Here is a 57,671-nt window from a genome sequence, read left to right on the forward strand (position 1 = left end):
CCGAACGACGCGGTCTCCGAGGTGAAACGGTCACCGGTGAGCTGCATACCGTCACCCGAGTCCCCCGCGAACCTGATGATCACCCGCTCCAGACGCGTGACCGCTTTTCGTCCCCTGCTCGGATCGCCGGCTTCCTCGGCTGCAACAGTCATGTCGGTAGTGACTCCAGAGTCGTCCTGACCACGAGCACGCGCCGGGCATCGCCGCACCTCACGTACTGACGCCCCGACAGCTGCCGTAACAACACCACGAGTTGAACCGACCCGGCGGCGCCGGGCAAATCGTGCTCCCGGGCTTCGTCAGGTGTCGGCCGAACTGACATAGTGCGGTCACGGGCCCCGGGTTCCGGCCCCGCGCGTCGCTACGCTGCAACGGCCATTGCCGCGTGGCGCCTCGTCCGGGGCGGTGGCACGCTCCCATCTGTCGCGCGACACGGAGGATGTCTTGCCAGCGATCAAAGTCGGCATTTCCCTGCCCACCATGGCCGACCTGGCGCCGAAAGGCTTCCCAGGCATGGCGGCCGGTGCCCGGCACGTCGAACAGACCGGTCTGGATTCCGTGTCTGTGTCCGACTTCATCATGGGGAACGGCACACCGGCTCTGGAGGCGACCGTCGCGCTCTCGGCCGCGGCGGCCGTCACCGAGCGGGTGGACCTGCGGTTCGCCCTCATGGTGCTGCCGTTGCGCAACGTCGCCTGGACCGCTGCCCAGATCGGCACGTTGCAGCACCTGTCCGGCAACCGCGTCGTCCTCGGCGTCGGGTCGGGCGGGGCCCCCGGAACCCCGTTCTGGCAAGCCGTCGGCGCCGTCCCACAAGGCCGTGACGCACGTCTTGTGAGCTCCCTGGAACTGCTGCCGAAGCTGCTGGCCGGCGAGGAGACCACCCTCCCGGACGTCCCGGGCGCCCCCACCCTGACGCTGGCACCCGCCGTACCCGCGCCCCCGGTACTGATCGGCGGCAACTCCGACGGCGCGATCCGGCGCGCCGCGCTGTACGCGGACGGCTGGCTGCCGTCCATGGCACCGGCGGCGACGGTGGCCCGCGGGACCGCGCGGCTGCGTGAGCTCGCCGAGGAGGCGGGGCGGCCCGCGCCGAGCACCACGGTGTGGCTGCACGCCGGGCTCGGGGACGAGGAGTCGGTGCGCTCGGCGCGCGCCGCGTTCGAGCGGAGCCTCGTGGACATGTACGGGCTGTCGCCCGAGGAGGCGCCGCTGGTCCCGATCGGCGGCACCCCGAAGGAGGCGGCGGAGCGGTTCGCCGCGTACGCCGAGGCCGGCGCCGACCACCTCGATCTCGTGGTCGACGGCGGTGACTGGCAGCGTCAGGTGGAGCTGATCGCCGAGGCACGCGCGCTGCTGTGAGGGACCGGCTCCGCCCCGCCGCCGGACTCGTGCGGCGGCGGGGCGGAGCCGGACGGAAGCGGGGGGGGGGGGGGGGGCCCCGGGGGCCCCCCCCCCCCCGGGGGGGGGGGGGGGCCCCGCCGGGCGGCGGGGGGGGGGGGGGGGGGGGGGGGCCCCCCCCCCCCCGCCGCCGGCCCCCCCCCCCCCCCCCCCCCCCCCCGCTTCCGTGTGGGCGGCTCTACCTGCCCGGCAGTTCGACGGACTGCCGGTGGTGGAAGACGTTGCGCGGGTCCCAGGCCGCCTTGACCTTCTGGAGCCGGGCGTAGTTCTCCCCGTAGTAGAGCTGGTGCCAGGGCGTGCTGGACCTGTTGAACTCGGGGTTGCTCAGGTCCGAGTCCGGATAGTTGATGTAGCAGCCGTCGGTGACCTCGTTGGGCACGGGCACACCGCCGGTGTCGGCGTAGACGTCACGGTAGATGTCGCGCAGCCACGCGATGTTCGCCTCGTCCTGGTCGGCCTTGTGCCAGTAGGACTCGTAGAACATCAGCAGGTGCGCGTCGCGGTGCGGTGCCGGGGTCGCGGTGGGGCTCAGTTCGTTGATCCGGCCGCCCGCGGAGGCCAGCACGATGTAGCTGTAGGTGTTGTGGTAGTCCGTGCGCGTCAGGTGCTTGTAGAGCGCGTCGATCTGGCGCTGCGGGAAGACGTCCTTGACGAACGCCGACTTGTGGAAGGTGCGCAGGTTCGGGTTGTTGAGGGTCTCACCGCCGGTCGTGCTGTAGGTGGTGGCCTTCATGAACGGCAGGTTCTGGGAGTCGTGCCAGTTCGGCTCGGCGCCCATGGCGTCGCTGAGGAACGTGACGAAGTCGTCCATCCGCCTCTGGGCGCCGGGCTTGTCGGCGTCGATCTGCGCCACCATGAAGAGGGTCCCCGCGGAGACGTGGTTCAGGAACAGCCAGTGCCCGAGGTCCAGGTACTCCGAGTCGAGGGAGGCGTTGGCCTTCGACCACCGGCTGTACTCGCGCAGCAGGTTGGTGAAGCCCGCCTCGGTGATCTGCTCCCAGGGCCAGGTGACCTGGGTGTAGATGACCCTGGACGGCGGCCTGGGCAGCAGCCGTCCCGGATCGGCGCCCTTGGCGCCCCGGCTGCGCAGCCAGTACTTGGTGACGATCCCGAAGTTGCCACCGCCGCCGCCCGCCAGGGCCCACAGCAGGTCGCGGTTGGGGTCGTCCGGCTCCCTGGTGGCCACGACCGCCCTGACCCGGCCCTTGCGGTCGACGGTGACGACCTCGGCGGCGTACACGTGGTCGATGACGATGCCGTGCGCCCGCGACAGGACGCCGTAGCCGCCGCCGGCGAAGTGGCCGCCCGCGCCGACGCTGTGGCAGCCGCCGCCGGGAATGGTCACTCCCCAGCCGTTGTGCAGCGTCTCGTAGATGTCGAGAAGGGTGGCGCCCGGCTCGACGAAGAAGGCGCGCCGCTCCTCGTCGTAGCCGACCCGGTTCATCAGCCGCAGATCGGCGATGATCTGGGCTTCCTTGTTGAAGACGAAGTCCTCGAAGCAGTGCCCGCCGCTGCGCACCACGATCCGCTTGTCGGCCTGAACGGCCTCGCGCACCACCTGGACGACCTGTCGGGTGGTGGCGGGCAGCCGCACGGCGTCGGGGGTGCCGACGAGGCGGGCGTTCATGCCCGACACCATGTCGACGTACCGGGGGTCGCCGGGCCTGACGGTGGGGATGGCGCCGGCCGTGGCTGCGGGGGCCGCGTGCGCGGCGGGCGTTGCCGTTCCGAGTGCGGCGACGGTCCCGGAGGCGGCCGCGGCGGCACCCGCTCCGGCGATGAACCGTCGCCTGTTCAACATACTCACATGCAGCTCCATTCGGCGCGCGTCCGGTCTGGGTTCCAAGGCGGCCTCAGCGTGCCCCGGGCGCGGCGGCGCCGACACGGGGGCACCCCGTCTATGTCAAGTACCGCTGGACACCCTCACGTTGAGGTGATCCGGCGCCGGCCCAGGTGACACACTGTGGGGGCGTTGCCCACACCGGGGGGCGTGGCCTGCGGCACGATCGGGGACATGCTTGCCGCCTATATCGAGCAATTCGGCCCGCCGGACGTGATCCGGTACGGCGAACTGCCCGCGCTCCGGCCCGGAACGGCCGACGTCCTCGTCGACGTCGAGGTCAGCGCGGTCAACCATGTGGACACCTTTGTGCGTTCGGGTGCCTGGCGCACCGACATGCCGCTGCCGTTCGTCGTGGGGCGCGACCTCGTCGGTACCGTGGCCGCGACCGGACCGGCTGTCGTGGGCTTCTCCCCGGGCGACAGGGTGTGGTGCAACAGCCTCGGGCATGCCGGCCGCCAGGGCGCCGCGGCCGAGCAGGCGCTGGTGACCGCCGACCGGCTGTACCGGTTGCCCGACGGTGTGGCGGCGGCCGACGCCGTGGCGGTGGCCCATCCGGCGGCGACCGCGTACCTCGCGCTGTTCACGCACGGCCGGCTCCGGGTGGGCGAGACGGTGGTCGTCGTGGGGGCGGGCGGCAACGTGGGCAGCGCCCTGGTGCTCATGGCGGCGCGCGCCGGTGCCCGGGTCGTGGCGGTGGCGGGCCAGGACAGCGCCGCGAGGGTGCGGGCGCTGGGCGCCGAGGCCTTCGTCGACTACCGGGACGACCGGGTGGCCGAGCGCATCCGGGAGGCGGCGCCCTCGGGCGTCGACATGTACGTCGACACCTCCGCGCGCAACGAGCTGGCGACCGCGGTGGACTTGCTGGCGAGGCGGGGCAGGATCGTGCTGCTCTCGGGTCTCGGGACGAGCCCGGCGCTGCCCGTGGGCCGCCTGTACGTGAAGGACTGCTCGATCGTCGGCTTCGCCATCTCGCAGGCCTCGGCGGACGAACTGGCCGACGCGGCCCGGCACATCGGCCGTCTCCTCGCGGACGGTTCGCTGCGCCCGCCCGCCGTGCACACGCTGCCCTTGAGTGCCGCTGCCGAGGCGCACCGCCTCGTCGAGGAGGGAAAGGCACGGGGCAAGGTCGTCCTGCACCGCGAGGAGTAGGAGCCGGTGGCGCGACGCGGACCGCGGGCGGTGCACCGGGAACCTGACTAATCCTGCGGCAGTCGTCTGACGGCCTGTACGGGATACTGCGACGCTCTCTCGCATGACTTCCATCATCGACAAGAGCCCGCTGTTCGAACTGAGCGCCGACATTCACATCGAGGCGACCGCGGAAGAGATCTACGACGTGGTGAGCGATCTGCGCCGCAGCGGCGAATGGAGCCCGGAGTGCCAGGGCGGTGAATGGATTTCCGGAGAGCCCGCGACGGTCGGCGCGGTCTTTCGCGGGGAGAACCTGCGCAGCGAGGACGTCGTCGCCTGGGCGCCTCTGGTCCGTGGCACCTGGTACACGGACGCGCGGGTGGTGGCTGCCGAGCCGGGTCGTTCGTTCCGCTGGATGATGCTGTCCCACGCGGGTGCCGACCAGGAGAGCGTCTGGGGTTTCGGTATCGAGCCGGCCGGCCGCGGGGCCGTACTGACCCACCACTTCCGTATGGGCACGGCCACGGCGGGAATCCACAAGATCGTCGCAGATCTCGACGAGACCGAACGCGCGAAGTTCGTCGAGGAGTGGACCTCGAAACTGGCGCAGGACCTCGACGCCACACTCCAGCGCATCAAGAAGGTCATCGAATCCTGACCGCTGTTCTTCTTCGACCCAGAGGATCCGCATGTTTCTGCAGCGCATCGCGAACAAGGGAATACGCCTGGGCACACTGTTCGACCGGGCGGCAGCGAAGCATCCGGCGAGCCCACTCATTCTCGACCACGAACTGGACATCGCGCCGGAGCGCGGAAGGCGCCTGACGCTGACCGAGGTCGCGGCGCTCGTGGACGACTTCGCGTCCCGGCTGTGGGCGGCGGGCGTCCGCACCGGCGAACGTGTCGTCATCCACAAGACCAACGGCTTCGACATCACCCTGCTCGCCTGCTCGACGGCCCGCATCGGCGCGGTGCCGGTGCTGCTGTCCCCCAAGCTCGACGGGGCGACGGTGGCCGAGCTGCTGCGCCGGGTGGACATGCCCTTCCTCGTGACCGACCAGGCCAAGCTCGAGCACGATCTGCCGGCGGAGGTCTCCGGGCTGACCCGCGAGCTGCTCCTTACGTCCGGCAGCCACGAGGGCGCGATCGAGCTGGCGTCACTCGCCGGCAGCCCGCGGACGGCACCGGCGCGGATGTCGCCGGACCATCCGACGCTGATCACGCACACGTCCGGCACCACGGGCGTGCCGAAGCTGGCCGTGCACACCGGCCGGACGTTCCAGGCCCGGTACCGCCCGCAGGGCACGGTGGCCCGGCTGGTCGGCGCGAACGAGCCCGTCGCGATCCATGTGTCGTTCGTGCACTCGCGCATGTTCACGGCACTGCCCATCGCGGTGCTCCAGGGACACCCGGTTCTCATCCTGCGCGACGACGACCCGCGGACGGTGGGCGAGTTGTTCGGCAAGGTGCCGCCCGGTCTGATCGAGGCACACCCCAACACCTTCATGCGCTGGGAGGAACTGGCCGAGGACCCCCGGGCCCCGCTGGCGAAGGTCAAGTACTTCAGTTCCACCTTCGACGCCATCCACCCCCGCACGGTGCACCGCCTGCTGAACGCCTCGCGCCGGAGCGGCGCCACCTTCATCCAGATGTACGGGCAGAGCGAGGTGGGCCCCATCGCCGGCCGCACCTACAGCCCGCGGCGGGGCGCGGAGGCCGAGGGCCGCTGTGTGGGCCGGCCGTTCCCCGGGATGACGGCGGTGCGCGTGGTCAGCCGTGACGGCAAGGCGCCCACCAAGTCCTCCCCCGGGTTCATCGAGGTCAAGAGCGACGGCCGGATCGTCACCTACCTCGGGGAGCACGGGCGCTGGGAGAAGCAGGTCAACGACGACTGGTGGCGTATGGGCGACGTGGGCTACCGGACGAAGTGGGGCTGCCTGCACCTGCTGGACCGGGAGGTGGACGAGATCCCGGGCATCGACAGCACGCTGGAGATCGAGGACAAGCTCTTCGGCAGGCTCCCCGAGCTGACCGAGGCGATCATCGTGCCGGGCCCGGACGGGCGGCCGGTGCCGGTGGTGGCGACGCGGGACGACCGGCCGCTCGATCCGGTGGCGTGGAAGTCCGCGGTCGCCGACCTGCCGGTGCTGGCCGAGCCGGTGCAGTGGCGGCTGGAGGACCTGCCGCAGACGGCCACCACCAAGATCAAACGCCTGGAGCTGCAGAAGCACCTGCAGGGCCAGGGCTGACCGGTGGCGGTCCCGGCGAGCCCGGCGGGACCGCCGCCGTCCGGCGGACCGAGCGTCAGCGGGCCCGCATTCCGAGGTGACCGGTGAGAGGAGAGGCCGCGGCATGGCCACGGACAGCAACAGGCGTTATGCCCGACTCCGGGAGATCCAGGGCATGGACGTCAAGGAGGAGTACAGCCGCATCTGGTGGCTCGACATGGGCTACGAGTTCCCGTGGGACTTCGGCGTCGCCGGAGCGCTGGCGTTCTGCAACAGCGTCGCGCCGCCGCACATGGCCGCGCTTCTCGTACGGACCGGAGAACTCACCCAGAACACCCAGCGGCGCATGGAGCACTTCGCGCTGATCAGCCTGGAGATGGTGCGGCGCGGGTTCAAGGACGAGCGCGGCCGTGCGGCGGCCCGGCAGATGAACCGCATCCACAAGAACGCGGTCAGGCACATCAGTGACGAGAAGCAGCAGTGGAGCATCAGCAACGACGAGTACCTGTTCGTCCTCGCCACGAGCATGCTGATACAGATCCGCTGGGTGGACCGGTACGGCTGGCGGCCGCTGAGCGACCAGGAGCGGACCGCGGCCTATCTGCACATGCGCGAGCAGGGCGAGCTCATGGGCCTGAAGGACATCCCGGGCTCGTACGAGGACTTCGCCCGGTTCCACGACGCCTACGTGGAGCAGCACTTCGCGTACTCGCCGGAGGCGGTGACGCTGTGGCAGGTACTGCGGAACACGGTCATCGAGCCGCTGGCGGGATGGCTTCCGAAGCGGCTGCAGCCGCTGGGCCGCAAGGTGGCGGCCGCGGCGCTGCCCGCGCTTCTCACACCGCACATGCGCAGGGCGTTCGGTGTGGCCGAGCCCTCACGGCTGCTGCGGGTCGCGGTGCACACCGCGCTCAAGGTGCGGGCGGCCCACGTACGCCGGCAGGCACCGCGTGACGAGGCCGCGTACCCCGATCCGCTGCCGACGCCAGGCTTCCCCACGGGTGACTACCGCATCGAGGAGCTGGGCCCCGATCACACGGTCGGCGCGCACACCGCACGCTGAGGCGCCGAGGCGTGAGGACGCGACCCGCAACGGTGGTGTCCACGGCTGAGCGGCACCCGGTCCCGGGACCGGGTGCCGCTCAGCCGTGCGGGGGGTCAGTCGCAGGACTGCGGGGCCGGGGCGGCGGCGCGCACGATCTCGCGCAGCAGCTTCGCCTGGTCCAGCGTGGCCTCCTCGGCCTCGGGCGGGACGCCGTGGCGGCGCACCGCTGCGGCGAAGGCCGCCACGGTGTTCGCCACTTGGTCCTCGCGGTCGAGTGTGAGCTCCCGGCCGCCGGAGCGGTCGTACAGCCGCACCACGGGAACGTGATCGGCGGCCGGTGTGAAGGCCATGTCGAGGGTCAGCCGGCCGGTGCTGCCGCTGATCTCGTAGGTGCTGCGGTAGCCGTGGTCGAGGCCGTAGGAGAGGTGGACGCAGGCACCGTCGCCGGCGCGGCGCAGCAGGGCGGCCCCGGACGTGTCGACGCCGAACCCGGGTGCCGCCGTGGCGACGGCGCCCACGACGGTCAGGTCCGCGCCGAGGATGTGCCGCGCGGCGCGCACCGGGTAGACGCCGGTGTCCCACAGGGCGCCGCCGCCCAGCTCCGGGCGGTAGCGGATGTCGTCCGCCGGGCGCCGGGGCACCGTGAACGTCGCCTGGAAGGAGCGCGGTTCACCGACGGCGCCGTCCTCGACGAGCCGGCGCACGCGCGCGTGCTGGCCGTGATGGACGAACATGACGTTCTCCATCAGGGCCAGGCCCCGGGTGTGCGCCAGCGCGTACAGCTCCGCGGTCACCTCCGGGTCGGTGGTCAGTGGCTTCTCGGCGAGCACGTGCTTGCCGGCCCGCAGGGCCGCCTCGGCCCACCGGGCGTGCAGGGCGGCCGGCAAGGGGATGTAGACCGCGTCCACGTCCCCGTCCTCGATCAGACGGGCGTAGCCGGGCAGCGCCCGCGCCCCGTAGGGTGCGGCCGTCGCCGCGCCGCGGCCCGGGTCCCGTGAGGCGATCGCGGCGACCTCGAAGGCCCCGGAGCGGGCGAAGGCCGGAAGCATCCGGCGGCGCGCGATCTCCGCGCACCCGAGTACTCCGACGCGGATGGCGTCCGTCACGGTTTCTCCTCGTTCCAGCGCGGCAGCACCCCCGCGGCCAGAGTCCGCGCGAGGCCGGCCGCGGCCCTGTCCTTCGGTGACATCAGGGGCTCTTCGGTGATGTCCCAGGGGAGGGCGAGCTCGGGGTCGAAGGGGTCGATGTCGATCTGGGTGCCCGGCGCGTACACGGTCGACATGACGTAGCAGATGCAGGTGTCGTCGCCGAGCGTCAGAAAGCCGTGGCCGACGCCCTCGGGGATGTAGAGGGCGCGGCCCGAGGACGCGTCGAGTGTGCACACGTGGTGCCGGCCGAAGGTGGGAGAGCCGACGCGCAGGTCGACGATGATGTCGCGCAGCGCGCCGCGTACGCAGCTGACGTACTTGGCCTGCCCGGGCGGAACGGCCACCGTGTGGATGCCGCGCAGGGTGTTGCCGCGGGACACGGAGTAGCTGATCTGCCGGGGCACGAACGGCTCGCCCAGCACCTTCTCCAGCTTGTCGGCGCGCATGCCTTCCCAGAAGGCGCCGCGCTCGTCCGGCAGTTGCTCGGGGGTCACCAGGTACGCCCCGGGGATCGCCGTCGCGGCGATGCGCACCGTGTTCTCCTCTCAGCTCGCCCGGTGCCGGGCGGGTCTCAGGCCCGGCCGTCCACCAGGCGCTCCAGGTCGGCGACGATCTCCGCCGCCGGGGGAAGCTGCGCCATCTCCCGCGAGACCGTCTGCGCCCGTTCGCGGAACGAGGGGTCCCCGAGCAGCAGTTCACAGGCCGCGTTGATCTCCTCGTAGCCGCCGGACTCGACCAGGGCGGCGGCCCCGTACCCGACGATCTGCCGGGTGGCGGTGGTGGGGTACTCGGGGTGGGCGACGAGCTGCGGCACCCCTGCGTTCAGGGAGGTCATGTCGGTGCCGCCGCCCCCGTGGTGGATGATGACGTCGCAGGTGGGGGCGAGGACGTCGAGCGGCACCCAGCCGACGTGCACGTCGGGCAGTTCGTCCCGCACCTCGGCGGCGACGTTCTCGGGAGCGCCGACGACCACTTCGGCGCCCAGCTTGCCGATGCTGCGCGCCATGTCGCGCAGCCCGTCGCCGCTGAACAGCCGCGTCCCCGCGGTGATGTAGACCCGGGGGCGGTCGCCCTTGGTGTACATCCACGGCTCCAGGGGCTTCTGGGGGTTGCCCGGCACCCAGCGCATGGGCCTGGCCGGGATCGCGTCGGCGGGCCGCAGACTGGGCGGGCACACGTCGAGCCACAGGTCGGGGCCCGGCACGCGGTCCAGGCCCAGCTCGGCGAGGACCGGGGCGAGCACGGGTCCGGCCCCCGGGTCGTAGCCGCGGGAGTCGATACGGTCCCACTCCAGACGCACGCTGGGGATGCCGAGATGGTGGGCGAGCAGCGGGGCCGTGTAGAACATGCCGCCGCCGACGACGAGGTCGGGCCGCCAGTGGTCGGCCAGGTCGAGCAGGCGGTCCAGGCTGTCCACGGCGATCTCGGCGTAGACCCGGCCGACCGCCTTGAGCTGCTCGACCGGGTCCTCCGGCATGGCGCCCATGAAGGCGCCGACCTCTTCCATGGACACCGGGGAGATCTTCACCGCGGGCAGGCCGACGCTGGTGATGTTCGGCAGGACCCAGTCGATGCCGCCCATGAACACCTGGTGACCGGCATTGCGCACGGCCGTGGCCAGCGGGGCGTGGGAGAAGATCGGGTACGGGCTGTTCCCGGGGATGAACAGGACCTTCATGGGCTGTCTCAACCTGCCTTCGTGAGCACGGCGGCGGCCCGGACTCCCGAGAGCATCGCCGCCTCCGTCGTGGGTGAGTTGAAGTAGTCGCCGGCGAAGACCACCGGAGGCCGCTGCTCGCGCAGCACCTGTACGGACCGGCGGTAGCGGCCCGGTGCCGGGATGGGGAACCCGTAGGGCCGCTCCGCGATCTGGAAGGGCTCGGCGCCGCCGACCGGGAAGTCCGGCCACAGCGTGGGCAGCAGCTTCGTCACCTCGGTGAACTGCTCCTCGGGGGAACGGCCCAGCAGTCGGCGGGTGTTGGCGCGGCCCGGGTAGGCGAACACGAGCAGCTTGTCGACGGGCCGGCCCGCCTCGTCCCGCACCGTGCGCGGGTAGGTGATCATGTTGCGCAGGGGCGGGTCCTCCGGGCCGCCGGCCACGATGTGCGCCTCCGCGGGCAGCGCGCCCGCGTCGACCAGGTAGGAGACGGACAGGGCCGGCTCGTACTGCTGCGATTCCAGATACGAACGGGTCTGCGCGCCCACGGTCCCCGAGGGCAGCGCGGCGGTGAGCTTCGCGGCGATCGGTGCGGGCGTGGCGACCACCACCTCGTCGAAGCCCTCGGTGACCGGGATGCCGTCCGGGCCCACGGCGGTGACCGTGATGCCGGCGCCGTCCGGCTGAAGTCCGGTGACCTCGTGGGACAGCCGCAGGCCGGCGCCCTCGGCGTTCTTCTCGGCGAGGATCTCCATGCCGCCCCGCAGCACGTAAAACCCGGAGCCTCCCATCCAGGCGAGCAGGGCGCGGGCGTGGACGGCGGAGATCTCCTCGCAGGCGAAGTTCCAGAAGCCCTCGATCTGGGGGCGCAGCAGGAAGTCGAAGCCCCGCTCGGACACCTGCCGGTAGCCCCAGTCGGCCGCGGTCTGCCCGTCGTCGAACGGAGCGGACTTGACCGGGTCGAAGAGGTCGAGCTTCTTCTTGCGTGCCACCTGGGCGAGGGTGCTGAGCAGGAAGGCGATCCGGTCACGCAGCTTGACGTGCCGGTACGTGAGCAGGCTGAGCGGCGAGTCGGAGGACAGCGGAACGGTCCTGCCGTGGTCGGAGATCCAGACGTTGCTGGAGATCCGGACCAGTTCGTCCTCGAGTCCGTACTCCTTGATCAGCTGGGTCATCAGCTTGTAGAAGCTGACGTACATCAGGTTGATGCCGACGTCGGGCTCGATCTCCGGCCGGTGCCAGGAGCGGGCCCGGCCCCCGAGCCCGTCCGACGTCTCGAAGACGACTACGTCACGGCCGCCGCGTAGCAGCTGACGGGCGGCGGCGCAGCCGGCCATGCCCCCGCCGATCACCGCGGCCTTGGTGCGTTGCGTGCGACTGGTCATCGCTCCACCTCTGTCCGTTGGTCCGACTCTGTCCGCTGGTCCGACCCGCTGTCAGTGCTCGACGATCTCGTCGTGCGGCCACTCCAGGCCCTGGCCGAGGCCGCCGTCGACGGGCAGGTCGACGCCGGTGGTGAAGGTGGCGTCGAAGCCGAGGAAGAGCACGGCCGTGGCGGCCTCGTCGGCCGTGCCGAAGCGGCGCATCGGCGTCAGCTCGACGCCCTCCTTGATGTTGGCGGCGCGCAGTTCGTCGGAGATCTCGGCGATGCCCATCGTGGGGGTGTCGGTGAAGCCGGGGCTGATCGTGTTGACGCGGATCCGGCGCGGCAGCAGCTCGGAGGCGAAGACCTTGGAGAAGGCCCGGACGGCGGCCTTCATGCCGGTGCCGACGCTGGTGGCGACGAAGCCCATGCCGACGGCGACGGCGGTGGTGAAGACGAACGAGCCGCCGTCCTTGACGAGCGGCGCGAGCCGCTGCGCGGTGAAGAAGGCGCCCTTGGTGTTGGTGTCGAACATGCGGTCGTAGGTTTCCTCGGTGACCTGGCCGAGGGAACCGAACTTCAGGAAACCGACGTTGACGAAGACGAAGTCCACCTCGCCCAGGGTGTCCTCGACCGCCTTGCCCAGCGCCTCGATGTCGGCCATGCTCGCCGCGTCGGAGCGCACCACGTGGGCGCGCGGTCCGAGTTCGGCGCGGGCCTTTTCGATGTTCGTCTCGTTGAGACCGGTGAGCAGCACCTCGGCGCCGCCGTCCAGGAGTTGCTTGACGACGGCCATGCCGATGCCGTGCGTGCCACCGGTGACCACGGCCTTCTTGCCGGCGTACTTGTTCATGACACCTTCCGGTTGGAATTCTGGGTGATGTGGTGGGTGGACCTCAGACGATGTGGACTTCGGGCACGTAGAGGATCCACTTGCCCCCCGCCGCGCGGAATTCCCGTTCCTTCGCCATGATTTCCTCCGCGTGGTTCCACGCGAAGAGGAGCGCGTAGTCCGGATACGGCTTCGCGAAGTCCTCGGACGGCCGGACGGGAATGTGCGTGCCCGGGGCGAGCCGGCCCTGCTTGGCCGGGGTGTTGTCGCAGATGAAGGGGACCAGGTCCGGCCCGATGCCGCAGTAGTTGATGACCGTGGCGCTCTTGGCGGTGGCGCCGTAGGCCACCACCGAGCGGCCTTCTTCGCGGAGTTCGGTGAGCAGCCGCACCAGTTCGCGGCAGCTCTCCCGCACGTGCTGTGCGAAGCGGTGATAGGTCTCCGGGCGGGTCAGGCCCGTCTCTCGCTCGCGCTCGACGTGCTCGGTGACGGCCGCGGACACGGCCCGCTGCCCGGGGCGGGCGATGGTGTACCGCATCGACCCGCCGTGCACGGCCAGGGGCTCCACGTCGGCCAGTTCGAAGCCGAATCGCTCGGCCATGGCCCGCACCGAGGTCACCGAGAACAGGTAGAAGTGCTCGTCGTAGATCTGGTCGAAGGCGTTCTGCGCGATGATCGCGCCCAGGTAGCGGTCCTCGATCACGAAGATGCCGTCGGGGGCGAGCAGCGCGTCCACGCCCCGGAACACCGAGTCGATGTAGGCGATGTGGCTGACGGTGTTCGCGGAGAAGATCACGTTCGCGGGCCCGTCGGCCGCGGCGATCTCGCGGGCGCTGCCGTCCTGGAAGAAGTCCGTGCGCACACGCACGCCTTCCGCCCGCGCGAACCCGGCCACCTGGGCGGAGGGGTCGACGCCGAGATGGCGCACCCCGGCGCGGCCGATGGTCTTGAGCATCGTCCCGTCGTTGGAGCCGATCTCCACCACGAAGGGGTCCTCGCCGGCGAGTTCGGTCCCGAGGAGCTGGTGCGCGTACTTCTCGAAGTGCTCCCGCATGACCACCGACCCCGCGGAGCGGTACGGATAGTCCTCGTGGAACATCTGCTCACGCGGCACTTCCTCGACGAGCTGCACCATGGTGCATTCGGCGCAGACGCCCGCGGCCAGGCGGAAATAGAACTCGCTGCCCGCCGTCTGCGGTGTCACGAAGGAGTCGGATACGGGCTGCCTGCCGAAGTCGAAGAATTCCTCGACCGGGCCACCGCAGATTCGGCACTGGACCATGAACGGACCCCTTTGCATTTCGTGGTCGGGCGACTTGGCGTGCTGGCGTGTCAGTCAATACGAACGCACATCACAATGCTGTCGGCGGTGGTGAAAGGGGTCCATGAAGGGACCAGGTCATGTGTCAGGTCCGGCGGCACGGCGGAAGCGGCACGGACGAAGGCGCGGGCCCCGCCGAGGAGTCGGCGAAGGGCCCGCGCCATGGCTCACCCGGTCAGGGGCCGGCCGTGAGCGACTCCTCCCGGTCGCGGGCCTGCCCCTCCTGCGGTGGCGCGGTGGCGCCGACCTTGCGCAGCAGGGTCACCGCGAGCACCGCCGTGACGGCGATGAGCGAGGCGCAGACGACACCCACGACGTTGAGTCCGCTCGTGTAGGCGTCACGCGCCGCCGTCAGCACCTGGTCGCGCAGGTCCTCCGGCAGCCCCTGGGCGGCCACGACCGCGCCCTCGAGCCCGCCGCGCACCGCTTCGGCCGTCTCGGCCGGTACGCCCTGCGGGACGGTGACGTCGTCGCGGTAGAGCGCGGCGCCCAGACTGCCGAACGCCGCCACGCCCAGCGACACTCCGAACTCCCCGCTCGTCTCGGACATGGAGGCGGCCGAACCGCCCTTCTCGGGCGGGGCGGAGCTCACCACGAGGTTGGTGCCCAGGGCCCCGATGGGTCCCGTTCCGAAGAAGGCGATCACGAACCCGGTGACCAGCAGCGGGAGTCCGCCCACCGGATCGACGAACGCGACCAGCAGGTAGCCGACGGTCGTCAGGGCGAGACCGCCGCCGATCACCACTCCCATGGGCAGCCTCTTGGTCAGCGACGGGGCGATCATCGCGGCCACGATCGAGGCGAGGGCGGAGGGCACCATCCACAGGCCCGCGGCGGTGGGCGAGAGACCCTCGACCATCTGCAGGAAGCCGGTGATGAACAGGTAGCTGCCGCCCATGGTGGCCATCGCCAGCATCAGGACGATCAGCGACGAGGTGAAGGCGCCGGAGCGGAACAGGCGCAGGTCGAGCAGCGGGTGCTCCAGCCGGGTCTGACGGCGGACGAAGACCACACCGACGGCCACGCCGGCCGCGATCACCAGCAGGGAGAGCGGCTCCCAGCCGTACCGGGCGATCTCCTTGAGCCCGAAGATGATCGGCAGGATGGTGGCCAGCGACAGCGCGACGCTGAAGAGGTCCAGCCTCCCGCTGTGGGGGTCGCGGTACTCGGGCAGCAGGACCGGACCGGCGATCAGCAGGATGATCATGACCGGCACGCCGAGCAGGAAGACCGAGCCCCACCAGAAGTAGTCGAGCATCACGCCGCCGATCATCGGGCCGAGCGCGGTCCCTCCCATGAAGCAGCTGGCCCAGACCGCGATGGCCCGCCCGCGCTGCCCCGGGTCCTGGAACATGTTGCTGATCAGGGCGAGCGTGGAGGGCATCAGCGTGGCCGCGGCGACACCCAGCAGCGCCCGGCCGGCGATCAGCATCTCCGGGCTCGTGGAGTAGGCGGCCAGCAGCGAGGTGGCACCGACGAACGCGGCGCCGATCAGCAGCAGCCTGCGCCGGCCGATCCGGTCGCCGAGCGTCCCCATGGTGACCAGGAAGCCGGCGATCATGAAGCCGTAGATGTCCATGATCCACAGCGTCTGCGTGCCGGTGGGCTCCAGGGACTCCGCAAGATGCGGCAGCGCGAGGAAGAGCACGCTCTGGTCGAGCGCCAGCAGCAGCGTGGGCAGCGCGAGCACGGCAAGACCCAGCCACTCGCGGGTCCCTGCCTTCGCCGGCACCGCCGGGGAGACATGAGTTGACATGGATGTCCTTCCAGGGTCGGGCAGGATGTGGGGTGGGCCGGGGGGGGAGTCGGGCGGGAGCGTCAGCCGGGGTAGGGGCGGCCGGCGCGCGCGTCGCGCAGCGTGCGTCCCCACCAGGTCAGTTGGTCGAGCATGGTCTTGGCGGCGGCCTCGCACTCCGCGGCGTGCGTCGGCCGGCCCTGGTCGTCGAAGCGCGTCCAGTACTCGGGGAAGGCGACGGAGTCCCGGACCGTCACGGCGTGCAGCCCCGGGAAGATCTCCCGCAGATGCGCGACGGCGCGCAGGCCGCCGGCGATGCCGCCGTAGGAGACGAAGGCGACCGGCTTGGCCTTCCACTCGTCGACGTACCAGTCGACGGCGTTCTTCAGCGAGGCGGGGAAGCTGTGGTTGTACTCCGGCGTCACGATGACGAACGCGTCGGCGCGGGCCAGCCACGGCGCCAGGTCCTGCACGGCGGCGGGCCGTTCCGCGTGCTCGTCGGCGGGCAGGACGTCGGGCAGCCACACCTTGGCCAGGTCGATCACGTCGACGGCGAGGTCCTCGCGCTTGGCGGCCTCGTCGGCGATCCAGCGGGCGGCCGTGGGACCGAACCGGCCGTTGCGGATGCTGCCGATGATGACGGACACCCGCAGTTTCGGCTCAGGCATGATGTTCCCCTCCGTTTGCTCGCTCCTCGGCTCCTCGGATCACACCGTGCCCGTCGCCGCCACCGGCCTGATCCCGGTCCGCTCTCGGTCGCTCTCGGCCGCTCGCCGCACCTGCCACCGACGGCCGGGCCGGTGACCGGACTCCGCCTGCCGCGCAGGGTCTTTCCCGCCCGCCGACGGCTCTCGGTCCGCGGACCGTCCTGTCGCGGACCGCCTCGTTCAGCTAGCGTGATCACATGCGTTTTGGGGTGCTCGGTCCGCTCGCGGTGTGGACGGCGGAGGGGCGACCGGTGCGGGTGCCGGAGCTCAAGGTCCGCACGCTGCTGGCCGCGCTGCTGATCCACCGCGGTCAGCCCGTGTCCGTGGACCGGCTGATCGACGACCTGTGGGGCACACAGCTGCCGAACAACCCCCTCGGCGTGCTGCAGAACAAGGTGTGGCAGCTGCGAAGGGCCCTGGAGGACGCCGCGCCCGGCGGCCGGGACCTGGTGGTCTCCCGCGCTCCCGGCTACCAGCTCCAGGTCCAGCCGGGCGCCGTGGACGCCGACCGCTTCCACGACCTGGCGGCCCGCGCGCGCCGGAATGCCGATCCCCGCGCCCGGGCGGAACTGCTGACCGAGGCGCTGGCCCTGTGGCGCGGCCCGGCGGTCGCCGACTTCGTCGACGAGGAGTTCGCCCGGGCCGCCGCGGACCGGCTCGAGGAACAGCGCATGACGGCGCTGGAGGAGCAGGCCGAGGCCAGGCTGGAACTCGGCGAACACGCCCTGGTCGCCGACGAGCTGGCGGACCTGGTCGCGCTCCACCCCTTGCGTGAACGGCTGCGCACCGCCCACATCCGGGCCCTGTACCTGGCGGGCCGGCAGGGCGCCGCCCTCACCAGTTACGCCGAGCTGCGCGAGCGGCTCGCGCAGGAACTGGGGGTGGACCCGTCACCCGAACTCGCCGCACTGCACCAGGCGATCCTCACCCAGAGCCCGGCCCTGACGGCCGTGCCGTCGCCGAGCACCACCGCGGCCCGGCCGCCGACGAACCTGCCCACCCCGCCCGCCGAGCTGATCGGCAGGGACGAGCTGATCGAGGAGCTGCGCGGGCTGGCCGCACGGCACCGGATCCTGACGCTGACCGGCTCGGGCGGCGTGGGAAAGACCCAGCTCGCCCTCGCGACCGCGGCCGCCCTCGGCCCGGCCTTCCCCGGCGGCGTCTGGCTGGCGGAGTTCGCCTCGCTCGATCCCTCCCCCAAGTCGGCCACCGAGGTGCACGAGGTGGTCGAGGCCGTGCTCGGCGTGCGCGACGACATCACCGCCGGCCCCGACCCGGACGGAGACCTGCTCTCCTCCACCGCGCGCGTGGTCCGCGCCCTGGGCGACGAACCGGCACTGCTCGTCCTCGACAACTGCGAGCACGTGGCCGGTCCCGTGGCCGAGCTGACCGTACGGCTGCTGAAGGCGGTCCCCCGGCTGCACGTCATGGCCACCAGCCAGACGCCGCTCAGCATCGGCGGCGAGCGACTGGTGGAGGTGCCTCCCCTTCGCCTGCCGCGGGCCGCCGCGGACCTGAGCACCGAAGACGTCCTGCGCTTCAGCGCCGTGGAACTGTTCGCGGCACGCGCCGGCGCCGCCGCTCCCCGGTTCCGGCTGAGCGAGGAGACCATCGCCCCGGTCGTCTCCATCTGCCGCCGGCTCGACGGCATTCCGCTCGCCCTGGAGATGGCGGCCACCCGGGTCCGCGCCCTGGGCGTGACGGAGCTGGCCGCCCGCCTCGACGACCGGTTCACGCTGCTGGCCGCCGGGACCCGCGACGCCCCGGCGCGCCATCGCACCCTGCGCGCCGTGATCGACTGGAGCTGCGACCTGCTGAGCGCGCAGGAGCGTGCCGTGCTGCGCCGTCTGGCGGTGCACGCCGACGGCTGCACCCTGACGGCGGCGGAGGAGCTGTGCGCGGGCACCGGCGTGGACCAGGCCGAGGTGCTCGATCTGCTGGCCCGCCTGGTGGACTGCTGTCTGGTCGTCATGTCGGACGGCGTGGACGGGCCGCGCTACCGGCTTCTGGAGTCAGTGACGGCGTACTGCCTGGAGCAGCTGCGCGAGACCGGCGAACTCCAGGCCCTGCAGTCGCGTCACCGTGCCTATTACACCTCGCTCGCGGAGCGCGCCAGGCCGCACCTGCGCGGTCACGGGCAGCGGGAGTGGCTGCGCCGGCTCGACCGGGAGACGGCGAACCTGCGCACCGCGCTGGAGAGCGCCGTGCACGGCGGGGACGGCGAGCAGGCGCTGCGGCTGGTGAACTCCCTGGCGTGGTACTGGCATCTGCGGGGCCGCAACCGCGAGGCGGAGCGCTCCCTGGCCATGGCGCTCGCCGTCGCGCCGCGGGGCGCGGCCACCGCGGCGGTCGCCGAGGCGACCGCCTGGCTCGGCGGGGCCAGGCTGCTCCTCGGCGGCAGCAGGGACCCGCTCGCCGAGTACCACGCCGCGCTGCGCCCCTACGAGGAGCTCGACGAGCCCGGCGGCGAGGCGCACGCGCAGTGGTTCCTGGGCTCCAACCTGTACGGCATCGGAGACCTGTCACCCAGTGAGGAACTGATCGAGCGGGCGCTCACCACCTTCCGCGCCCGCGAGGACCGCTGGGGCACGGCGGCGGCGCTGGCCAGCCGGGCGTTCGTGGCGAAACTGCGCGGCGACTTCGGCGCACTGCGCCGGTACGGCGAGCAGAGTTTGGAGATCTTCCGCGAACTGGGCGACCGGTGGGGGCAGTTGCGGGCCATGGTGCCGCTGCAGACCCTGGCCGAGGTGGTCGGTGACTACCGGCGGGCCGGACGGCTGCTCCGCGACGGACTGCGGATGGCGGAGGACCTCGGCCTGTGGCCCGAGGTGTCGTTCCAGCTCTCGGGACTGGGCCGGATCTCCCTGCTGACCCGCGACTACGCGCTGGCCCGGGAGTACCACGAGCGGGCCAGGCGGCTGGCGGTGGAGCAGTCGGACGACTTCGGGGAGCAGTTCGCCGAGATCGGGCTGGGGATGGGGGCCCGCAGGGAAGGCGATCTGGACACCGCCGAGCGCCATATGCGCAACGTGCTCGACGTGCACCGGCGGATGGGCTACCAACCCGGGGTCCCGTCGCTGATCCTCGCCGAACTCGGGTTCATCGCGGAGCTGCGGGCCGAGCCGGGGGCCGCCCTCGAACTCCAGCGGGACGGCCTCAGGGCCGCGCACGCCTCAGGTGACCCGCGCGCGGTCGCCCTGGGCCTGGAGGGCTTGGCCGGCGCGGAACTCCTGGCGGGCCGCGCCGGGCAGGCGGCTCGTCTCCTCGGCGCGGCCGCCGCCGCCCGGGCGCGGGTGGGCACCCCGCTGCCCGAGGGCGAGCGGGACGACGTCGACCGGATCTCCGCGGGCGCCCGTGGGAGCCTGGGCGAGGAGGGGTTCCGGGCCGAGTTCGAGCGGGGCGGCGCGCTGAGTCCGGCGGACGCGGCGCAGCCGTCCGGCATTTCACCGGCCTCTTCGTAAGCAAAGGAGACTCTGTCAGGTCAAGCAGGACATGACAGAGTCCAAGACCATATCAACGGGCGTCCGCCGCCGCGCCGTTAGCCTCACTGATGCACTCCCGGATAATCCAACGGAATTGAATTCCACTGGCCGAAGAACCACTCCGGAGGGACAAAGTGAAGGCTCTAGTACTATCCGGCGGGATGGGAACCCGGCTTCGGCCCCTCACCTATTCCACGCCGAAACAGCTGATTCCGGTCGCCGGCAAGGCGGTCCTGGAACACGTCCTCGACAACATCCTGGCGGCGGGCATCACCGAGATCGGCGTCATCGTCGGCGACCGGGCGGACCAGATCCGGGCGGTGATCGGCGACGGCAGCCGGTTCGGCGCCCGGATCACCTACATACCGCAGGCGCAGCCGCTCGGGCTGGCCCACTGCGTCCTGATCGCCCGCGAATTCCTGGGCGACGACGACTTCCTCATGTACCTCGGTGACAACGTACTGCCGGAGGGAATCACAGAGATCGCGGGCAATTTCGCCGCACAGCGGCCGGCCGCCCAACTCGTCGTCCAGAAAGTCACGGATCCCCGGGCTTTCGGGGTGGCCGAGGTAGACGCCTCGAACACCGTGACAAGGCTGGCCGAGAAGCCGGCCGAGCCGCGCAGCGATCTCGCCCTCATCGGCGTCTATTTCTTCACCCCCGCCATTCATCGGGCGGTCGCCGAAATTCGGCCCAGCGCCCGTGGGGAGCTTGAGATCACCGACGCCGTCCAGTGGCTCGTGCAGAACGGCGCCTGCGTCAAGGCAAGCGAATACGTCGGCTTCTGGGCCGACACCGGAAGTGTCGACGCCGTCCTCGAATGCAATCGCAGGCTGCTCGACGAGCTGCGGCCGCAGCGGCTCGGCGAGGTCGACGACGCCAGCGACCTGACCGGCCCGGTGCTGCTCGCTCCCGGCGCCCGGGTGGTGCGCTCCCGCATCGAGGGGCCCGTGATCATCGGTCCCGGCAGCGTCGTGGAGGACAGTCACATCGGGCGGTACACCGCGATCGGCGGCGACTGCACGGTGCGGCACACACGGGTCGAGGACTCGATCGTGCAGGACGGGTCCTCGCTGTCGGACCTGCGCGGCCTGAGCGGATCGCTGATCGGCAGGACCGCCTCGGTGACAACCACCCGCCGCCACCGGCTGATCGTCGGAGACGACTCCTGGGTGGAGGTCGCATCATGAAGATCCTGGTGACGGGCGGCGCCGGATTCATCGGCTCGCACTATGTGCGCTCAGTGCTGGACGACCGCTACCCGCAGGCCGTCGGCGCCCGTGTGACCGTGCTCGACAAGCTGACCTACAGCGGCAACCTCGCCAACCTGCCGATCGGTGCCGAGCGCCTGGAGTTCGTCCACGGGGACGTCTGCGACGCCGAGTTGCTGCGTGAGCTGCTGCCCGGCCACGACTCGATCGTGCACTTCGCGGCCGAGTCCCACGTCGACCGCTCGGTCGCGGCGGCCGCGGACTTCATCCGCACCAACGTGGTGGGAACCCAGGTGCTGCTCGACTCCGCACGCCTCAGCGGCGTGGAGCGCACGGTGCACGTCTCCACCGACGAGGTCTACGGTTCGATCGCCGCCGGATCGTGGACCGAGACATGGCCGCTGGCGCCGAACTCGCCCTATGCGGCGTCCAAGGCCTCCTCCGACCTCGTGGTCCGCTCGTACTGCCGCACTCACGGAATGGACGTGTCGATCACGCGCTGTTCCAACAACTACGGCCCGTACCAGCACACCGAGAAGCTCATCCCGCTGTTCGTCACGAACCTGCTGGAGGGCAGGCCGGTGCCCCTGTACGGGGACGGGCACAACGTCCGCGAGTGGCTGCACGTCGACGACCACTGCCGGGCGGTCGAGATGGTGCGCGCGAAGGGCCGGGCCGGGGAGATCTACAACGTGGGCGGTGGTGTCGAGCGGAGCAACCTGGCGCTCACCCACCAGTTGCTCCAGCTGTGCGGCGCCGCGCCTTCCGCGGTCCGGCGGGTCGCCGACCGGCTCGGCCACGACGACCGCTACTCCCTCGACGGCACCAAGATCCGCGACGAGCTGGGCTTCGAGCCGCGGGTGCCGTTCGAACGCGGTCTGCGCGAGACCGTCGACTGGTACCGGGACAACCCCGGCTGGTGGAAGGACCTCAAGCGGGGCGCCGCCACGGAGGCGGCCCGATGAGCACGATGCCGGCACCACCGCTGCGGCGCGACGATCCCGCGGCCGACACCGCCCGCCTGCTCCGCTCGGCCGGCACACCGCACGGTCACGGTCTGCCCACCGGGCAGGTCGCGCCATGGCTGGCGGAACACGCGCGCACGCACAGGTTCCGGGTGGAGCGCATCCCGTTCGCGGGCCTCGAAGGCTGGTCCTTCGCGCCGGACACCGGGAACCTCGTGCACCGCAGCGGCCGGTTCTTCTCCGTCGAGGGCATCCACGTCACCCACCCCGAGAACCCGGTCCCCGAGTGGCAGCAGCCGATCATCAACCAGCCGGAGGTCGGCATCCTCGGCATCCTCGCCAAGGAGTTCGACGGGGTGCTGCACTTCCTCATGCAGGCCAAGATGGAGCCGGGCAACCCCAACCTGCTCCAGCTCTCGCCCACCGTGCAGGCGACCCGCAGCAACTACACCAGGGTGCACCAGGGCGCGGACGTGAAGTACCTCGGCCACTTCGTCGACGTACCGCCGCAGCGGGTGATCGCCGATGTGCTGCAGTCCGAGCACGGCTCGTGGTTCCTGCGCAAGGCCAACCGGAACATGCTGGTGGAGGCGGTGGGCGAGGTTCGGCTGGAGGAGAACTTCTGCTGGCTCACCCTGGGGCAGATCGGCGAACTGCTGCGCCGCGACAACGTGGTGAACATGGACGCCCGTACCGTCCTCGCGTGCGCACCCGCGCAGCCCGCCGTGCCCGGCGCACTGCACTCCGACCGCGCGCTGCTGTCCTGGATCACCGCCGAACGCTCCCGCCACGACCGCCGGGTGCGGTCGCTGCCGCTCGCCGAGGTGACGGACTGGGTGCGCGGCGATTGGTCCGTCGAGCACGTTCCGGAACGCTACTTCCGGGTGATGGCGGTGGCGGTGGAGGCCGCCAACCGGGAGGTCGCGCAGTGGACACAGCCGCTGATCGAACCGCTCGGAGTCGGCGTCACCGCGTTCGTGACCCGCCGCTTCGGCGGCGTCCCGCACCTGCTCGCGCACGCCCTGCCGGAGGGCGGTCTCCTGGAGACGCTGGAGCTGGCCCCGACGGTGCAGTGCACTCCGGACAACTACCGCCACGTCGCCCCCGCCGAGCGCCCGCCGTTCCTGGACCTCGTGCTCGACGCCCGCCCGGATCAGATCCGTTACGGGGCCGTGCACTCCGAGGAGGGCGGCCGCTTCCACCACGCACAGAGCCGGTACCTGATAGTCGAGGCCGACGAGGAGCAGGCGCCGGCGCAACCGCCGCCCGGGTACTGCTGGGTCACACCCTGGCAGCTCAACTCGCTGGTCCGGCACAGCCGGTACGTCAATGTGCAGGCGCGTTCGCTGCTCGCCTGTCTCAACACCGCCGCGGTGACGCTCTGACAGGCGCGTCCCGGGCCCGACAGTAAGGACTCTCCATGGCGGCTGCGGGTACGCAAGTGGCCCCTGAACCAGGTCTTCTCCAGCGACTGGGCAGGTACGCCAGGCTGGTCAAGTTCCAGTTCGTCCTTGACTTCTTCCTCGCCCTGCTCATCGTGTGGACGGCGATGGAGCCGAGCACCCGCCTGGACGGGCAGGTGCTCCTGACCTTGTCCGTGTTCGCGCTGGGGAAGATCGGCGTGCTGTCCGCGGTGATGACGCTGGACGACGTCACCGGCGTCAAGGACGGCAGCGACACCGCCAACTATCTCTCCGACGGCAACACGGAACTGCGCCCGCTCAAGCGCAAGCCGCTGCTCACCGGCGAACTCACGGTGCACCAGGCGCAGCGGTTCGGATACCTCGCCCTGGTGTGGGGGGCGGTGTGGTGGCTGGGGGCGGTCCTCGTGGCCCCGCACGTTCCGGTGTGGGGGCTCGTGGTCACCGCACTGCTCCTCGTCCTCAGTGTGCAGTACTCCTGGGGGCTGAAGCTGAGCTACGTCGGGCTCGGGGAGCTGCTGCTGCTCTTCTCGGCCACGGCGTTCGTGCTCTCCCCCTACTCCCTCACCGTGGGTGAGCTCCCGGCCCTGGTCCTGGTGGAGGCGCTGCTGTTCGGGTTCGGGCAGCTGCTCATAGCCGGGTACTCCAACACCCAGGACATCAGCGGCGACGCGGCGGTCGGCCGGCGCACCGTCGCGGTGATGGCGTCGGCAGCGGGCAACAAGGTCTTCCTGGGGACCCTGACGGCGCTGAACCTGCTGGTCGTCCTCGGCCCGTTCGCGGCCGGCTGGATATCCGGCTGGTTCCTCCTGGCGACCCTGCCGCTGATGGTGCTGCGGCTACGCCAGTACGTCTCCTTCCTGCGCAACGGCCACGCGCTGCTCGCGCGCAGCCGTGGCGTGGTGGTCTTCCGGACGACCGTCGCCTGTGTGCTGCTCCACAACGTGGCGTACCACTGGCTCTGAGACCGGCGCCGCGCGTGCGGCCCGGTCCGTCCCTGCTTCCCGCCGCCCGGCAGAGACCATGTCTGCCGGGCGACGGTGCGGGGCAGCGGGACGCCTGGGCCTCCGGCTCACTCCCCCGCGCCGGTGCGTGCCCCGGTCCGGGGGGCGGGTGCGGCGGCGGACGCCGGCCTGCGCCGGCCCGTGAGGTCCTGTTTCGACATCCAGCTGGCGACCTGGACCCGTGACGTGCACGCCAGCTTGCGCATGATCTTGCGCACGTGGTTCACGGCGGTCCACTCGGCGATGCCGAGCCGACGGGCGATCTCCCGGTTGGTGAGGCCGTTCGCGACCAGCTCGGCCACCTCCCGTTCCCTCGGCGTCAGCGGGTTGCCGGCCCCGCTGCCCGCGTCGCGCTCGGGCTCCGCGTGGTCCAGGTCGGTCAGCACGGCGGCGACGGCGGCGTGCGGTTCGGACCGCCGCCCCACATCACCCATCTCCGCGGCGTCCTCGTCGCCCAGGCGTACCCGGGTGAGGGCGGCGACGGCGTCCACCTCCATGCGCAGCAGGGCCGGAGCGACACAGCCGGTGGCGGCCCGGATGCCCGCCGCCGCCCCCAGGGCACGTGCCGCCCGGCGCCAGGTCTCCATCGACTGGCCCCGGCACCGGGTGAGCAGGATCGTGAACTTCTCCAGACCGAGGGCACACAGCGCCAGATGCCTCAGCTCGGCGATGTCCGTGAGGGCGGACCGGTACAGGTCGACGGCCCCGTCCTGGTCGCCCAGGGCGAAGGCCACGTCGCCCAGGACGAGGCGGGTGAGCGCGACGTTGCGGACGTCCCGGCGCTGCTCGAAGACCTCCAGCGCGTCCTGGGCCAGTCGGCGCGCGCCCGACGCGTCGCCCTCGGCGCGGCGTACCTCCGCCAGGTTGCGCAGTGCCGCGGCGTGTTCGGCCGTGCCGTGGCCGGAGGCGACCGCCACGCATTCCTCGAGGCGGCGGTCGGCCTCGACGAGGTCGCCTCGCTGCAGGGCGACGAGTCCGGCCCTGCGCATGCAGGCGGCCACGCCGGCTTCGTCCTCCAAGTCCCCGAACGCCGCCCGGGCCCTGCGCAGGCAGTCCTCGGCGGCGGTCGTCTCGGAGGCGTTGAGCAGGAGTTCGCCGAGCGCGAGCAGCGCCTTGGCCTGCTGCGCCAGGGTGAGGGCGCTCATGTCGTCCACCCCGGCGCGCAGCCGCGTGATGCCCTCGTGAATCGCGCCCCGCGCCTGCCAGTACTGGTGCAGACCCGACGCGATCCTGACGACGCCTGCCTGGTCGCCCGCTTCCGTGAGGAAGCGCAGCGCGCTCCTGAGGTCCTCCCGCCAGTAGTCGACCTGGATCAGCCACCGGCTCTGATCGGCGCCGTGCAGCCCGCTCTCGGCGCTTTCGGCCAGGTCGGCGCAGAACGCGGCGTGCGCGGCGAGGATCTCGTCGAGCTCCCCCAGCGCGCGGGCCTCCTCCAGAAGGAACTGCCGGGTGAGACCCAGCATGGAGATGATGAGCTCGCCGTCGGAGCACTCGTCGGTGTGCAGCAGGCTCTTGTCGACGAACATCTCCAGCAGACGCTGGAGTTCCGTGACGCCGCCCTGCCACATGGCCTGGGCGGTGGGCAGGTCGAAGGCGCGGTGGAAGGCGGCGAGCCGCCTCAGCACGGCGCGTTCGCGCCTGTCGAGCGCGTCGAGCTGCCGCTCGATCGCCGTGCGGATGCCGCGATGCCGGGACAGGGTGTCGAACTCGCTGCCGGACAGGGCGTCGAGACTGTGTTCCAGCTCGTCCGCGAGCCGTTGCGGCGAGAGCATCTTCATGCGGGACGCGGCGAACTCGATCGCCGTCGGGAGGCCGTCGGTACGCCGGCACAGCCGGACGACGGCCGCGCGGTTGTGCTCGGTCAGCACGAAGTTGGGGCGGCTGACCGCTGTGCGGTCGATGAACAGTTTCACCGACGGGATCTCCCGCAGCTCCTTCAGCTCCAGTTCCTGGCCGGCCGGGGGCAGGGGCAGCGGACCGACGCGGAGGAGTACCTCGCCGTAGACGCCGAGCCGCTCGTTCCCCGTCATCAGGACTGTGAGCCGGGGGCAGTCGTTGATCAGCCGGGTGACGACCGGCACGAGCGCCGCGCGCATCCGGTCGCAGCCGTCCAGGAAGAGCAGGCAGCGGCGGGCGTGGAAGAAGTCGCGCAGGAGTGTGCGTGGGGGGTGGCCCGCGTCGGTGTCCAGGCCCACGGCCTGCGCGAGCACGGCATCGGGATCCTGGCCGGGGCGGACGTCGCTCAGGTCCACGACCCGTGCGCCGTCCTCGAAGGAGCCGGCGACGTCTGCGTAGGCCGCCGCGGCGAGCCTGCTCTTGCCCACGCCGGCCGGGCCGGTGACGGTGACGACGCGCCCGGCCGGCCTGCCGAGGAGTCCGCGCAGTTCGGCCAGTTCCTCGTCCCGGCCCACCAGGCAGCGGGTGGCGACGGTGAGCACCCCCGGTCCGTCGGAGCTGAGTTCGTCGCTGATGGTGCTCTGACTGATCGGGTACATGGGCAGCCCCCCAGGGATCAACGGACACACGTGATGAATCGATCCCGCTTGCTTCCGGTCAGGCCCGGGGGCGGTCCGGCGGCGGCTTTGCGCACCGGGCACCGCGACCGTGCGGGCGGGAAGATGCGGGCCTATCGACGACGCGGTCGTGGACGGGGGCCACGGCGCCTCGTGGACAGCTGACGGAAGGTCGGCTTCGTGCGGCGGCGAGGACGGAACGGGCCTTGGCCCGGCAGGCGTGGGCTCGCCCCGGAGGCGTCCGCTCTCCGCCGGTGTGCGGCCTCCACCGACACCACGTGCAAGCGGTCACCCCCGTTCCGCCCCGATCGGGACAGTGCCACGGTAGTTCAATCAAGCATCTGAGCGAATTGATCCAGCCAGCGCGGTGGTCAGCGGCACGCGCTCGTCGAGGAAGCGGCGCTCCCCCCGGCCCGGCCGGTCCCCCGGTGGACCTGCGTCTTCGACGCCGTGCGGCGCTCAGCTCGCCCCGGGGCGCGAGGCCGGCCCGGCGAACCGGACGAGGCCGGATGGCGCAAAACCCGCCTGCTCGGCCGCTGAGAATGTCAACTCCGCCAGGGCGGGGACGGGCCGCCGTGCGCCGCCGTACCGCTTCTGGCTCCACACGGCACGACGGCCCGCGGGGAGCCCGCGGACCGTCATGAAACAGGGGGAGGCATGGAGTTCAGGACGGCGTGACGATCACCGGACCCGACTCGTCCACGGACTCGCCACGCTCCTCGGCGATGCGCAGCGCCTCCTCCACCAGCGTCTCCACGATGAGCGCCTCCGGTACGGTCTTGATCACCTCGCCCTTCACGAAGATCTGTCCCTTGCCGTTGCCGGACGCCACGCCGAGGTCGGCCTCCCGCGCCTCACCGGGACCGTTCACCACACAGCCCATGACGGCGACCCGCAGCGCCGCGGGGAAGCCCTCCAGCGCGGCGGAGACCTTCTCCGCCAGGGTGTGCACGTCCACCTGGGCCCGCCCGCACGAGGGGCAGGAGACGATGTCCAGACCGCGCTCGCGCAGGGCCAGCGCCTCCAGGATCTGCGTACCGACCTTGACCTCCTCCACCGGCGGCGCCGACAGCGAGACCCGGATGGTGTCTCCGATCCCCTCGGACAGCAAGGCCCCGAACGCCGCGGCGGACTTCACCGTGCCCTGGAAGGCCGGGCCGGCCTCGGTCACGCCGAGGTGCAGGGGATAGTCGCAGCGCTGCGCGAGCAGCCGGTACGCGGCGATCATCACCACGGGGTCGTTGTGCTTGACCGAGATCTTGATGTCGCGGAAGCCGTGCTCCTCGAACAGGGAGCACTCCCACAGCGCCGACTCGACCAGCGCCTCCGGCGTCGCCCTGCCGTACTTCTCCAGCAGGCGCCGGTCGAGGGAACCGGCGTTGACGCCGATCCGGATGGGAATCCGCGCGTTCGCCGCCTCCTTGGCGATCTCCCCGACCTTGTCGTCGAACTTCTTGATGTTGCCCGGGTTGACGCGTACGGCGGCGCAGCCCGCGTCGATGGCCGCGAACACGTACTTGGGCTGGAAGTGGATGTCGGCGATGACGGGGATCGGCGACTTCCTCGCGATGGTGGGCAGCGCCTGCACGTCGTCGGCCGAGGGGACCGCGACCCGGACGATCTGGCAGCCGGCCGCGTTCAGTTCGGCGATCTGCTGCAGGGTGGAGTTGACGTCCGCGGTGAGGGTCGTCGTCATCGACTGCACCGACACCGGGGCGTCCCCGCCCACCGGTACCGCGCCCACCATGATCTGGCGGGACCTGCGCCGCTGGGCCAGCGGCGGCAGCGCCGCCTCCGGCCGCACCGTGGGTATTCCGAGACCGACCGTCGTCACCGTGTCTCCCCTCCCCGATCCCTGTTGATGAAGCGGGATATCTCCTGCTCGAAGCCGGTGTCCTCGTCGCCGATCCGGTCCTCCACCGGATCGCTGATCTCCTCGACCACGGCCCTCGCGATGTCCTGCGCGGTCAGGCCGCAGCCGGACAGCACCTCGGTACGGCTGCCGTGCTGGAGGAACCGCCGCGGGATGCCGAACTCCCGCAGCGGCGTGCGCAGCCCTTCGTCACGCAGGAACTGGGCGACGGTGGAACCGACGCCACCGGTACGGCTGTTGTCCTCGACGGTGATGGCGAGGCGGTGCCTGCGCGCCATGTCGGCGAGCGTCGGGTTGACCGGCGTCACCCAGCGCGGGTCGACCACCGTCGCGCCGATGCCCTGCGCCCACAGCACCTCGGCCACCTGCAACGCCACCCTGGCCAGTGCACCCACCGACACGATCAGCACGTCGAGCGGCCCGGCCCGGTGCAGTACGTCGGTGCCGGCGAACGTCATCTTCGCGGGTATGTCCTCGCCCGTCGGTCCCTTGGGGAACCGCACGAGGGTCGGCCCCTCCGCCCATTCGACGGCCTCCTCCAGCAGCTCCGCCAGCCGGGCGCCGTCCCGTGGGGCGGCGATCCGCAGCCCGGGTACCACCTGCAGGACCGACATGTCCCACATGCCGTTGTGGCTGGGGCCGTCGTCACCGGTGACGCCGGAGCGGTCGAGGACGAAGGTCACGGCCCTGCGGTGCAGCGCCACGTCCATCAGCACCTGGTCGAACGCCCGGTTGACGAAGGTGGAGTAGATGGCGACGACCGGGTGCACGCCGCCGAGCGACATGCCGGCGGCCATGGTGACCGCGTGCTGTTCGGCGATGCCCACGTCGACGACCCGCTTCGGGAAGCGCTCCTGCATCGGCAGCAGCCCCGTCGGCTCCAGCATCGCCGCGGTGACCGCCACGACGTCCGGACGGCGTTCGGCGATACGCACGAGTTCGCGCCCGAACACGGAGGTGAACGACGGCCCGGCCGAGCCCTTCAGCGGCCGTCCGGTCCCGGGGTCCATCGGCTTGATGGCGTGACCCCGGTCCAGCTCGTTCTGTTCCGTGAGCGCGAAGCCGCGGCCCTTCTCGGTCACCGCGTGCACCACCACGGGCCTGCGCAGCTCCCGTCCACGGCGCAGTACGTCCTGGAGCGCGGCCACGTCGTGGCCGTCGACCGGCCCCAGATAGGCCAGCCCCAGTTGCTCGAACAGGCCGGGCCCCGGCTGCCCTGCGCGCAGCTCCCCCAGGTGGTCGGCGAACCCGCCCTGGGTGAGCGCGTAGGAGCGCTGGTTGTCGTTGAGCACGATGACCAGCGGACGGTCCGGGCCGCCCGCGATGTTGTTCAGTGCCTCCCACGCCATGCCGCCGGTCATGGCCCCGTCGCCGATGACGGCGACCACGGCGCGGTCGGTGCGGCCCTGGTGCGCGTCGGCGCGCGCCAGGCCGTCGGCGTAGGATAGCGCCGTGGAGGCGTGCGAGTTCTCCACCAGGTCGTGCTCGGACTCGGCCGGGTTCGGATAGCCCGACAGGCCGCCCTCCTGGCGCAGCCGGTCGAACGCGGCCGCCCGGCCGGTGACGATCTTGTGGACGTACGACTGATGGCCCGTGTCCCACAGCAGCCGGTCGCGGGGCGAGTCGAAGACGCTGTGCAGGGCGAGGGTCAGCTCCACGACACCCAGGTTGGGGCCGAGGTGTCCGCCGCTCACGCAGACCCGTTCGACGAGGAAGGCACGGATCTCCGCGGCGAGGGTGTCCAGTTCCTCCGGGCTCATCCCCCGTAGGCATTCCGGCCCGTGCAGGCTCTCCAGCAATGACATGCGATCACCGGTTCCGATAGGCGACTTCGAGGGCCATCTCGCTCAGCTCGTCCCGCCACACCGGTTCGATCGCGGCCTGGTCGAGGGCCGCGCCGGCGCGTTCCACGAGTGCGTCGATGCGCTCCTCGATACGGGTCTTGCTCTCGCCGAGCAGGCCGAGCAGCGCGGCGGTGTCCCATTCGCGGCGGTTGACCAGACGGCGCACCTGCTGGTCGCGCTCCGCGGCCTCGGCCAGCAGCAGCGTCATCTTGTGCTGCTCCAGGTCCAGTCCGACCGGCTTGCCGGCCACCGTGCTGTCGCCGAACGCGCCGATGAGGTCGTCGCGCAGCTGGAAGGCGAGCCCGAGGCACTCGCCGTACTCCTCGAAGGCGGGCGTCAGGTCGGGCCGTCCGGCGAGCGCGGCCCCCAGGAGCAGGGGGCGCGTGATGCTGTAGCGCCCGGACTTGCAGATCGCTATCCACCGGGACAGCTCGGGCGCGATCACGCCCTCGGCGGCCACGGCGACGTCCAGGTGCTGACCGATCTGGATCTCGGTGACCATCTCGCCCCAGACGTCACGTGCGGCCGGCGGCAGGTCACGGGTGAGGCGGTCGGCGTACAGCATGGCCAGGACCCCGGAGATCAGCGCCACGCCCTCGCCGTAGCGGCGCGACTCCCCCCGCCAGCCACGCTCCGCGTGGACGGTGGCGTGCCGCACGTGGGCGGTGGGGGCGCCACGCCGGACGTCGGAGGCGTCGAGCACGTCGTCGTGCAGGAGCGCACCGGTGTGGATCAGTTCGATGCCGGAAGCGGCGTCCGCCACCACCGGATCCCCGGGGTCACCTCCCCCGGCCAGGTACCCGGTCACGCAGAAGGCGGGGCGCAGCCGCTTGCCGCCCGCGTCGACCAGGGAGGTCACCGTGTCCACGGGTACCGCGCCCCGTGCGTCCACACCGCTCCAGCGCGCCCGTTCGTCCGCGAGGAGCTCCCCCAGACGTCGCTCGGCCCTGCGCAGCACCTCGGAGCGGGCGCTTCGCACCTCGAGCCGGTCTGTCACCGCGGTCGTCATCAATTGCTCCCTCTCTCCTGTCCGGCCGGTCAGCCGGCCTTCGCCGTCTCGATGAGGTGCGTCGGTGGATGAAAGACCACGTCCTCCTGTGCCACCTGTTCGATCTCGATATCGCGGTACCCGAAATCCGCAAGCCTTTCCAGAACCTGGTCGACGAGGATCTCGGGGGCGCTGGCCCCGGCGCTCAGGCCGATCACCGAAACGCCGTCGAGCCAGTTCTCGTCGAATTCGGTGACATCCGGCACCAGATGGGCGGGGATCCCGAACCGCTGCGCCACCTCCACCATCCGCAGTGAGTTGCTGGAGTTCCGGGATCCGACCACCAGCACCAGGTCGGACCGCGGCGCGACCTCCTTGACGGCGTCCTGCCGGTTCTGGCTCGCGAAACAGATGTCGTCGGTGCCGGGGCCCCGCAGGTCCGTGAAGCGGCGGCGCAGCACCTCGATGATGTCCCGCGTCTCGTCCACCGACAGGGTCGTCTGCGTGAGGTAGGCCACCGGCGCGTCGGCCGGCAGGTCGAGAGCCTCCGCGTCCTGAACCGTCTCGACGATCACCGTCCGGTCGGGCGCGTGCCCGAAGGTGCCCTCGACCTCCTCGTGCCCGGCGTGCCCGACCAGCAGCAGCGTGCGCTCCTCCCGGGCGAACCGCTTGGCCTCCTGGTGAACCTTGGAGACCAGCGGGCAGGTCGCGTCGATCACGTCGAGCCGGCGCGCCTGCGCGTTGCGCCGCACCTCGGGTGAGACGCCGTGCGCGGAGAACACGCACACCGCGCCTTCGGGCACCTCCTCCTCGGAGTCCACGAACCGCACACCGCGCTGCTCCAGCTGGCGGACCACGTAGTGGTTGTGCACGATTTCCTTGCGCACGTAGAGCGGGGTGCCATGGCGTTCCAGGGCGAGCTCGATAATCGATATGGCACGCCGCACACCGGCGCAGAAACTGCGCGGTTCAGCGAGGATGACCTTCTTCTTGCGTCCCATTTTCACCCGTCTCCGCTGCGTTGTTCAACTCCCGCCCACGACTGTGCTGTTCAGATGCGTCACCGGTCAACCACATGACTCCGCTCGGGCTCGAAACAGTCATGTACAGCGGGCGTCCCAACCGCTGAACCTTGCTAGGCCCTTGTCATTCAGCAGGGCGACCTCCGATTCCTACTGTGGAGCGGACAGCACGGCGTGAATTCATCGGCCCGCACCGCGCCAATTCGACGGGATTCCAGGGCGCGAATCGAGTGGACCGCACGGCGTGAAACAAACCCACCGAGGAGTCACATGAGTGCTGCGCTCATTCAGCCCGAAGGGGTGCTCGGGGACACGCTCGAGGACCTGTGCACGGAGCTCTTCGCGACACTGCGCCGCAGCGATCAGAGGCGTCGCGGCATGGAGTACGTCCAGGGGCTGCTCTCCACCCGCGGCCGCAAGTCGATCCGGAACATGGCGGCCCTGAAGGGCAGCAGCACCGGCCAGAGCCTGCACCACTTCATCTGCAGCTCCACCTGGGACTGGATCCCGGTACGCCGGGCCCTGGCCGAGTACCTGGTCCGCCTGGCGCCGCCGCAGGCCCATGTCGTGCGCCTCCTGACGATCCCCAAGGTGGGACGCCACTCGGTCGGTGTCAGCCGGTACTTCTCGGTCGACGAGGGCCAGGCGCTCAACGCCCAGCGCGCGGTCGGGGTCTGGGGCATCTCGGACACCGTGACGGCCCCGCTCAACTGGCGGCTGTATCTGCCCCAGGTCTGGATCAAGGACGGCCTGCGCCGCAACCAGGCCTCCATCCCGTACGAGGCCGAACCCGAAACGCTCGGCGACTGCGCCCTGACGGCCTGCCGGGAGAGCCTGTCCGCCTGGGGGCTGCCGCCCCAGCCGGTGGTGGTCGACATCGAGGAGTCCGACCCGGTCGCCACGGTCCGCGGCCTGCGTGCCCTGGGGTTCCCCGCTCTCGCCAGGGTGCACGGCGAACTGCCGCTCACGGTGCACGACCCCGCGCTGACCGGGCACGGCTCACACCAGCTGACCGCTCCGGAGATCATGCAGGCGGCGCGGGCCCAGTTCCGGCCCATGGCCCGCTTCGAGACCGTCTCGCGCACGCTGCCGGCGGTCCGCAGGACCGCCCTGGTCGCGGCGGTCGGGGTGCGCGAACCGGGGGCGGGGCCGGGCGGGGCACCGCTTTCGCTGGTCGGCGTCGGCGCGCCCGGCCGTCGCGGGCCGGCCGAACTGTGGCTGACCGACCATCCGCAGCCGGCCGCCGCGGTCCTCCGCTTCAGCGACTGCGCCCGGCGCGTCGACCGGGACTTCGACGAGGTGACCTCCCAGGTCGGCATCCGCGACTACGTGGGCCGGTCCTACAGCGGCTGGCACCGGCACACCACTCTCGCCTCCGCCGCGCACACCGTGTCCGTACTCGCCGCGGCCGCCGCCTCCCAGGCGCGACAGGCCTCTTGACGCACCGGAGGACTCAGTGGACCGCGACCTGTCGGACATCCGATCGCATCCGGCGCGTCAGCAGCCGGACTGGGAGAACGACCCGCGCCTGGCGAAGGTGCGCGACGAACTGGCCGCCCGTCCGGCCCTCGTCGGCATGCGGGAGGTACTGCGCCTGCGCGCGGCCCTGGCCCGGGTGGCCTCCGGGGACGCTCACGTGGTCGTGGCCGGCGACTGCGCGGAGGACCCGGCGGAGTGCACGAGCGGCGACGTCGCCCGCAAGGCGGGCCTCCTCGACGTGCTCGCGGGAACCCTGAGGATGGTGACCCACAGGCCGGTGATCCGTGTCGGCCGGATCGCGGGCCAGTTCGCCAAACCGCGCTCCGGGCCGACCGAGCGCATCGGCGGCAGGGAACTGCCGGTCTTCCGGGGCCACCTGGTCAACGGGCCCGAGCCCGACGCCCGTGTGCCCGACCCCACCCGCATGCTGGCCGGGTACGACGCGGCAGCCGCGGCCATGGAGCACCTGCGGGCCGGCGGGCCGGACGGCGCGGGCCTCGACGCGCCGATGTGGACCAGCCACGAGGCGCTGCTCCTCGACTACGAGATCCCCCTGGTCCGACGGGACGAGGGGGGCCGCCACCTGCTGGGCTCGACCCACTGGCCGTGGATCGGTGAGCGCACCCGCCAGCCGGAAGGCGCGCATGTCGCCCTGCTCGCCGCCGTGGTCAATCCCGTGGCCTGCAAGGTCGGCCCCGGTTGCACGGAGGCGGAACTGCTGGACCTGTGCGCCCGCCTGGACCCGCACCGCGAGCCCGGACGGCTCACCCTGGTGGCGCGGATGGGGGCCGGCGCGGTCGCGCGGCGCCTGCCCCGCCTGGTGGAGGCCGTGCGGGAGGCGGGCCATCCGGTCTGCTGGCTGACCGACCCCATGCACGGCAACACCGTCGTCACACCGGACGGGCTCAAGACCCGCTTCGTGGAGACCATGGTCGCGGAGATCCAGCAGTTCCAGGAGTCGGTGCGCGCCGAGGGCGGGGTGGCCGGCGGCCTGCACCTGGAGACCACCCCGGACGCCGTCACCGAGTGCGTGCTCAACGGCACGTTCGTCGACGGGGTGGCCAAGAAGTACACGAGCCTGTGCGACCCGCGCCTGAATCCCGAGCAGGCGACGGCGGTCACGGCGGCGTGGCGGGGGTGACGCGCCCGGCCCGCAACGGCGCGGTCAGCGCAGGTCGTCGAGTCTGAAGTGGAACGCCGCGACGCGCATCCGGCGCGCGTGGTAGAAGCGGTGTGCGGCGTGGTTGGTGACGCCCGAGTCGAGTTCGACGGCGGCACAGCCCGCGGCGCGCGCCCGCTCGACGAGGACGTCGTAGAGGTGGGCCCCGATGCCGGTGGACCTGCGGGCGGTGTCGGTGACCAGGTCCTCGACGAGGAGGATCCTGCCCCGGCTGGTGGTCAGGGTGCGGTGGGTCGCGACGGCCACGCATCCGCCGCCGGCGGTGTACGCGGCGGTGAACACCAGCCCCTGCGCGTGCGCCTCGGCGGCGAAGCGGTCGAATGCCTGCGCGGTCAGCCCGGGGCGCAGTGTGCGGATGAGCGGGCCGACATCGGCCCGCATGCGGCGGGTACCCGGTGCGATGTCCCGGGTGCGCGGCCGGTCACCGGCAGGGCGCGCCACGCCCCTCACGGCCGCGGCATCCAGGGGACGCCGTCCCAGAAGGCCAGCTGACCGTACTTGCCCGTCATCGCGGTCCCGGCGATGCGCGCCCCTCCCAGGACGAGGGTGCTCGGCCGGTCCGGGGCGAAGGCCGGCCACGGTGGCAGGCCCGGCGCCTCGGGCCGCGAGGTCCACGCGAAGCGCGCCACGACGTCCATGAACGCCTGCGCCACCTTCCGCTCGACGGGGCCGTCGCCGAACTTCGCGACGTGCTGCGGCAGCCCGTGGGTGCCGAAGAGGAACTTCGAGTCCGAGGTGTGGGGCGTGCCGAAGTAGGGCGGCCGCACCGGATGGCTGAACTCCATCGCGTAGAGCGGCGTCCGGCCGAGGCGGGCGTGCCGCTCGGCGAGCCGCACGATGCCGTGCCGGAACAGCACGTCGCCCCAGACCTCCGTCCACAGCGACAGCGGGTCGTGTGCGCGGCGGTCGGCGTGCGCGGCCTCGCGGTACGCCTCGACGCACGCGCGGGCCAGGCCGTCGGGACCGCCGACCGCCTCCTCCCCCGCGGTGTACAGCAGGACCTCGCGGACCGCGTGGCGCAGCGACGCCTCGTCGTCCGGGGCGGGGGCGGGCTGCGGCGAGCCCGGCCCGGTGTAGAAGGAGCCTTCGGTGCGGGTGTGCACCGAGAGCACCGGCACCTGCGGGGTGGGCAGTTCGTGGTCGAAGCCGCGCATCCACCGGCCGTCGAGGACCGGTCCCCGGTACCAGCGTCCGGTCGTGACGGGCCGGTCCGCGGGCCGGCCGGCGAAGAAGTCCGCGCCGGCGTCCCGCAGCGCCGCGGCCGGTACCGCGCGCAGGCCGGGCACGGTGGTGCCCAGGCGGCGCGCCAGGATGGCGTACACGCGACGCGCGTCGTCGGGGGTCAGCGACGTGGTCGGGGCCGTCACATGGCAGGCGCTGATGGGGATGATCCGGCGGATCGTGTCCCGCATCCCGGGCAGCAGCGACAGCTGCCAGGCCGAGGCCCCGCCCGCCGACGTCCCGCACACGGTGATGTTGTCCGGGTCTCCCCCGAAGGCAGCGGCGTTCTCCCGCACCCAGTGCAGCAGGGCGATCTGGTCCTGGAGTCCCCAGTTGGCGCACGAGCCGGTGCGTTCGTCCCAGAACGCCTCGTGCAGACCGAACCCGAACGGGCCGAGGCGGTAGTTGAAGGTCACGACGACCAGGTCGCCGCGGGCGGCGAGCCGTGACCCGTCGTAGGTGGGATCGCCGCCCGAGCCCTTCTGCCAGCCTCCGCCGTGGATGTAGACCAGCACCGGGCGACGGCCTTCCACGGCGGGTGTCCACACGTTGGCGTACAGGCAGTCCTCGGTGCCGCCCGGGTCTGCCGGCTGGCAGGCCGCCGGCGCGGGGCGGACCGCGTCGCGGACCCCGGTGAAGGGCCGCGGGGGACGCGGGGAGGCGAACCGCAGGGCTCCCACGGGCGGTTCGGCGTAGGGGACGCCCCGGAACGCGGTGACCTCGCCGAGGCGTTGCCCGGCGAGGACTCCGGTGGCGATACGCGTGTGGACCCGGCCGGGCTCCGTGGCACTCACTCCGCTGCGCCTCCTGTCTCCGTTTCCAGGGCCGGCGCCGGGCGGGACGGTGGTCGCGAGGTGGGTCATACGCGGGTACTCCCTGAGGGTCGGCGGTTCGCCGCCCCATGCTGAGCCCCGGCGGGTGTGCCACCAACGCCGCCCGCCGTGATCCGTCAAGTCCCGCGGCGTGCCGCCCAGGACCTGACAGAGAGGGCGTTCGGCGTTGGCGGGCGTCCTCGGCGGTGTGTCGTCCTTGGCCCATGCGTGCTGCCTACGTCGAGGAGCTCGGCCCCCCGGAGAGGATCCGGTTCGGCGAGTTCCCCACTCCCGAGCCCGGTCCCACCGACGTCCTGGTCGACGTCATCGCGACCACGGTCAACCCCGTGGACACCTTCGTCCGCAAGGGAGTGTTCCCCACTCCCCTTCCGTTCCCCTTCGTCGTCGGCCGGGACATGGTCGGCAGGGTCGTCCGGGCCGGTCCGGGCGCACCCGGCTTCGGCGTGGACGACCTGGTGTGGTCCAACAGCCTGGGCCACGAGGGCCGGCAGGGTGCGGCGGCCGAGCGGGTGGTGGTGCCCGCGGACCGGCTCTACCGCCTCCCCCAGGGCGTCGACCCCGCGGACGCGGTGGCGGTGGCGCACCCCGCGGGCACGGCGCACCTCGCGCTGTTCACCCATGGCAAGGTCCGGCCGGGCGAGACGGTCTTCGTGGGAGGCGCGGCCGGCAACGTCGGCAGTGCCCTGGTCACCATGGCCGTCGACGCCGGGGCCCGGGTCGTCGCGTCGTGCGGTCCGCGCGACGCGGAGTACTGCCGGGCCCTGGGCGCGGCGGAGGTCGTCGACTACCACGAGCCCGACCTCGCGGCCACGGTCGCGGACCGTGCCGGAGGCGGGGTCGACCTGCACATCGACACGTTCGGCGACCACGACCTGGACGCCGCGGTCGAGATGCTGGCGCCACGGGGACGGATCGTGCTGCTCGCCGGGGTGCGGTCCCGGCCGCAACTGCCGGCGGGGCCCTTCTTCATGAAGGACGCCTCGGTCCTGGGCTTCGTCATCTCCCACGCCTCCACCGACGAACTGGCGCGGGCGGCGGTCTCCATCAACCGGCTGCTCACCGAGAAGCGGCTGCGTCCCCGTGCCACGCAGACGCTGCCCCTCAGCGCCACCCGCGAGGCCCACATCCGCATGGAACAGGGCGAACTGCACGGCAGACGACTGGTTCTGCTCACGAATACCGAGGAAGAGGAAGCCTCATCATGACCGATCAACCGACTCGTCCGTTGGCCGAGGGCCGTTCGGCGATCTTCGAGGTGCGTGCCGAGACGGTGGTCTCCGCGCCGCCGGAGGTGGTGTACGACACCGTCAGCGACCTCGGTCGCAGCGGCGAGTGGAGCCCCGAGTGCAAGGGCGGCACCTGGGTCGAGGGGGAGCCGGGGACGGTGGGCGCCGTCTTCCGCGGCGACAACGTACGCGGCACGGACGTCGTCTCCTGGGCGCCCGTGATCCGTGGTCCGTGGACCACGGAGTCCGAGGTGATCGAGGCCGAGCCCGGCCGGGTGTTCCGCTGGTCGATCCTCACCGGCGACCGGCGACGGCAGGACAGCGTCTGGTCGTTCGAGATCGCTCCGGAGGCGGAGGGCGCGAGCCGGGTCGTGCACCACTTCCGGCTCGGCAAGCTCACCGAAGGACTGGCGAAGATCATCTCCGGCCTGCCGGAGGACCGGCAGCGGCAGTTCGTGACCGAGTGGAACGACAAGCTGGCCGGGGACGTCACCGCCACCCTGGACCGGATCAAGGTCGTCATCGAGAAGGCGGCCGGGAAGTAGCCCGGGCCCGCGCCCGGCGTGACGCCGATGCCCGTGGCCCCCGCGTCCGACACCCGGACGCGGGGGCCACGGCACGTCGTCACGCCGGCGTCGCGGGGCGGGCGCCGAGGTGCTCACGGTCGTGCGCGGTGCCCAGCTCCGCCTCGTCGGGGCCGGCCGGCACGATCCGGGTCGGGTTGATGCCCGGCATCCCGTAGTAGTAGCTGCGCTTGATGTGGGCGAAGTCGACGGTCTGCGCGAAGCCAGGCGTCTGGTACAGGTCGCGGGTGTACCCCCACAGCGCCGGGCAGTCCCTGACGCGCCGGAGGTTGCACTTGAACAGCCCGTGGTAGACGGCGTCGAAACGGATCAGGGTGGGCCAGAGCCGGAGGTCGGCCACGGTGACCGTGTCGCCGACCAGGTAGCGGCGGGTGCTCAGCCGTTCCTCCAGCAGGTCGAGGCAGGCGAACAGCCGGGACACCGCCTGCTCGTAGCTCTGCTGCGAGGGCGCGAAACCCGCCCGGTAGACACCGTCGTTGAGGTCCGCGTGCATCTGCTCGGACAGGGCCTCGATCTCGTCGCGCAGGTGTGCCGGATACAGGTCGGGCGCGCCCGCCCGGTGTTCGGGGCGCCATTGCGTGGCGAAGTCGAGGAGAAGCTGGTCGAAGTCGTTGCTGACGACCCGGCCGGACGGGATGTCCACCAGGGCGGGGACCGTGACACCGCCGGTGTAGCCGGGTTCCGTGGCGAGGTAGGCCTCGCGCAGCGCGTGGATGCCGAGGACGGGGTCCACCCCGTCCGGGCTTCCGGTCTCCTCGCTGAACACCCAGTGGTGGTCGCCGCCGATCAGTTCACGGACCGGGTCCGTCTCGGCCAGCTGCACGGCGCCGTCCAGGCCGAGCAGCCGCCGGGCGAGGACCACGCGATGGGACCAGGGGCAGCCGCGGTTGACGACCAGCCGGTAGCGGCCGGGTTCCGCCGGCCAGCCCTCCGCGCCGTCCGCCCGCACCCGGGCCCTGAAGTGCTGGGGCGCACGGGTGTGTTCGCGCGTGGGGATCTCGTCCGCTCGCACGGGTTCTCCTCTCCTCGGTGGGTCCGCCCGGCGCGTCAGTGCGCCGCGGCGGAGAGCGCCGGCGTCGCGTTCAGCGCGGCCGCGACGCGGGCGACCCGCGCCCCGAGGTGGAAGGCGGTCCGGGCGTCGGCCCCGGACACCGCCTCGGGGCCGCGGTCGGTGTCCGTCTGGGCGCCGGCGCCGAGGGTGATGCCCAGCCGGTTCAGGTCGTGCACGGAGGCGGTGCTGGCGCTCCAGCCGGGCAGCAGGTCGAGATTGACCCAGTGCATGCCGTGCTGCGCGGCGAAGATCGAGAAGTACTGCAGGGTGTGCAGCTTGTCCCCGCTCATCGAGCCGGAGACGGTGAACCCCGCGGCCACCTTCCCCGTCCAGGCCCGCTTGGCCCAGCGGCCCGACGTCGACTCGGCGAAGACGTGGAAGGCCGCGGAGGCGGTGCCCAGGTAGGTGGGGGCGCCGAAGACGATGGCGTCCGCGGCGTCGAGGGTCCGCCACTGCTCGGCCGTGACGGTGTCCACGGGAATCTGCACGGCGGTGGCACCCGCCTCGGTCGCTCCGCCGCCCACGGCCTCGGCGAGCACGGCGGTGTGTCCCTGGCCGGAGTGGTAGGCGATGGCCACGGTCGTGGCGCTGATCATGGATTCTCCCTCCCGGGGACGGCGTTGCCCCGCATGCCGGTCACGGCCGGGCGAGCAGCACGTGGTCCAGCTCGGACTCCAGACGGTCCAGGTCTCCCTCGTGTCCGTGGGCGGCGATGTGGCCGTCCGGGCGGACCAGGTGGTAGTGGGCCCCCGGACAGGCGCCGAAGGGCGCGAGCTCGCGCCGGTGCAGCGGCAGCACCAGCAGCCGCCCGCGGTGCGCCGCGAGCCGCTCGATCTCCTTCACCCACGGGCCGCGTCCGCCGGGCACGACGGCCACCACGGTCCACCGCGCGGGGTCCGCCGCCGGGCCGCTCATGCCGTACGACAGCGCGAGGTTCCGGGGGAAGACCGATCCGACGCGCAGCCCGCCGGGGAACCTGGCGCGCGGCGCGCACCGCAGGCGGCGCGCCGGCAGCTGGGTGTCCCGTACGACTTCGTAGGCGAGCCTTCGGCCCGCGAGGACGGGCGCGTAGAACCGTGTGACGGCGCCCGTGCGGTCGGCCAGCCGGAACAAGGCGTCGCGGGTGACCACCTTCGCCCGGTTCCCCGCCATCCAGGCACGGGTCTGCATGTCCGTGTCGCGCACGATGCGGCGGGTGATGTGGATGCGCTCGGCACCGTAGTCGCGCAGCAGCGAGGACGGCGAGTCTCCGTGGATCACCGCGGCGAGTTTCCAGGCCAGGTTGTGGGCGTCCTGCAGGCCGTTGTTCATCCCCTGGCCCCCGGCGGGGCTGTGCACGTGCGCCGCGTCGCCCATGAGGAAGATCCGGCCGCGCTGGAAGTCGGTGGCGCGCCGGGCGTGCACCCGGAAGACCGTCTGCCAGACCGGGTCGGTCAGCCTGATGCCCCGCGGGCCGCGCTCGTCGACCAGCTTCTGCATCATCTCGACGCCGGCGTCCTGTCCCGCGCTCGGCAGCACACACAGGAAACGGAACACGCCGTCCGGCATGGGCACGATGACGAGCGTGCCCGAGGGGGCCTGGTAGTAGCGGATCTCCCCGGGCGGCAGTTCCCCCTCGATGTGCGTGTCGACCAGGGCGAACGCCATCTCGTACGTGCTGCCCTCGAAGCCGGTGCCCAGCTGGCCGCGCACCGCGCTGCCCGCTCCGTCGGCGCCGATCAGGAAGGGGACACGGACGCGTTCGACGACGCCGTCCTGGTGTTCGAGGACGGCGGTGACCCCGTCGGTGGCGTCGACGCGCCCGGAGTAGTCGACATCGTCGACGGCGAGCAGCCGTACGCCGCGTTCGGCCTTGCCGCCCAGCGCGTGGAAGCGCTCGGTCAGAAGCCGTTCGGTCTCGTACTGCGGCAGGCTGCGGGCCGCGTACTCGGCGGGGATGGCGAAGGAGGCGAGCGGACGGCGGTCGGAGAAGTAGCTCCACGCGTCGATCCGGACGGACGCCGCGCGCAGGCCGTCCCCCACGCCCAGGTCGTCGAGGATGTCGACGGCCCGGGGCCACAGCGACAGCGCCTTGGGGACCCTCGGCGGCCGCGGATCCCGGTCGACGACGCGGACCGTGACACCGCGGCGCAGCAGTTCGCAGGCGGCGAGCAGCCCGGTGGGCCCGGCGCCCACGACGAGGACGTCCACATCGGTGCGCGACCCGGCCGTGTCCCTCCCGGCACTCATGCGGCACGCTCCCGCTGCTCGCGGAGCCGGCGGGCGAGTTCGATGCGCTGCACCTTCATGGTCGCGGTGCGCGGCAGTTCGCTCAGCGGCATCTGGACGGGGTCGACGAGCTGGGGGAAGTCGGCCACGGCGGTGCGCCAGCGTTCCCGGTCCAGCGGCTCGCCGTGCCGGGTGCACACGACGGGGAGCGGCTCCTTGTCGGGACCGGGCACGAGGACGAGTTCGGAGAGCTCCTCCAGGCGTCCGAGGACGGTGTCCTCCACCTCGAGGGTGCTGTCGATGCCGGGGATGACGTCGACCTCGCGGTCCAGGAGGTGGACGCAGCCGAGGGGGGTGCGGTAGCCGACGTCGCCGGTGCGCCACCAGGATCCGTGGCACTCCTTGGCGTAGCGCTCCTCCTCGGCGTGGTAGGTGACCGCGCGCCCCTCGCTCTGCACCTCGATGAGGCCGGGGTTCTTCCTGCTGGGGCGTGTGCCGTCGCGGCCGACGATCCGCACCCGGGTCATGCCGGGGATGGTGAAGCCCAGGCAGCGCCCGTCGGCCTTGTGGACGTTCTTCCTCGTGTACCAGCGGCCCACCAGGGGCCCGCACTCGCTCTGCCCGTAGAACTGGAAGAACAGCGGGCTGTCGCGCCGCGACGCGCCGAGCAGCTTGCGCATGGTCGGCGGGTGGAGGGCGTCGAACGTGCCGCTGAAGTACTTCACGTTGGACAACGGGCCACGCGGATCGCCGGCCAGCTCCTCCCACTCCATGAAGGAGTTGGGGTGCGTCTCCAGGAAACCCGGCCGGGTGCGGGCGAACACGTCGGCGGCGTGCCCGGCGGAGCCGTCGTTCAGGACCACCACCGGCATGCCCTTGGGCAGGGCGACGGCGAGCGCCATGTACATCCGGGAGTGGACGTAGGAGAGGTGGACGGCGTACGTCTCCCGGGTGCGGATGAGGGAGGCGAGACCCGTCTGGGGGCGCAGCCGGCCCTGCAGCGAGCGGGCGGTGTGCACCACCAGCTTGGGCACACCGGTGGTACCGGAGGTGTGGGTCATCAGGGCCGGGTGGTCGGCGTGCAGCCGGACCGGTGCGCGGCGCGGGGCGCCGGCGAGGTCCGCGAGGCTGACACCGCGCCGGACTCCCTCGCCGACGGTGACGACCTGGCCGGCCAGCTCGTCGAGGGGCAGGCCGTCGAGGTCCGCGCCCAGCTTGTCGTCGTCGGTGATCAGGTGCGGCCGGCCGAGGCGGCGCAGGAGAGCGCCGACGGTGGCGCCGTCCAGGGCCGGGGACAGCAGCGCCGGCACCGCGCCGATGCGGGCTGCCGCGCACGCCAGCAGATAGATGTCGAAGTTCTGTGCCTTGTACAGGGCGACGTGCTCGCTGGGGCGGATGCCCGCCGCCCACAGCCTGGCCGCCAGGTCGTCGACGTGGTCGGCGAGTTCCGCGAGCGTGAAGTGGCGCGGGACCTTGGGCAGGGCGTGCAGGTCGTGGTCGAGGGTGATGGGGGTCTCGGGGTGACCGGCCGCGGCCTGCTGGGGGACGTTCCCCAGATACAGGCCGTGGCGCGGCGCCGGGGTGCGGAACATCGCTGACGTCTCCTTGGCGTCAAAGGGTGGCGGGGGCCGTCGGGCGTGCTTCGGCGGTGGCCGTCGCGAGAGCCGCCCGCAGCTGCGGCTCCTCGTGCCCGGCGAGCGTGAGTCCGAAGACGTCGTGCAGCACGGGCCCCAGTTCCCCGGGGGTCAGCCGCCGGTGCTCGTGGCGGCCGTCGGGATGCTGCGTGGTGAGATCCAGGTTCGTCAGGGCGTGGCGCACGTGGTCGTCGCCACGCTGGGCCAGGAGCTTGCCGACGAACGCGGACCGCGGGTGGTGTGCCGTGTAGAAGTTGGACGTCTCGAAGTCGACCGGGAAGTGGCGCTCCAGACGCAGTGAGAACACGTCGAACCAGCCGTCGGGCCGCCGCGAGCGCAGCACCCACTCCTCGTCGTCGACGTCGACCCGCCAGGTCCATGCGCCGACGCTCGACTGCGCTGCGGGGTGCAGCCCGATGGGCTCGATCAGCCCCTCGTCCCCGAATCCGGCGTCGGCGAGAAGGCGCCGGCCGTCGATGTCGACCAGGAGGACCGCGTGGCTGCGCGGCCGTACCGTGGTGCTGCCGCGGCGGATCCGGGCGAGCAAGCGGGTGACGGTGAAGCCCAGACGCTCCAGGGCCGCGGCGAAGAGCAGGTTCTGCTCGAAGCAGTAGCCCCCGCGGCGCCGTGCGACGAGTTTGTGCTGAAGGCTCGGGAGGTCGAGGGGGACCCCACGGCCGAGGAAGAGATCGAGATTGGTGAAGCGGATCGCCGACATGTGCGCGCGGTGCAGGCTCCGCAGCACGTCCGTGGTGGCCGTGCGAGGACCGTCGTAGCCGATACGCCGCAGATAGGCGTCGAGGTCGAGGGACGTGGTGTCCCACTCGGCGGGGGCTGCCCCGGTGCGCCCGGCGGGCGGGGCGTGATGCATGGGTTCACCTTTCATCGGCGTGCTCCGGTGCCGGTCGGCGGTGGGCGGCGGGCGGGGCCGCGGCGGGCGTTCGGGCGTGCCGCCGGGCCGCGCGGCCGGCGTGGGCGACCAGCGCCACGCAGAGCGCGATGAGCGCCGCGGTGACCAGGGCGACGGTCGGCAGGTCGCCGAGGGCCAGCGGCAGTTGGGCTCCCGCACCGGCCCCCAGGTTCAGGACGAATCCGTAGACGGCGATGGCGGTCGCCCGGGCGGCTCCGGCGCTCGCGCCGATGGCCTGGACGACGGCGGGGCCGACGGTGGAGATGGCCAGGACGAACACGAAGAGTGCCGCCCCCAGGCCCACGATGCTGTCTCCGGTCGGCGCGGCGGCTGCCAGGCCGGCGGCCGCGACGACGAGCGAGACGGCCGCCCGGCGGAGGGGGGCGACGCGCCCCAGCACCGGGGCGAGCAGGACGGCGACGACCATGGCGGGCAGCGCGCTGGCACGCAGTGCGAGCATCGCGCCCGGATCGCCCACGAGTTCACCGGGGCCGTACAGCTGCACGGCGGAGTAGATCGTGGTGAGGCTGCCGACCAGCGGCAGCGTGACGACGAACAGCGGCAGCAGCCGGGACGACACGAGGACGCCGGGGCCGGCCCCCGCCGCCGCGCCACGACCCCGGGCACGGCGAGGGGGGTCGGGCAGCATGACCCTGCGGATGGCGACGGCACCCACGGCGAGCAGGGGCGCCGAGACGAGGAAGACCGCTCGCCAGCCGAAGGCGGCGCCGATGAGCTGGCCTTCGACCTGGCCGATGACCACGGTGGCGCCGGATGCGCAGTTGACCGTGGTCAGGGCCAGGGGAAGCCGGTCGGCCGGCACCCGCTCCCCCAGGTAGGCGTACGACATGGGGACGAAGGAACCCGCCACCGCGCCTTGCAGGGCGCGCAGCGCGGCACCCCAGGTGAGGTCGGGGGCGAGCGGCACCAGCGCGGTCGCCAGGGCCATCGCGGCCACGCAGCTGACCAGGAGCGTGCGGCGTCCGAAGCGGTCGGACAGGGGACCGCTGGCGAGGGAACCGCACGCGTAGGCGATGGCGAAGGCCGACGTGGTCCACGTCGCCGACTCCTGCGGCACGTCCCAGGCCCGGCCGAGTTGCGGCATGAGCGGGATCGTGACGAAGGTCTGCCCGACGACCAGGATCGCGACGACGGACATCATGGTGACGGTGGCGGCGAACGGGGCCTGCCCGCCCTTCGTTCGGTGAGCTGCGGACATCTCCGCCACGCCTTCCTCCTCCGCGCGCGGGGCACGTTCCGGGCAGTGGGTGAAGCAGACGCGTCAGGCCGTCCGCAAGCCCCGCTTCAGGGCGTCGGTGATCTCCACCGTCCGCCGGGCCTGGAACTCGATCGACGCGAGGTTGTTGGGGTCGACGTTGTCGGGCTGGTTGCCGGAGACGCTGCTGGCGCCGTACGGGTTGCCGTTGGCCGGCTCGAACTGGACCGGGTCGGCGAAGCCGGGGGGAACGATGATCGCGCCCCAGTGGTAGAAGGTGTTGTTCAGCGCGAGGAGGGTGCTCTCCTGCCCTCCGTGGTCGCTGGAGGTGGAGGTGAACGACGAGACCACCTTGTTGACCAGCTTGCCCTCGAACCAGATGCCGCCGGTGGTGTCGAGGAACTGCTTGAGCTGGGCGGCGGGCAGGCCGAAGCGGGTCGGGGTGCCGAACAGCACGGCGTCCGCCCACTGAAGGTCGTCCAGAGTGGCCTCGGCGACGTCGGCGGTGGCGGCGGCGTGCGCGGACCAGGCCTCGTTCTGCGCGATCGCCGACTCGGGTGCCAGCTCGGCGACCTTGCGAAGCCGCACCTCCGCGCCTGCCTTCTCGGCGGCGTCGGCGGCGGCCTGGGCCAGCCGGTGCACATTGCCGGTGGACGAGTAGTAGATGACGGCGACATGGGTCATGGTCGGTGAGGCTCCCTCGATGGGTCGAAACCGGCCCCGACGCCGGTGCACGGCGTCCTGCGGCCGAGGTGGCCTCATCGTGCGGACGGCGCGCCCGGCCCACAAAGCCCGCTCGGCGAGTCCGTCAGGTCCGCCGGCGGGCCCGCCGGAGCCGGGGCGCGGCGGCGTCAGGGCCTGTGCGGCGCCCTCCCCGGCCACGGGCGGAGGCAGGGCGGCACACCCTGGTGGGCCGGCCCGCACCGCGACTTGACGGACGCTCCGGCGGTTCGTTGACCGCCCGTCGGCGGCCCCGCATTCTCGGGCCGAGCCTCTCCCCTCGCCAGGCCGCCTCACGACGTGGCCCCGCACGCCCGCGGCTTTCGCGCCGCGCCCTGCGATCAGCGCCGATCGCAGGAGGGAGCGGCAAGGCGCACGTCCGGAGACAGAACGGAGAACCCGCGTGAGCGGTAGTCATGTCGAACTGTGCGTAGTGGGAGCCGGGCCGCGCGGACTCTCCGTCCTCGAGCGGCTGCTGGCCAACGAGCGGCACGAACCGCGCCATCGGGCCGTCACGGTGCACGTGGTCGATCCGCACGCCCCGGGGGCCGGCGCCGTGTGGCGTTCCGACCAGTCCCGGCATCTGCTGATGAACACGGTCGCTTCGCAGATCACCGTCTTCACCGACGACAGCTCGAGGATCGACGGACCGATCGAGACCGGGCCCAGCCTCCACGAGTGGGCGCAGTCCCTCGCGCTGCTCGCCGACGCGGGTGACCACAGCCCGGCGACATTGCGTGAGGCGCGTGCCATGGGCCCCGACACCTATCCCACCCGCGCGGTCTACGGCGAGTATCTGCACGACTGCTTCCGGCGCCTGGTCGAGCGGGCGCCGGCGCATGTCACGGTGCGGGTGCACCGGTCCCGGGCGGTCGCGATGTCCGACGTGCACGGCGTGCCGGGCGGGCCCCAGGGCGTGCGTCTGGAGAACGGCACCCGGCTCAACGAACTCGACGGCGTGATCCTCGCGTTGGGACACCTCCCGGCCAGGCTCACGGCACGGGAGGAACGCGCGGCCTCCCTGTCGCGGATCCACCACCTGACGTACATCACCCCGGTCAATCCCGCCGACGTGGACCTCGGCGGGATCCAGCCGGGGCAGAACGTGCTGCTGCGCGGCCTCGGGCTCAACTTCTTCGACTACATGGCCCTGTTCACCGCGGGCAGGGGCGGCACCTTCGTACGCGAGGGTGAGCGGCTGGCCTACCGCCCATCGGGCCAGGAGCCGCAGTTGTACGCCTTCTCGCGGCGGGGCATCCCGTACCACGCCCGCGGCGAGAACGAGAAAGGCGCGCACGGCCGCCATCTGCCCCGGCTGCTGACGCCCGAGTTCATCGCGGACCTGCGGCGGCACGGTGAACAGGGCAGGTGGGTGTCGTTCGGCGCCGATCTGTGGCCGCTGATCTCGCGTGAGGTGGAGAGCGTGTACTACGAGACGCTGCTGCGCTCGCGCGGCAGCGCCGCGCACGCCGGGTTCACCGATCGCTTCCTGGCCCTCGCCCCGGATGCCGACACCTCGGGCCTGCTCGACGAGTACGGCATCGAGAAGGCCGCCCGCTGGGACTGGGAGCGGCTGTCCCGTCCCTACGGGCAACGGGAGTTCACCGACCGCGCGGAGTTCCGGCAGTGGCTGCTCGGCCATCTGGCCGAGGACGTGCGCGCGGCCCGGGAGGGCAACGTCAGCGGTCCGCTGAAGGCCGCGCTCGACGTGCTGCGGGACCTGCGCAACGAGGTCCGCCTCGCCGTCGACCACGGCGGTCTGGACGGCGAGTCCCACCGCGACGACCTGGAGGGCTGGTACACGCCCCTCAACGCGTTCCTGTCGATCGGCCCGCCCGCGTCCCGTATCGAGGAGATGATCGCTCTGATCGAGGCCGGCGTGCTCACGCTGACCGGCCCGGGGACGCAGGTGCGCATCGACCCCACCACACCGCAGTTCGTCGCCCAGTCGCAGGCGGTCCCGGGGGAACCGGTGCCCGCCAGGGTGCTGATCGAGGCCCGGCTGCCCGAGCCGGACCTGCGGCGCACCGCCGACCCGCTGCTGCAGCACCTGCTCAACACCGACCAGGCCGCCCCGTACCGGATCCGCAGCGGTCTCGCACCGGCGTACGAGACGGGTGGCCTGGCCGTCACGGAACGGCCCTACCGGCTGATGGACGGTCGCGGCCAGGCGCATCCGCGGCGCTTCGCCTACGGGGTGCCCACCGAGTCGGTGCACTGGGTCACGGCCGCCGGGATACGTCCGGGCGTCGACTCCGTGACGCTCGCCGACTCCGACGCCATCGCCCGCGCCGCCCTCCGTCTGCCACCGGTCGCCCATGTGCCGGCCGGGGTGCGGCCCATGGTGTGGGACGCGGAACTGCCGGGGGTGATCGTGTGAGTGCCCGCGGAGGGTCGGACACCGGGCTGCTGGCACCGGTACGGGCCGGCACGGCCGTCGAGGCGGCCGTGTCCGACGAGGCGTGGCTCCAGGCCATGCTGGACGCCGAGGCGGCGCTGGCGCGGGCTCAGGCGCGGCTCGGCACCGTACCCGTGCGGGCCGCCCAGCTGATCACCGAGGTGGCGCGGGCCGGGCTGTTCGACGCGCGGGAGCTGGCGGTCGCCTCGCGGGAGACCGCCAATCCCGTGGTGGGCCTGGTGCAGGCGCTGACGCGGCGGGTCGCCGAGCGCGACCCCGCGGCGGCCGAGTACGTGCACCGGGGCTCCACCAGCCAGGACGTGTTCGACACCGGGGCGATGCTGGTCGCCGCGCGGGCCCTGCGGATCGTGCGGGCGGATCTCGCCGAAGTGGCCGGTGCGCTGCGCACGCTGGCCGACCGGTACCGGGACACACCGATGGCCGGACGCACCCTGGCGCTGCACGCGGTGCCCACGACGTTCGGTCTGAAGGCGGCGGGCTGGCGGGAGCTGGTGCTGGACGCGCAGGAGCGGGTGGGACGCGTCCTCGACGGCGGGCTTCCGGTGTCCCTCGGCGGTGCCGCGGGGACCCTGGCCGGCTATCTGGAGTACGCGGCACTCGACAGCGGGGGCGCGCTGGACCCGGCGTATCTGGACCGGCTCGTCGACGCGTTCGCCGCCGAGACGGGTCTGGCACGTCCGGTGCTGCCGTGGCACGCGCTGCGCACCCCGCCGGCCGATCTCGCGGCGGCACTCGCCTTCACGGCCGGCGCGCTGGGGAAGATCGCCGTCGACGTGCAGTCGCTGACACGCACGGAGACGGGCGAGGTGACCGAGCCGGCCGTGGCGGGCCGGGGCAGGTCGTCGGCGATGCCCCACAAGAGGAACCCGGTCCTCGCCACCATGATCCGCGCCGCCGCTCTGCAGGTACCCGCGCTGTCGGGGGCGTTGACGCAGTGCCTGGTGACCGAGGACGAGCGCTCGGGCGGCGTGTGGCACGCGGAGTGGCTGCTGCTGCGCGAGTGCCTGCGGCTCACGGGGGGCGCGGCGCACACCGCGGTGGAACTCACCCGCGGCCTGCGCGTCGACGAGGCGAGGATGCGGGCCAACCTCGCCATGACGGGCAGCCAGGTGGTGTCGGAGCGGATCGCCGCCGTCCTCTCGCCTGAGCTCGGCAGGACGGCCGCCAAGCGGCTGCTCACCGAGGCCTCGCAGGAGGCGCGGCGCACCGGAAGGCCGCTGCCCGACGTCCTCGCCGCGATGCCCGCGCTCGCCGGACGCCTCGGCGCCGCCGAGCTGGCCGAGCTGTGCGATCCGGCGGGCTACACCGGTGGCGCTTCCCACCTGACCCACCGCGCCCTCAAGAGCCGGTCCGCGAGGGGGGCGACGTGAGCGCGGCCAGGAGGACGACGGCGTCCGGTGCCCGCCGGCGCGCCGGCGGGCGGCTCCCGTACTGGGACCCCGAGGACGAGGCGTACTGGGAGCGCGAGGGCCGGTTCGTGGCACGCCGCAACCTGCTCCACTCGGTGCTGTCGGAGCACGTCGGATTCTCCGTGTGGAGCATGTGGTCGGTCCTGGTGCTGTTCATGTCCCCCGACATCGGCTTCGCCTTCACACCGTCCGAGAAGTTCCTGCTCGTCGTGGTGCCGACGCTCGTCGGCGCGTTGCTGAGGCTGCCGTACAGCGCGGCCGTGACCCGTTTCGGCGGGCGCGACTGGACGGTGTTCGCCTCGGCGGTGCTGCTGGTGCCGACGGGGCTGGCGGCGCTCTTCGTGCAGCGTGCGCACACCCCGCTGTGGGTGTTCCTGGTCATCGGTGCGCTGGCGGGTGCCGGCGGCGGGAACTTCGCGTCGTCCATGACGAACATCGCGGCGTTCTATCCCCGGCGGCATCAGGGCTGGGCGCTCGGCCTCAACGCGGGGGGCGGCAACCTGGGCGTGGCCGTCGTGCAGTTGCTCGGCCTGCTGGTCATCGCCACGGCCGGCGACACCCATCCGTCCTACGTGGCGGGGGCGTATCTGCCGCTCATCGTGCTCGTGTCGCTGGGCGCGGCGCTGCGCATGGACAACCTGCCCGCGCCGCGCAGGGAGCGGGGTGCGTTGCGGGAGGCCGCCGGGCACCGGCACACCTGGTGGATCTCGCTGCTGTACGTCGGCACGTTCGGCTCGTTCATCGGGTACGGGTTCGCGTTCGGCCTGGTGCTGCAGAGCGAGTTCGGGGCGAGCCCGCTCCAGGCGGCCTCCTACACCTTCCTGGGCCCGCTGCTCGGGTCGCTGGCCCGGCCGTTCGGCGGCAGACTGGCCGACCGCTTCGGCGGCGCCCGCGTCACCTTCGTGAACTTCGCGGCCATGGCGGCCGGCACCCTCGTGCTGCTCGTGGCGTCGGTCAGCGAGTCGTTCCCGCTGTTCGTGGCCGCGTTCACGGTGCTGTTCGTGCTCAGCGGCCTCGGCAACGGGTCGACCTACAAGATGATCCCGGCGCAGCACGCCCGGGAGGCGGAGCACGCCGTCGCCTCCGGCGCGGACGCGGCGGAGGCGTTCGCGCGGGCCCGACGGCTCTCCGGTGCGCTGATCGGTGTCGCGGGGGCGGTGGGCGCGCTCGGCGGGGTCGGCATCAATCTGGCGTTCCGCACCGCCTACGCCGGGTCCGGCTCGGGGAACCTCGCGTTCGTCGCGTTCCTCTGCTACTACGTGGCCTGCCTGGCCCTCACCTGGGGCGTCTACCTCCGTCGCCGGGACGACGGCGCCGCCGGGGTCGAACCGGCGCGTATGAAGATCGCCGGACGGGTGTGAGTACGATGCCCCGGCCCCCCGACGCCTCCCCCGCGACCGCCACGCACTGTCCCTACTGCGCCCTGCAGTGCGCGACCAGGCTGAGCGGCGCCCGCGGCGCCGTCGAGGTGCGTCCCGACCCCGACTTCCCCGTGAACCGGGGTGGCCTGTGCCAGAAGGGGTGGACCGCGCCCGACGTGCTCGGCGTGCCGGACCGGCTCACCGCTCCGCTGGTGCGCGACGGCGACGGGCGGCTCGCCCCGGCCGGCTGGGACGAGGCCCTCGACCTGGTGGCGCGGCGGCTGCGCGAGATCCGTGCCGGGCACGGGCCCGACGCTCTCGCGGTCTTCGGCGGGGGCGGGCTGACCAACGAGAAGGCTTACACCCTGGGCAAGTTCGCCCGTCTGGCGCTGGGCACCAGCCAGATCGACTACAACGGCCGCTTCTGCATGTCGTCGGCGGCGGCGGCGCAGACCGCGGCCTTCGGCGTGGACCGTGGACTGCCCTTCCCGGTCACGGACCTCGGCGACGCCGACGTCGTGCTGCTCGCGGGCGCCAACCCGGCCGAGACCATGCCGCCGTTGATGCGGCACCTGGACCGGGCGGCCCTGATCGTCGCCGATCCGCGGCGCACCCGCACCGCGCGGCGCGCGGCCCTGCATCTCCAGCCGACGCCCGGCACGGATCTCGCCCTGGCCCTGGGGCTGCTGCACATCGCCGTCACGGACGGCCTCGTCGACAAGGACTACGTCGGTCGGCGCACGTCCGGCTTCGAGGCGGCGTGGGCGCGTGCGGTGGCCTGGTGGCCCGAGCGCGTCGAGGCCGTGACCGGGGTCGCGGTGTCCGAACTGCGCGCCGCGGTGCGGCTGCTCGCCGACGCCGGACGCCGCTACGTCCTCACCGGGCGCGGCGCCGAACAGCACAGCAAGGGCAGCGACACGGTGGCGGCGTTCATCAACCTGTCGCTCGCCCTGGGGCTGCCGGGACGTGCCGGGAGCGGCTTCGGCACGCTCACCGGCCAGGGCAACGGCCAGGGCGGCCGGGAGATGGGGCAGAAGGCCGACCAGCTGCCCGGCTACCGCTCCCTGACCGACCCGGCCGCCAGGGCACACGTGTCGCGGGTCTGGGGTGTCCCGCCGGACCGGTTGCCGGGCCCGGGGCGCAGCGCGTACGAACTGCTCGACGCGATCGGCGACGGCGACGGCCCGCGCGCGCTGCTCGTCGTCGGATCCAACCCGGTGGTGTCCGCTCCCGACGCGGGCCGTGTCGGCGAGCGCCTGGCCCGGCTGGAGCTGCTGGTGGTCGCCGACTTCGTGCCGTCCGAGACGGCCCGGATGGCCGACGTGGTCCTGCCGGTGACGCAGTGGGCCGAGGAGGAGGGAACCCTCACCAACCTGGAGGGGCGCGTGCTGCGCCGCCGCAAGCTGCTGGATCCGCCGCCCGGGGTACGCGGTGACCTCGACGTGCTGCACGAACTCGCGGTCCGCCTGGGCGAGCCCGCCGAGCGGTACCCCCGGGCGCCGCGCGAGGTGTTCGAGGAGCTGCGCGAGGCGACCCGGGGTGGGCCCGCCGACTACTCGGGCATCGGCTACGACGCCCTCGACGCCGGTGCCGAACTGTACTGGCCCTGTCCCGAGGGCAGTCCGGGCACGCCGCGGATGTTCCTCGACCGCTTCGCGCACCCCGATGGCCGGGCGTGGTTCGCCCCGGTGGAGCACCGGGACCCGGCGGAGCTGCCGGGGCCCGCGTTCCCGCTGTACGCGACGACCGGGCGGGTGCTCGCCCAGTACCAGTCGGGTGCGCAGACCCGGCGGGTGGCCCGGCTGGCCGAGGCCGCGCCGGAGCCGTTCGTCGAGGTGCACCCGGACACCGCGGCCCGTGCCGGGCTCGCCGACGGGCAGCCGGCCCGCGTGGTGTCGGCACGCGGAAGCGCTCTCGCGCGGGTGCGGTACGAGGCGTCGCTGCGCACGGACACGGTGTTCGTGCCGTTCCACTTCCCGGGCGCGCGACGCGCGAACCTGTTCACGCACGCGGCGCTCGACCCGCGCAGCCGGATGCCGGAGTTCAAGGTGTGCGCGGTACGGCTGGAGGCGGCCCCGTGAGCGGGCCCGGAGCCGGGCGGATCGTCGTCGTCGGACACGGGCCCGCCGCGCACCGGCTGGTGGAACGGCTCGCCCACCACGGGTACCGGGGCGAGGTCACCGTCCTGGGCGCCGAGGCGTCGGCGGCCTACCACCGGCCGCTGCTGACCTCGGTGCTCGACGGCTCGCTCCCCGCCGGCGCGCTGCGGCTGCCCGCCCCGCCGGACGGCACGCGCCTGCGGCCCGGAGTCACGGCCACCGCCGTCGACCGGCGCCGGCGCCTGGTGCACGGCAGTGACGGGCACTGCTATCCCTACGACCGGCTCGTACTGGCCACCGGCGCCGCTCCCCTCGTCCCGCCGCTGCCCTGGGCACGCCGTGCCGACGGACGACTCGCTCCCGGTGTACGGGTGCTGCGGACGCTGCCGCAGTGCGAGCAGCTCACCGGGCCGGATCCCGTCGCGGTCGTGGGCGGGGGTCCGCTGGCGGTCGAGGCGGCGCTCGCCCTGCGCCGCCGCGGCCGGGACGTGACGCTCGTGCACCGCGGGCCGTATCCGCTGGACCGGCATCTCGAAGCCCCCGCGGGCCGGTTGCTGTCCGCGCGGCTGCGCGCCCTGGACGTGGACCTGTGCACGGGCCGGACGGCCGAGGCGTACCGGAGCGGCAAGCTCCGGCTGGACGACGGCCGGTGGGTTGCCGCCGGTGACGTACTGCTGTGCACGGGAGTCGTGCCGCGCACCGGGCTCGCGCGGTCCGCGGGCCTCGCGGCGCGCACCGGCGTCCTCGTCGACGACGAACTGCGCACCACCGACCCCCGGGTCCACGCGCTCGGCGACTGCGCGCAGCCCGCCGGCGCCACCGGGCCGCACCTCGGGCACACCGCCGCCTGGGAGCAGGCCGAGGTCCTGGCCGCACTGCTGTCCGGGTCGCCCGCCCGCTGGACGGGCACCCGCGCCGTACTGCGCCTGAGGGCACGCGAGGTGGACCTGATGCGGCTCGGTACACCGGACGGGGCCGAGGAGACGGTGGTCCTCAGCGACGCCGCCCGCGGCCGCTACGCCCGGCTGTCGCTGCGGGACGGCCGCGTCAGCGGCGCGGTGCTGCTCGGTCCCGGACGCGCCGTCGCCACGGTGACTCGGCTCCACCGACGCGGCGAGCCGGTCCCCTCCGACCGGCTGGCGCTGCTGCTCGGCGCACCGATCGACTACGCCGGCGCACGGCTGCCGGGCGAAGCCCCCGTGTGCCACTGCAACAACGTCACGGGCGCCGACCTCACCGCCGCCTGGTCTGCGGGTGCCCGCACCGTGCCCGAGCTGGCCGCCGCCACCCGGGCGACCACCGGCTGCGGCGGCTGCGCCGACGACGTGCGGAGCTGGTGTGCGGACCGTGCACGGGGCGAGGAGTCCGGATGAGCGGGGTGCTGGTCGTGATCGGCCACGGCATGGCGGGCCACCGGCTGGTGCGGGAGGTGCGCGCCCGTGACCAGGACGACGCCTGGCGCGTGGTCGTCCTGGCCGAGGAACCGGTGGCGGCCTACGACCGGATCGCCCTGTCCGCCTACGCGCGCGGCACCCCGGCTGGCCGGCTCGCGCTTCCCGGCTCCGGCTTCGCGCACGACGAGCGCGTGGAGCTGCGGCTGTCCACGCCCGCCGTACGCATCGACCGTGGCACCGCCACGGTGACGTGCGCGGACGGCACGACGGTGGGGTACGACGCCCTGGTGCTGGCCACCGGGTCGCGGCCGTTCGTCCCCCCGGTGCCAGGTAACGACCTGCCCGGCTGCCACGTGTACCGCACCCTGGACGACGTCGCCGCGATCCGCGCCACGGCCCGGCCGGGCCGGACTGCCGTCGTCGTCGGCGGCGGGCTGCTCGGTCTGGAGGCCGCGGGCGCGCTCGAAGCGCTCGGGATGCGGACGCACGTGGTGGAGGCGGCGCCCTGGCTGATGCCGCTGCAACTGGACGAGGGCGGCGGTGCCGTGCTCGGGCGTCTGCTGACGCGGCTGGGGGTGCGGCCGCACTGCGGTGCGGGGCTGCGGTCGGTCGACGCGGGCGGGGACGGCTCCGTGCGGTCGGTGACGCTCGCCGGCGGTGAAGTCGTCGCCGCGGACCTCGTGGTGTTCTCCACCGGTGTGCGCCCCCGTGACGAGCTCGCCGCCGGCGCCGCTCTGCGGACCGCCGAGCGGGGCGGCTTCCGGGTCGATGCCCGCTGCCGCACGGCCGACGAGCGCGTCTGGGCCGTCGGGGAGTGCGCGGCCGTGGACGGCCGCAGCTACGGCCTGGTGGCACCGGCCTACCGGATGGCCGAGGCCGTCGCCCGGCAGCTGACCGGTGACCGCGAGGCCGCGTTCGCCGGAGCCGACCTCTCCACGAAGCTCAAGCTGCTGGGCGTCGAGGTCGCGAGCTTCGGAGACGCGCACGCGCGGACCGAGGGCGCCGTCGAGTTCATCCGCGGCGACCGGGGTGGCGACCGCTACGCCAAACTGGTCCTCGACAGCTCGGCGACCACGCTCATCGGCGGCGTCCTGGCCGGGGACACCACGGCCTACGGCACGCTGCGTGCGCTGCTCGGCCGACGGCTCCCCGCGGCGCCGGACGCGCTGCTCGCGGCCGCTTGAGCCCGGCCCCCGCCCCGCCCCCCACCCCCGCACACGGAACCTCTCGCCCGCCGGGCCCGGTTCCGCCCACCAACGGGGGTGCCCCCGGCAGGCGGTCAGCCGTACCGGGGGCACACGGCGCGGCGCGGTGGCCCGGGGCTCAGGCGCCCAGGGAGGCGCCGCCGTCGACCGTCAGGACGTGCAGCGTTATCTGCGCCGCCTCCTCGGACAGCAGGAAGGCCACGGCCGCGGCGATGTCCGTCGGCAGGGAGATGCGGCCCGTGGGGATGCCCACCCGGAAGTTCTCCGGATCGCCGGCCAGCGTCAGCCGCGCTCCCGACTCGTCGGCCCACATCGACCGCAGCATCGGGGTGTCGGTGGAGCCCGGGGCGACGACGTTGCACCGCACACCGAAACGGGCTACCTCCAGGCCCAGTGACTTCGTGAACATCGTGGCGGCCGCCTTGGAGGCGGCGTACGCGGCCATGCCGGCGCGCGGGGTGACCGCCGCGTTGGAGGCCACGGTCACGACGGCACCCCTGGACCGCCGCACCATGCGGCCGACCACGGCCCGCGACAGGTGGAAGACACCGCCGACGTTGACGTCGAACGTCGTCCGCCAGTCCTCGTCGCGGTAGGAGACGACCTCGCCGAGGCGCAGCACACCGGCCGCGTTGACGAGCAAGTCGACGGGGCCGAGCCGCTCCTCGACCCGCACGACGGTCTCCTCGACCCGCTCGCCGTCGGTGACGTCGGTGGGGAACGCGGTGACCGCCAGTCCCTCCGCGGCGAGCTTCCCGGCCGTCTCCTGGAGCCGGCACGCGTCCCGG

General features: G+C 72.6%; 44 protein-coding genes (1 of these 44 running past the window's edge). 20 read left to right on the forward strand and 24 right to left on the reverse strand.

Annotated elements, in window-relative coordinates:
* Positions 1-444 precede the first annotated feature (444 nt).
* Complete coding sequence (locus ACGF8A_RS24485; protein ID WP_393111584.1) at positions 445-1,362, forward strand: LLM class flavin-dependent oxidoreductase; 918 nt, start codon at positions 445-447, stop codon at positions 1,360-1,362.
* 217 nt (positions 1,363-1,579) lie between these two features.
* On the opposite strand, the gene ACGF8A_RS24490 is transcribed toward ACGF8A_RS24485, so the two are convergent.
* Positions 1,580-3,202, reverse strand: a complete 1,623-nt coding sequence (locus tag ACGF8A_RS24490) for an FAD-binding oxidoreductase (RefSeq protein ID WP_393111826.1) — start codon at positions 3,200-3,202, stop codon at positions 1,580-1,582.
* Positions 3,203-3,415: 213 nt separating this feature from the next.
* On the opposite strand from ACGF8A_RS24490, the gene ACGF8A_RS24495 reads away from it, so the two are divergent.
* The 4 genes from ACGF8A_RS24495 to ACGF8A_RS24510 all read left to right on the forward strand — a co-directional run bounded on the left by ACGF8A_RS24495 (position 3,416) and on the right by ACGF8A_RS24510 (position 7,666).
* On the forward strand, positions 3,416-4,393 hold the full coding sequence (locus ACGF8A_RS24495) for an NADPH:quinone reductase (RefSeq protein ID WP_393111586.1): 978 nt from the start codon (positions 3,416-3,418) through the stop codon (positions 4,391-4,393).
* A 103-nt stretch (positions 4,394-4,496) separates the two neighbouring features.
* Positions 4,497-5,033, forward strand: coding sequence for an SRPBCC family protein (locus ACGF8A_RS24500; protein WP_393111588.1), 537 nt, complete (start codon positions 4,497-4,499; stop codon positions 5,031-5,033).
* 31 nt (positions 5,034-5,064) lie between these two features.
* Entirely contained in the window at positions 5,065-6,624 is a 1,560-nt protein-coding gene (locus ACGF8A_RS24505) for a class I adenylate-forming enzyme family protein (RefSeq protein ID WP_393111590.1), read from the forward strand.
* 103 nt (positions 6,625-6,727) lie between these two features.
* Positions 6,728-7,666 (forward strand): oxygenase MpaB family protein, encoded by a 939-nt coding sequence (locus ACGF8A_RS24510; protein WP_393111592.1) that lies wholly within the window; start codon positions 6,728-6,730, stop codon positions 7,664-7,666.
* A 95-nt stretch (positions 7,667-7,761) separates the two neighbouring features.
* On the opposite strand, the gene ACGF8A_RS24515 is transcribed toward ACGF8A_RS24510, so the two are convergent.
* The 8 genes from ACGF8A_RS24515 to ACGF8A_RS24550 all read right to left on the reverse strand — a co-directional run bounded on the left by ACGF8A_RS24515 (position 7,762) and on the right by ACGF8A_RS24550 (position 16,372).
* On the reverse strand, positions 7,762-8,754 hold the full coding sequence (locus ACGF8A_RS24515) for a Gfo/Idh/MocA family protein (protein WP_393111594.1): 993 nt from the start codon (positions 8,752-8,754) through the stop codon (positions 7,762-7,764).
* Positions 8,751-9,329, reverse strand: coding sequence for a dTDP-4-dehydrorhamnose 3,5-epimerase family protein (locus ACGF8A_RS24520; RefSeq protein ID WP_393111596.1), 579 nt, complete (start codon positions 9,327-9,329; stop codon positions 8,751-8,753). Before ACGF8A_RS24520 ends, ACGF8A_RS24515 begins: the two co-directional genes overlap by 4 nt.
* 38 nt (positions 9,330-9,367) lie before the next feature.
* A complete protein-coding gene (locus tag ACGF8A_RS24525) occupies positions 9,368-10,474 on the reverse strand; it encodes a nucleotide disphospho-sugar-binding domain-containing protein (RefSeq protein ID WP_393111598.1) in 1,107 nt (368 codons plus the stop codon).
* Positions 10,475-10,482: 8 nt separating this feature from the next.
* Positions 10,483-11,838 (reverse strand): FAD-dependent oxidoreductase, encoded by a 1,356-nt coding sequence (locus tag ACGF8A_RS24530; protein WP_393111600.1) that lies wholly within the window; start codon positions 11,836-11,838, stop codon positions 10,483-10,485.
* A gap of 51 nt (positions 11,839-11,889) precedes the next feature.
* The gene (locus ACGF8A_RS24535; RefSeq protein WP_393111602.1) at positions 11,890-12,669 is read right to left on the reverse strand and encodes an SDR family oxidoreductase; all 780 of its coding nucleotides are present in this window, start codon (positions 12,667-12,669) and stop codon (positions 11,890-11,892) included.
* 43 nt (positions 12,670-12,712) lie between these two features.
* Positions 12,713-13,930, reverse strand: coding sequence for a methyltransferase domain-containing protein (locus tag ACGF8A_RS24540; RefSeq protein ID WP_393111605.1), 1,218 nt, complete (start codon positions 13,928-13,930; stop codon positions 12,713-12,715).
* A 214-nt stretch (positions 13,931-14,144) separates the two neighbouring features.
* Positions 14,145-15,725, reverse strand: a complete 1,581-nt coding sequence (locus ACGF8A_RS24545) for an MFS transporter (RefSeq protein WP_393111607.1) — start codon at positions 15,723-15,725, stop codon at positions 14,145-14,147.
* 62 nt (positions 15,726-15,787) lie between these two features.
* Positions 15,788-16,372: an NADPH-dependent FMN reductase gene (locus ACGF8A_RS24550; RefSeq protein WP_393111609.1), complete on the reverse strand. Its 585-nt coding sequence runs from the start codon at positions 16,370-16,372 to the stop codon at positions 15,788-15,790.
* Between the two features lie 236 nt (positions 16,373-16,608).
* On the opposite strand from ACGF8A_RS24550, the gene ACGF8A_RS24555 reads away from it, so the two are divergent.
* The 5 genes from ACGF8A_RS24555 to ACGF8A_RS24575 all read left to right on the forward strand — a co-directional run bounded on the left by ACGF8A_RS24555 (position 16,609) and on the right by ACGF8A_RS24575 (position 24,455).
* On the forward strand, positions 16,609-19,872 hold the full coding sequence (locus ACGF8A_RS24555; RefSeq protein ID WP_393111611.1) for a BTAD domain-containing putative transcriptional regulator: 3,264 nt from the start codon (positions 16,609-16,611) through the stop codon (positions 19,870-19,872).
* Between the two features lie 155 nt (positions 19,873-20,027).
* Positions 20,028-21,083 carry a glucose-1-phosphate thymidylyltransferase gene (locus tag ACGF8A_RS24560; protein ID WP_393111613.1) on the forward strand — a complete coding sequence of 352 codons (1,056 nt, stop codon included), beginning with the start codon at positions 20,028-20,030 and terminating at the stop codon, positions 21,081-21,083.
* Complete coding sequence (gene rfbB / locus ACGF8A_RS24565) at positions 21,080-22,069, forward strand: dTDP-glucose 4,6-dehydratase (RefSeq protein WP_393111615.1); 990 nt, start codon at positions 21,080-21,082, stop codon at positions 22,067-22,069. Before ACGF8A_RS24560 ends, rfbB begins: the two co-directional genes overlap by 4 nt.
* Positions 22,070-22,074: 5 nt before the next feature.
* Positions 22,075-23,454, forward strand: a complete 1,380-nt coding sequence (locus ACGF8A_RS24570; RefSeq protein WP_393111828.1) for an NDP-hexose 2,3-dehydratase family protein — start codon at positions 22,075-22,077, stop codon at positions 23,452-23,454.
* 35 nt (positions 23,455-23,489) lie between these two features.
* Positions 23,490-24,455, forward strand: a complete 966-nt coding sequence (locus ACGF8A_RS24575; RefSeq protein ID WP_393111617.1) for a UbiA family prenyltransferase — start codon at positions 23,490-23,492, stop codon at positions 24,453-24,455.
* Between the two features lie 107 nt (positions 24,456-24,562).
* Here the strand turns inward: ACGF8A_RS24575 and ACGF8A_RS24580 are convergent, their stop codons facing one another.
* From ACGF8A_RS24580 to ispH, 5 genes are all read right to left on the reverse strand, one after another.
* Positions 24,563-26,989, reverse strand: coding sequence for an ATP-binding protein (locus ACGF8A_RS24580; RefSeq protein ID WP_393111619.1), 2,427 nt, complete (start codon positions 26,987-26,989; stop codon positions 24,563-24,565).
* Positions 26,990-27,671: 682 nt separating this feature from the next.
* Complete coding sequence (ispG, locus tag ACGF8A_RS24585; RefSeq protein ID WP_393111621.1) at positions 27,672-28,841, reverse strand: flavodoxin-dependent (E)-4-hydroxy-3-methylbut-2-enyl-diphosphate synthase; 1,170 nt, start codon at positions 28,839-28,841, stop codon at positions 27,672-27,674.
* Positions 28,838-30,685 (reverse strand): 1-deoxy-D-xylulose-5-phosphate synthase, encoded by a 1,848-nt coding sequence (locus ACGF8A_RS24590; RefSeq protein WP_393111623.1) that lies wholly within the window; start codon positions 30,683-30,685, stop codon positions 28,838-28,840. Before ACGF8A_RS24590 ends, ispG begins: the two co-directional genes overlap by 4 nt.
* Positions 30,686-30,689: 4 nt before the next feature.
* Positions 30,690-31,733: a polyprenyl synthetase family protein gene (locus tag ACGF8A_RS24595; protein ID WP_393111625.1), complete on the reverse strand. Its 1,044-nt coding sequence runs from the start codon at positions 31,731-31,733 to the stop codon at positions 30,690-30,692.
* A gap of 29 nt (positions 31,734-31,762) precedes the next feature.
* Positions 31,763-32,713, reverse strand: coding sequence for a 4-hydroxy-3-methylbut-2-enyl diphosphate reductase (gene ispH, locus ACGF8A_RS24600; protein WP_393111628.1), 951 nt, complete (start codon positions 32,711-32,713; stop codon positions 31,763-31,765).
* Positions 32,714-33,004: 291 nt separating this feature from the next.
* On the opposite strand from ispH, the gene ACGF8A_RS24605 reads away from it, so the two are divergent.
* Entirely contained in the window at positions 33,005-34,174 is a 1,170-nt protein-coding gene (locus ACGF8A_RS24605; RefSeq protein ID WP_393111630.1) for an IS701 family transposase, read from the forward strand.
* Between the two features lie 16 nt (positions 34,175-34,190).
* Complete coding sequence (locus ACGF8A_RS24610) at positions 34,191-35,354, forward strand: 3-deoxy-7-phosphoheptulonate synthase (RefSeq protein WP_393111632.1); 1,164 nt, start codon at positions 34,191-34,193, stop codon at positions 35,352-35,354.
* A gap of 24 nt (positions 35,355-35,378) precedes the next feature.
* Here the strand turns inward: ACGF8A_RS24610 and ACGF8A_RS24615 are convergent, their stop codons facing one another.
* Positions 35,379-35,774 (reverse strand): GNAT family N-acetyltransferase, encoded by a 396-nt coding sequence (locus ACGF8A_RS24615; RefSeq protein ID WP_393111634.1) that lies wholly within the window; start codon positions 35,772-35,774, stop codon positions 35,379-35,381.
* 65 nt (positions 35,775-35,839) lie between these two features.
* Positions 35,840-37,408, reverse strand: a complete 1,569-nt coding sequence (locus tag ACGF8A_RS24620) for a carboxylesterase/lipase family protein (RefSeq protein WP_393111636.1) — start codon at positions 37,406-37,408, stop codon at positions 35,840-35,842.
* Between the two features lie 242 nt (positions 37,409-37,650).
* Between ACGF8A_RS24620 and ACGF8A_RS24625 the strand changes: the two genes are divergently transcribed.
* Positions 37,651-38,652: an NADPH:quinone reductase gene (locus tag ACGF8A_RS24625; protein ID WP_393111638.1), complete on the forward strand. Its 1,002-nt coding sequence runs from the start codon at positions 37,651-37,653 to the stop codon at positions 38,650-38,652.
* Positions 38,649-39,218 carry an SRPBCC family protein gene (locus tag ACGF8A_RS24630; protein ID WP_393111640.1) on the forward strand — a complete coding sequence of 190 codons (570 nt, stop codon included), beginning with the start codon at positions 38,649-38,651 and terminating at the stop codon, positions 39,216-39,218. Before ACGF8A_RS24625 ends, ACGF8A_RS24630 begins: the two co-directional genes overlap by 4 nt.
* A 79-nt stretch (positions 39,219-39,297) precedes the next feature.
* Here the strand turns inward: ACGF8A_RS24630 and ACGF8A_RS24635 are convergent, their stop codons facing one another.
* From ACGF8A_RS24635 to wrbA, 7 genes are all read right to left on the reverse strand, one after another.
* Positions 39,298-40,269: a glutathione S-transferase family protein gene (locus ACGF8A_RS24635; RefSeq protein ID WP_393111642.1), complete on the reverse strand. Its 972-nt coding sequence runs from the start codon at positions 40,267-40,269 to the stop codon at positions 39,298-39,300.
* Positions 40,270-40,304: 35 nt separating this feature from the next.
* Positions 40,305-40,904, reverse strand: a complete 600-nt coding sequence (locus tag ACGF8A_RS24640) for a flavodoxin family protein (RefSeq protein WP_393111644.1) — start codon at positions 40,902-40,904, stop codon at positions 40,305-40,307.
* 40 nt (positions 40,905-40,944) lie between these two features.
* Entirely contained in the window at positions 40,945-42,537 is a 1,593-nt protein-coding gene (locus tag ACGF8A_RS24645) for an FAD-dependent monooxygenase (RefSeq protein WP_393111646.1), read from the reverse strand.
* Positions 42,534-44,108 (reverse strand): class I adenylate-forming enzyme family protein, encoded by a 1,575-nt coding sequence (locus ACGF8A_RS24650; RefSeq protein WP_393111648.1) that lies wholly within the window; start codon positions 44,106-44,108, stop codon positions 42,534-42,536. The genes ACGF8A_RS24645 and ACGF8A_RS24650 overlap by 4 nt, the downstream gene beginning before the upstream one ends.
* Before the next feature lie 19 nt (positions 44,109-44,127).
* Positions 44,128-45,021 carry an arylamine N-acetyltransferase gene (locus ACGF8A_RS24655; protein WP_393111650.1) on the reverse strand — a complete coding sequence of 298 codons (894 nt, stop codon included), beginning with the start codon at positions 45,019-45,021 and terminating at the stop codon, positions 44,128-44,130.
* Positions 45,022-45,025: 4 nt separating this feature from the next.
* Positions 45,026-46,279, reverse strand: a complete 1,254-nt coding sequence (locus ACGF8A_RS24660; protein ID WP_393111652.1) for an MFS transporter — start codon at positions 46,277-46,279, stop codon at positions 45,026-45,028.
* Between the two features lie 63 nt (positions 46,280-46,342).
* Positions 46,343-46,960 (reverse strand): NAD(P)H:quinone oxidoreductase, encoded by a 618-nt coding sequence (gene wrbA / locus ACGF8A_RS24665; protein ID WP_393111654.1) that lies wholly within the window; start codon positions 46,958-46,960, stop codon positions 46,343-46,345.
* A gap of 439 nt (positions 46,961-47,399) precedes the next feature.
* Between wrbA and ACGF8A_RS24670 the strand changes: the two genes are divergently transcribed.
* Genes ACGF8A_RS24670 through ACGF8A_RS24695 form a run of 6 tightly spaced genes read left to right on the forward strand, consistent with a single transcriptional unit; the run spans position 47,400 to position 56,862 of the window.
* Complete coding sequence (locus ACGF8A_RS24670) at positions 47,400-49,376, forward strand: FAD/NAD(P)-binding protein (protein WP_393111656.1); 1,977 nt, start codon at positions 47,400-47,402, stop codon at positions 49,374-49,376.
* Positions 49,373-50,785: a lyase family protein gene (locus ACGF8A_RS24675; protein ID WP_393111658.1), complete on the forward strand. Its 1,413-nt coding sequence runs from the start codon at positions 49,373-49,375 to the stop codon at positions 50,783-50,785. The genes ACGF8A_RS24670 and ACGF8A_RS24675 overlap by 4 nt, the downstream gene beginning before the upstream one ends.
* Positions 50,782-52,185 carry a nitrate/nitrite transporter gene (locus tag ACGF8A_RS24680; RefSeq protein WP_393111660.1) on the forward strand — a complete coding sequence of 468 codons (1,404 nt, stop codon included), beginning with the start codon at positions 50,782-50,784 and terminating at the stop codon, positions 52,183-52,185. The genes ACGF8A_RS24675 and ACGF8A_RS24680 overlap by 4 nt, the downstream gene beginning before the upstream one ends.
* Positions 52,186-52,190: 5 nt before the next feature.
* On the forward strand, positions 52,191-54,266 hold the full coding sequence (locus tag ACGF8A_RS24685; protein ID WP_393111662.1) for a molybdopterin oxidoreductase family protein: 2,076 nt from the start codon (positions 52,191-52,193) through the stop codon (positions 54,264-54,266).
* Positions 54,263-55,657 carry an FAD-dependent oxidoreductase gene (locus ACGF8A_RS24690; RefSeq protein WP_393111664.1) on the forward strand — a complete coding sequence of 465 codons (1,395 nt, stop codon included), beginning with the start codon at positions 54,263-54,265 and terminating at the stop codon, positions 55,655-55,657. The genes ACGF8A_RS24685 and ACGF8A_RS24690 overlap by 4 nt, the downstream gene beginning before the upstream one ends.
* The gene (locus ACGF8A_RS24695) at positions 55,654-56,862 is read left to right on the forward strand and encodes an NAD(P)/FAD-dependent oxidoreductase (protein WP_393111666.1); all 1,209 of its coding nucleotides are present in this window, start codon (positions 55,654-55,656) and stop codon (positions 56,860-56,862) included. The genes ACGF8A_RS24690 and ACGF8A_RS24695 overlap by 4 nt, the downstream gene beginning before the upstream one ends.
* 139 nt (positions 56,863-57,001) lie before the next feature.
* On the opposite strand, the gene ACGF8A_RS24700 is transcribed toward ACGF8A_RS24695, so the two are convergent.
* Positions 57,002-57,671, reverse strand: the 3' portion of a protein-coding gene (locus ACGF8A_RS24700) for a 2,3-dihydro-2,3-dihydroxybenzoate dehydrogenase (RefSeq protein ID WP_393111668.1). 101 nt of this gene lie beyond the right edge of the window; the window shows 670 of its 771 coding nt (coding positions 102-771); its start codon lies beyond the right edge, outside the window; the stop codon is at positions 57,002-57,004.

It is taken from the genome of Streptomyces sp. NPDC047706, assembly GCF_043204795.1.
Lineage (GTDB): Bacteria > Actinomycetota > Actinomycetes > Streptomycetales > Streptomycetaceae > Streptomyces.

Coding starts and splice junctions, on each gene's coding strand:
- ACGF8A_RS24490 (WP_393111826.1), bottom strand. CDS start 3,202: ATGTTGAACAGGCGACGGTTCATCGCCGGAGCGGGTGCCGCCGCGGCC.
- ACGF8A_RS24495 (WP_393111586.1), top strand. CDS start 3,416: ATGCTTGCCGCCTATATCGAGCAATTCGGCCCGCCGGACGTGATCCGG.
- ACGF8A_RS24500 (WP_393111588.1), top strand. CDS start 4,497: ATGACTTCCATCATCGACAAGAGCCCGCTGTTCGAACTGAGCGCCGAC.
- ACGF8A_RS24505 (WP_393111590.1), top strand. CDS start 5,065: ATGTTTCTGCAGCGCATCGCGAACAAGGGAATACGCCTGGGCACACTG.
- ACGF8A_RS24510 (WP_393111592.1), top strand. CDS start 6,728: ATGGCCACGGACAGCAACAGGCGTTATGCCCGACTCCGGGAGATCCAG.
- ACGF8A_RS24525 (WP_393111598.1), bottom strand. CDS start 10,474: ATGAAGGTCCTGTTCATCCCCGGGAACAGCCCGTACCCGATCTTCTCC.
- ACGF8A_RS24530 (WP_393111600.1), bottom strand. CDS start 11,838: ATGACCAGTCGCACGCAACGCACCAAGGCCGCGGTGATCGGCGGGGGC.
- ACGF8A_RS24535 (WP_393111602.1), bottom strand. CDS start 12,669: ATGAACAAGTACGCCGGCAAGAAGGCCGTGGTCACCGGTGGCACGCAC.
- ACGF8A_RS24540 (WP_393111605.1), bottom strand. CDS start 13,930: ATGGTCCAGTGCCGAATCTGCGGTGGCCCGGTCGAGGAATTCTTCGAC.
- ACGF8A_RS24545 (WP_393111607.1), bottom strand. CDS start 15,725: ATGTCAACTCATGTCTCCCCGGCGGTGCCGGCGAAGGCAGGGACCCGC.
- ACGF8A_RS24550 (WP_393111609.1), bottom strand. CDS start 16,372: ATGCCTGAGCCGAAACTGCGGGTGTCCGTCATCATCGGCAGCATCCGC.
- ACGF8A_RS24555 (WP_393111611.1), top strand. CDS start 16,609: ATGCGTTTTGGGGTGCTCGGTCCGCTCGCGGTGTGGACGGCGGAGGGG.
- rfbB (WP_393111615.1), top strand. CDS start 21,080: ATGAAGATCCTGGTGACGGGCGGCGCCGGATTCATCGGCTCGCACTAT.
- ACGF8A_RS24570 (WP_393111828.1), top strand. CDS start 22,075: ATGCCGGCACCACCGCTGCGGCGCGACGATCCCGCGGCCGACACCGCC.
- ACGF8A_RS24575 (WP_393111617.1), top strand. CDS start 23,490: ATGGCGGCTGCGGGTACGCAAGTGGCCCCTGAACCAGGTCTTCTCCAG.
- ACGF8A_RS24580 (WP_393111619.1), bottom strand. CDS start 26,989: ATGTACCCGATCAGTCAGAGCACCATCAGCGACGAACTCAGCTCCGAC.
- ACGF8A_RS24590 (WP_393111623.1), bottom strand. CDS start 30,685: ATGTCATTGCTGGAGAGCCTGCACGGGCCGGAATGCCTACGGGGGATG.
- ACGF8A_RS24595 (WP_393111625.1), bottom strand. CDS start 31,733: ATGACGACCGCGGTGACAGACCGGCTCGAGGTGCGAAGCGCCCGCTCC.
- ispH (WP_393111628.1), bottom strand. CDS start 32,713: ATGGGACGCAAGAAGAAGGTCATCCTCGCTGAACCGCGCAGTTTCTGC.
- ACGF8A_RS24605 (WP_393111630.1), top strand. CDS start 33,005: ATGAGTGCTGCGCTCATTCAGCCCGAAGGGGTGCTCGGGGACACGCTC.
- ACGF8A_RS24615 (WP_393111634.1), bottom strand. CDS start 35,774: ATGCGGGCCGATGTCGGCCCGCTCATCCGCACACTGCGCCCCGGGCTG.
- ACGF8A_RS24625 (WP_393111638.1), top strand. CDS start 37,651: ATGCGTGCTGCCTACGTCGAGGAGCTCGGCCCCCCGGAGAGGATCCGG.
- ACGF8A_RS24630 (WP_393111640.1), top strand. CDS start 38,649: ATGACCGATCAACCGACTCGTCCGTTGGCCGAGGGCCGTTCGGCGATC.
- ACGF8A_RS24640 (WP_393111644.1), bottom strand. CDS start 40,904: ATGATCAGCGCCACGACCGTGGCCATCGCCTACCACTCCGGCCAGGGA.
- ACGF8A_RS24645 (WP_393111646.1), bottom strand. CDS start 42,537: ATGAGTGCCGGGAGGGACACGGCCGGGTCGCGCACCGATGTGGACGTC.
- ACGF8A_RS24650 (WP_393111648.1), bottom strand. CDS start 44,108: ATGTTCCGCACCCCGGCGCCGCGCCACGGCCTGTATCTGGGGAACGTC.
- ACGF8A_RS24655 (WP_393111650.1), bottom strand. CDS start 45,021: ATGCATCACGCCCCGCCCGCCGGGCGCACCGGGGCAGCCCCCGCCGAG.
- ACGF8A_RS24660 (WP_393111652.1), bottom strand. CDS start 46,279: ATGTCCGCAGCTCACCGAACGAAGGGCGGGCAGGCCCCGTTCGCCGCC.
- wrbA (WP_393111654.1), bottom strand. CDS start 46,960: ATGACCCATGTCGCCGTCATCTACTACTCGTCCACCGGCAATGTGCAC.
- ACGF8A_RS24685 (WP_393111662.1), top strand. CDS start 52,191: ATGCCCCGGCCCCCCGACGCCTCCCCCGCGACCGCCACGCACTGTCCC.
- ACGF8A_RS24695 (WP_393111666.1), top strand. CDS start 55,654: ATGAGCGGGGTGCTGGTCGTGATCGGCCACGGCATGGCGGGCCACCGG.